The 57,671-nt window shown below is 71.7% G+C and carries 47 protein-coding genes and 2 pseudogenes (2 of these 49 running past the window's edge); 15 read left to right on the top strand and 34 right to left on the bottom strand.

What is annotated here, in order from left to right:
• Window positions 1-383: the start of an alpha/beta fold hydrolase gene (locus JOF41_RS07875; RefSeq protein ID WP_244989537.1), read on the bottom strand. Its footprint begins 391 nt before the window's first position; 383 of the gene's 774 nt are visible here — the first part of the coding sequence; its start codon is at window positions 381-383; its stop codon lies off the left edge, out of view.
• Window positions 384-516: 133 nt separating this feature from the next.
• On the opposite strand from JOF41_RS07875, the gene JOF41_RS07870 reads away from it, so the two are divergent.
• A complete protein-coding gene (locus JOF41_RS07870; RefSeq protein WP_209617390.1) occupies window positions 517-1,260 on the top strand; it encodes an alpha/beta fold hydrolase in 744 nt (247 codons plus the stop codon).
• Window positions 1,261-1,379: 119 nt separating this feature from the next.
• On the opposite strand, the gene JOF41_RS07865 is transcribed toward JOF41_RS07870, so the two are convergent.
• Together JOF41_RS07865 and JOF41_RS07860 are read right to left on the bottom strand one after the other, a co-directional pair.
• A complete protein-coding gene (locus tag JOF41_RS07865) occupies window positions 1,380-1,829 on the bottom strand; it encodes a DUF4383 domain-containing protein (protein ID WP_209617388.1) in 450 nt (149 codons plus the stop codon).
• A gap of 64 nt (window positions 1,830-1,893) precedes the next feature.
• Complete coding sequence (locus tag JOF41_RS07860; RefSeq protein ID WP_189226604.1) at window positions 1,894-3,180, bottom strand: hemolysin family protein; 1,287 nt, start codon at window positions 3,178-3,180, stop codon at window positions 1,894-1,896.
• Between the two features lie 215 nt (window positions 3,181-3,395).
• Between JOF41_RS07860 and JOF41_RS07855 the strand changes: the two genes are divergently transcribed.
• On the top strand, window positions 3,396-4,298 hold the full coding sequence (locus tag JOF41_RS07855) for a glycoside hydrolase family 16 protein (protein ID WP_189226603.1): 903 nt from the start codon (window positions 3,396-3,398) through the stop codon (window positions 4,296-4,298).
• 110 nt (window positions 4,299-4,408) lie between these two features.
• Here JOF41_RS07855 and JOF41_RS07850 read toward each other — a convergent pair whose 3' ends face one another.
• The 6 genes and pseudogenes from JOF41_RS07850 to JOF41_RS07830 all read right to left on the bottom strand — a co-directional run bounded on the left by JOF41_RS07850 (window position 4,409) and on the right by JOF41_RS07830 (window position 10,713).
• Window positions 4,409-4,843: a hypothetical protein gene (locus JOF41_RS07850; protein WP_189226602.1), complete on the bottom strand. Its 435-nt coding sequence runs from the start codon at window positions 4,841-4,843 to the stop codon at window positions 4,409-4,411.
• Window positions 4,844-4,963: 120 nt separating this feature from the next.
• Complete coding sequence (locus JOF41_RS36775) at window positions 4,964-5,311, bottom strand: hypothetical protein (RefSeq protein WP_229796200.1); 348 nt, start codon at window positions 5,309-5,311, stop codon at window positions 4,964-4,966.
• 271 nt (window positions 5,312-5,582) lie between these two features.
• Entirely contained in the window at window positions 5,583-6,365 is a 783-nt protein-coding gene (locus JOF41_RS07840; RefSeq protein WP_372448521.1) for an endonuclease I family protein, read from the bottom strand.
• A pseudogene (locus JOF41_RS36770) lies at window positions 6,354-6,764 on the bottom strand (DUF6359 domain-containing protein); the annotation flags it as partial. The gene JOF41_RS07840 and the pseudogene JOF41_RS36770, both read right to left, overlap by 12 nt.
• Window positions 6,765-6,944: 180 nt before the next feature.
• Window positions 6,945-10,160 carry a GH92 family glycosyl hydrolase gene (locus tag JOF41_RS07835; RefSeq protein WP_209617385.1) on the bottom strand — a complete coding sequence of 1,072 codons (3,216 nt, stop codon included), beginning with the start codon at window positions 10,158-10,160 and terminating at the stop codon, window positions 6,945-6,947.
• A gap of 118 nt (window positions 10,161-10,278) precedes the next feature.
• The gene (locus JOF41_RS07830; protein WP_189226599.1) at window positions 10,279-10,713 is read right to left on the bottom strand and encodes a MarR family winged helix-turn-helix transcriptional regulator; all 435 of its coding nucleotides are present in this window, start codon (window positions 10,711-10,713) and stop codon (window positions 10,279-10,281) included.
• Between the two features lie 66 nt (window positions 10,714-10,779).
• On the opposite strand from JOF41_RS07830, the gene JOF41_RS07825 reads away from it, so the two are divergent.
• The gene (locus JOF41_RS07825; protein ID WP_209617383.1) at window positions 10,780-11,865 is read left to right on the top strand and encodes an amidohydrolase family protein; all 1,086 of its coding nucleotides are present in this window, start codon (window positions 10,780-10,782) and stop codon (window positions 11,863-11,865) included.
• A 55-nt stretch (window positions 11,866-11,920) separates the two neighbouring features.
• Here the strand turns inward: JOF41_RS07825 and JOF41_RS07820 are convergent, their stop codons facing one another.
• From JOF41_RS07820 to JOF41_RS07800, 5 genes are read right to left on the bottom strand one after another with little or no spacing between them, the layout of a single operon-like run.
• Window positions 11,921-14,656 (bottom strand): AbfB domain-containing protein, encoded by a 2,736-nt coding sequence (locus JOF41_RS07820; protein ID WP_209617381.1) that lies wholly within the window; start codon window positions 14,654-14,656, stop codon window positions 11,921-11,923.
• Between the two features lie 53 nt (window positions 14,657-14,709).
• Entirely contained in the window at window positions 14,710-15,687 is a 978-nt protein-coding gene (locus JOF41_RS07815) for an ABC transporter permease (protein ID WP_209624068.1), read from the bottom strand.
• An 8-nt stretch (window positions 15,688-15,695) separates the two neighbouring features.
• Window positions 15,696-16,643 carry an ABC transporter permease gene (locus tag JOF41_RS07810; RefSeq protein WP_189226596.1) on the bottom strand — a complete coding sequence of 316 codons (948 nt, stop codon included), beginning with the start codon at window positions 16,641-16,643 and terminating at the stop codon, window positions 15,696-15,698.
• Window positions 16,640-18,157: a sugar ABC transporter ATP-binding protein gene (locus tag JOF41_RS07805; protein ID WP_189226595.1), complete on the bottom strand. Its 1,518-nt coding sequence runs from the start codon at window positions 18,155-18,157 to the stop codon at window positions 16,640-16,642. Before JOF41_RS07805 ends, JOF41_RS07810 begins: the two co-directional genes overlap by 4 nt.
• Window position 18,158: 1 nt before the next feature.
• Entirely contained in the window at window positions 18,159-19,223 is a 1,065-nt protein-coding gene (locus JOF41_RS07800) for an ABC transporter substrate-binding protein (RefSeq protein WP_189226594.1), read from the bottom strand.
• Window positions 19,224-19,373: 150 nt separating this feature from the next.
• Here JOF41_RS07800 and JOF41_RS07795 point away from each other — a divergent pair, with 150 nt between their 5' ends.
• Entirely contained in the window at window positions 19,374-20,372 is a 999-nt protein-coding gene (locus tag JOF41_RS07795) for a LacI family DNA-binding transcriptional regulator (RefSeq protein WP_189226660.1), read from the top strand.
• A gap of 321 nt (window positions 20,373-20,693) precedes the next feature.
• On the opposite strand, the gene JOF41_RS07790 is transcribed toward JOF41_RS07795, so the two are convergent.
• Both JOF41_RS07790 and JOF41_RS07785 read right to left on the bottom strand, forming a co-directional pair.
• Window positions 20,694-21,479 carry a DeoR/GlpR family DNA-binding transcription regulator gene (locus JOF41_RS07790; protein WP_189226593.1) on the bottom strand — a complete coding sequence of 262 codons (786 nt, stop codon included), beginning with the start codon at window positions 21,477-21,479 and terminating at the stop codon, window positions 20,694-20,696.
• Between the two features lie 108 nt (window positions 21,480-21,587).
• Window positions 21,588-22,721, bottom strand: a complete 1,134-nt coding sequence (locus tag JOF41_RS07785) for a right-handed parallel beta-helix repeat-containing protein (protein WP_209617379.1) — start codon at window positions 22,719-22,721, stop codon at window positions 21,588-21,590.
• A 324-nt stretch (window positions 22,722-23,045) separates the two neighbouring features.
• Between JOF41_RS07785 and JOF41_RS07780 the strand changes: the two genes are divergently transcribed.
• Window positions 23,046-23,654: a hypothetical protein gene (locus JOF41_RS07780; protein ID WP_209617376.1), complete on the top strand. Its 609-nt coding sequence runs from the start codon at window positions 23,046-23,048 to the stop codon at window positions 23,652-23,654.
• Here the strand turns inward: JOF41_RS07780 and JOF41_RS07775 are convergent.
• From JOF41_RS07775 to JOF41_RS07735, 9 genes are all read right to left on the bottom strand, one after another.
• Window positions 23,573-24,871 carry a C39 family peptidase gene (locus tag JOF41_RS07775; protein ID WP_209617373.1) on the bottom strand — a complete coding sequence of 433 codons (1,299 nt, stop codon included), beginning with the start codon at window positions 24,869-24,871 and terminating at the stop codon, window positions 23,573-23,575. The genes JOF41_RS07780 and JOF41_RS07775 overlap by 82 nt on opposite strands.
• Window positions 24,872-24,919: 48 nt before the next feature.
• Entirely contained in the window at window positions 24,920-26,134 is a 1,215-nt protein-coding gene (gene mmsB, locus JOF41_RS07770) for a multiple monosaccharide ABC transporter permease (protein WP_209617370.1), read from the bottom strand.
• On the bottom strand, window positions 26,131-27,657 hold the full coding sequence (mmsA, locus tag JOF41_RS07765) for a multiple monosaccharide ABC transporter ATP-binding protein (protein ID WP_189226589.1): 1,527 nt from the start codon (window positions 27,655-27,657) through the stop codon (window positions 26,131-26,133). Before mmsA ends, mmsB begins: the two co-directional genes overlap by 4 nt.
• 2 nt (window positions 27,658-27,659) lie before the next feature.
• Entirely contained in the window at window positions 27,660-28,769 is a 1,110-nt protein-coding gene (gene chvE, locus JOF41_RS07760) for a multiple monosaccharide ABC transporter substrate-binding protein (protein WP_189226588.1), read from the bottom strand.
• 43 nt (window positions 28,770-28,812) lie between these two features.
• A complete protein-coding gene (gene araA / locus JOF41_RS07755; RefSeq protein ID WP_189226587.1) occupies window positions 28,813-30,321 on the bottom strand; it encodes an L-arabinose isomerase in 1,509 nt (502 codons plus the stop codon).
• A gap of 20 nt (window positions 30,322-30,341) precedes the next feature.
• Window positions 30,342-30,995: an L-ribulose-5-phosphate 4-epimerase gene (locus JOF41_RS07750; protein ID WP_189226586.1), complete on the bottom strand. Its 654-nt coding sequence runs from the start codon at window positions 30,993-30,995 to the stop codon at window positions 30,342-30,344.
• Window positions 30,995-32,659, bottom strand: a complete 1,665-nt coding sequence (gene araB, locus JOF41_RS07745) for a ribulokinase (protein ID WP_189226585.1) — start codon at window positions 32,657-32,659, stop codon at window positions 30,995-30,997. The genes JOF41_RS07750 and araB overlap by 1 nt, the downstream gene beginning before the upstream one ends.
• A 77-nt stretch (window positions 32,660-32,736) precedes the next feature.
• Window positions 32,737-33,759 (bottom strand): LacI family DNA-binding transcriptional regulator, encoded by a 1,023-nt coding sequence (locus tag JOF41_RS07740; protein WP_209617367.1) that lies wholly within the window; start codon window positions 33,757-33,759, stop codon window positions 32,737-32,739.
• A 180-nt stretch (window positions 33,760-33,939) separates the two neighbouring features.
• Complete coding sequence (locus JOF41_RS07735) at window positions 33,940-35,886, bottom strand: immunoglobulin-like domain-containing protein (RefSeq protein ID WP_244989534.1); 1,947 nt, start codon at window positions 35,884-35,886, stop codon at window positions 33,940-33,942.
• A 251-nt stretch (window positions 35,887-36,137) separates the two neighbouring features.
• Here JOF41_RS07735 and JOF41_RS07730 point away from each other — a divergent pair, with 251 nt between their 5' ends.
• The 5 genes from JOF41_RS07730 (at window position 36,138) to JOF41_RS07710 (ending at window position 44,889) form a co-directional block, all read left to right on the top strand.
• Window positions 36,138-37,106, top strand: a complete 969-nt coding sequence (locus JOF41_RS07730) for an ABC transporter substrate-binding protein (RefSeq protein ID WP_189226583.1) — start codon at window positions 36,138-36,140, stop codon at window positions 37,104-37,106.
• A gap of 84 nt (window positions 37,107-37,190) precedes the next feature.
• Window positions 37,191-38,717, top strand: a complete 1,527-nt coding sequence (locus JOF41_RS07725) for a sugar ABC transporter ATP-binding protein (RefSeq protein ID WP_189226582.1) — start codon at window positions 37,191-37,193, stop codon at window positions 38,715-38,717.
• Window positions 38,714-39,688, top strand: a complete 975-nt coding sequence (locus JOF41_RS07720; RefSeq protein WP_209617365.1) for an ABC transporter permease — start codon at window positions 38,714-38,716, stop codon at window positions 39,686-39,688. The genes JOF41_RS07725 and JOF41_RS07720 overlap by 4 nt, the downstream gene beginning before the upstream one ends.
• A complete protein-coding gene (gene yjfF / locus JOF41_RS07715; RefSeq protein ID WP_189226580.1) occupies window positions 39,685-40,650 on the top strand; it encodes a galactofuranose ABC transporter, permease protein YjfF in 966 nt (321 codons plus the stop codon). Before JOF41_RS07720 ends, yjfF begins: the two co-directional genes overlap by 4 nt.
• A 270-nt stretch (window positions 40,651-40,920) precedes the next feature.
• The gene (locus JOF41_RS07710) at window positions 40,921-44,889 is read left to right on the top strand and encodes a discoidin domain-containing protein (RefSeq protein ID WP_209617361.1); all 3,969 of its coding nucleotides are present in this window, start codon (window positions 40,921-40,923) and stop codon (window positions 44,887-44,889) included.
• Between the two features lie 53 nt (window positions 44,890-44,942).
• Here JOF41_RS07710 and thrS read toward each other — a convergent pair.
• A pseudogene (thrS, locus tag JOF41_RS07705) lies at window positions 44,943-46,197 on the bottom strand (threonine--tRNA ligase).
• A gap of 176 nt (window positions 46,198-46,373) precedes the next feature.
• The gene (locus JOF41_RS07700; protein WP_189226578.1) at window positions 46,374-47,321 is read right to left on the bottom strand and encodes a pectate lyase family protein; all 948 of its coding nucleotides are present in this window, start codon (window positions 47,319-47,321) and stop codon (window positions 46,374-46,376) included.
• Between the two features lie 430 nt (window positions 47,322-47,751).
• Here JOF41_RS07700 and JOF41_RS07695 point away from each other — a divergent pair, with 430 nt between their 5' ends.
• The gene (locus tag JOF41_RS07695) at window positions 47,752-48,759 is read left to right on the top strand and encodes a LacI family DNA-binding transcriptional regulator (RefSeq protein WP_209617359.1); all 1,008 of its coding nucleotides are present in this window, start codon (window positions 47,752-47,754) and stop codon (window positions 48,757-48,759) included.
• A gap of 77 nt (window positions 48,760-48,836) precedes the next feature.
• Here JOF41_RS07695 and JOF41_RS07690 read toward each other — a convergent pair whose 3' ends face one another.
• Together JOF41_RS07690 and JOF41_RS36765 are read right to left on the bottom strand one after the other, a co-directional pair.
• Window positions 48,837-49,757 carry an NsdA family TPR-like regulatory protein gene (locus JOF41_RS07690; RefSeq protein ID WP_244989533.1) on the bottom strand — a complete coding sequence of 307 codons (921 nt, stop codon included), beginning with the start codon at window positions 49,755-49,757 and terminating at the stop codon, window positions 48,837-48,839.
• A gap of 135 nt (window positions 49,758-49,892) precedes the next feature.
• On the bottom strand, window positions 49,893-50,276 hold the full coding sequence (locus JOF41_RS36765; RefSeq protein ID WP_244990456.1) for an SDR family NAD(P)-dependent oxidoreductase: 384 nt from the start codon (window positions 50,274-50,276) through the stop codon (window positions 49,893-49,895).
• A gap of 405 nt (window positions 50,277-50,681) precedes the next feature.
• Between JOF41_RS36765 and JOF41_RS07680 the strand changes: the two genes are divergently transcribed.
• Complete coding sequence (locus JOF41_RS07680; protein WP_209617356.1) at window positions 50,682-50,993, top strand: hypothetical protein; 312 nt, start codon at window positions 50,682-50,684, stop codon at window positions 50,991-50,993.
• A 125-nt stretch (window positions 50,994-51,118) separates the two neighbouring features.
• Here the strand turns inward: JOF41_RS07680 and JOF41_RS07675 are convergent, their stop codons facing one another.
• Window positions 51,119-52,162 (bottom strand): NAD(P)-dependent alcohol dehydrogenase, encoded by a 1,044-nt coding sequence (locus JOF41_RS07675; RefSeq protein ID WP_209617353.1) that lies wholly within the window; start codon window positions 52,160-52,162, stop codon window positions 51,119-51,121.
• Window positions 52,163-52,261: 99 nt separating this feature from the next.
• On the opposite strand from JOF41_RS07675, the gene JOF41_RS07670 reads away from it, so the two are divergent.
• A complete protein-coding gene (locus tag JOF41_RS07670; protein ID WP_189226574.1) occupies window positions 52,262-52,849 on the top strand; it encodes a TetR/AcrR family transcriptional regulator in 588 nt (195 codons plus the stop codon).
• Between the two features lie 51 nt (window positions 52,850-52,900).
• Here JOF41_RS07670 and JOF41_RS07665 read toward each other — a convergent pair whose 3' ends face one another.
• Window positions 52,901-53,758, bottom strand: a complete 858-nt coding sequence (locus JOF41_RS07665; protein ID WP_276515668.1) for a helix-turn-helix domain-containing protein — start codon at window positions 53,756-53,758, stop codon at window positions 52,901-52,903.
• Window positions 53,759-54,063: 305 nt separating this feature from the next.
• On the opposite strand from JOF41_RS07665, the gene JOF41_RS07660 reads away from it, so the two are divergent.
• Window positions 54,064-54,918, top strand: a complete 855-nt coding sequence (locus tag JOF41_RS07660) for a helix-turn-helix domain-containing protein (protein ID WP_209617347.1) — start codon at window positions 54,064-54,066, stop codon at window positions 54,916-54,918.
• 25 nt (window positions 54,919-54,943) lie between these two features.
• Window positions 54,944-55,126 carry a DUF397 domain-containing protein gene (locus JOF41_RS07655; RefSeq protein WP_189226571.1) on the top strand — a complete coding sequence of 61 codons (183 nt, stop codon included), beginning with the start codon at window positions 54,944-54,946 and terminating at the stop codon, window positions 55,124-55,126.
• A gap of 36 nt (window positions 55,127-55,162) precedes the next feature.
• Here JOF41_RS07655 and JOF41_RS07650 read toward each other — a convergent pair whose 3' ends face one another.
• The 3 genes in view from JOF41_RS07650 to JOF41_RS07640 are tightly spaced (at most 10 nt apart) and all read right to left on the bottom strand, a layout consistent with a single transcriptional unit that may run on beyond the window.
• Window positions 55,163-55,555 (bottom strand): DnaJ family domain-containing protein, encoded by a 393-nt coding sequence (locus tag JOF41_RS07650; RefSeq protein WP_189226570.1) that lies wholly within the window; start codon window positions 55,553-55,555, stop codon window positions 55,163-55,165.
• Window positions 55,556-55,565: 10 nt separating this feature from the next.
• Entirely contained in the window at window positions 55,566-57,194 is a 1,629-nt protein-coding gene (locus tag JOF41_RS07645) for a hypothetical protein (protein ID WP_209617336.1), read from the bottom strand.
• Window positions 57,188-57,671, bottom strand: the 3' portion of a protein-coding gene (locus JOF41_RS07640; RefSeq protein ID WP_209617333.1) for a hypothetical protein. The gene runs 263 nt beyond the window's last position; 484 of the gene's 747 nt are visible here — the last part of the coding sequence; its start codon lies off the right edge, out of view; it ends in the stop codon at window positions 57,188-57,190. Before JOF41_RS07640 ends, JOF41_RS07645 begins: the two co-directional genes overlap by 7 nt.

The raw sequence follows: 57,671 nt of genomic DNA, 5'->3' as shown, positions 1-57,671 counted from the left end.
ACCAGCTCCGGTCTGCGCACCGCGACCAGCCTGGCCAGCCAGCCGCCTCGGCTCTGGCCCAGCAGCACCACCGGGCCGCCGGTGGCCTCGGCGTGCTCCCGCAGCCTGCGCTCGATCCGGTCGACCAGCTCGCTGGTGCAGCCGACGTTGAGGCCGATGCGGGCGGGGGCGGGCCGGTAGCCGCGGCGGCGCAGCCAGGTGGCGGTCAGCGCCAGGCTGGCGTCGCCGAAGCCGAAGCCGGGCACCAGCAGCACGCCCGTGCCCCGGCCCTGGTCGGGGTCGGCGGCCCGCCACACCGGGTCGCGCAGCAGCCTGGGGATGCCCATCATCGCCACCAGCACCTGCTCGCGGGTCGCGGCCCGCACCGCGTCGAGAACCCCCATCGGACTGCCCTCCCGTCGTGGATCGGTGCTCCTCGGAGTTCCCCCCTTCCGGCGGTTGAATCTTCGGCTGTGAAGCGGTTTCACCGCACAGTCAGGTGGAGATCCCCCGACCGGGCGACGGAAGGGGAACACCGTGCATGACGACACGCCGCGCGCCCGGTGGGACGCGGGTGTCCGGAGCGTGACCGCGTCGGGACCGCGCGGCGGGCCGGTGGTGGCGCTGGTGCCCGGTCTGGGCGCGCTGGGCTACCTGACCGACACGCTGACCGCCTGCGGTGCGTGGGCCCGCTCGTTCCTGCTGGACCTGCCCGGTTTCGGCCACCCGCCGCCGCGGCCGTGCCCGCCGGAGGTCCCGGCCATCGCCGGGGCCGTGTCGCGCTGGCTGGACGCGGTGGCCCCGGAGGAGCCGGTGGTGCTCGTCGGTCACTCGACCGGGGCGCAGGCCGCGTTGCGCGTGGCCGCCGGGCGGCCGGACCGCGTGCGGGCGCTGGTGCTGATGGGGATGACGTTCCCGCCCGAGCAGCGCCGGTTCCCCGGCCTGGCGCGGGCCGCCGTCCGCGACCTCGCGAGGGAACGACCGGTGCTGCTGCCGGTGGTGCTGCCGTACTACGCGCGCGGCGGCCCTCGGGGGCTGGCCCGCATCGTCCGCTCCGCCCAGCGCGACCAGCCCGAACGCACGATCCGCGACGTGCGCTGCCCGGTGCTGCTGGTGCGCGGCGAGCAGGACACCTTCGCCACGCAGGACTGGGTGGACCACCTCGCCGCCGCCGCGCCGGACGGCCGAGCGGTCACCGTGCCCGGCGCGCACACCTTCCCCTACCGCCGCGGCGGCCTCACCGCGGCCCTGATCGCCGACGCCGCCGACACGGCCCGATGAGCCCGCGGATCGGTACCCACCACCACCCGACCACCACGCGAGGCCGCGTCGGTCTGCCGGGCCGACTTCCCCAGCGGCCGAGCCGCCGTCTGCGGAGCAGCGGCCATCAACACAGCAACTCAGGCGCGCTTGCGCTCCAGGACGGTGCCGAGCACGCCCAGCAGCACCATGCCCGCTCCCAGGAACAGGTGCAGCAGGTTGTCCGCCGGGTTGAGCGGGATGAAGTTGGTGCCGCTGTCCTCGTGGATCACCGAGCCGTACACCCACAGCAGCAGGTAGGCGAACCCGCCGACCACCAGGTAGCCCCGCGCGCCGCCGCCGCGGCGGGCGGCGAGCAGGCCGAGCGCGCCGAACAGCAGGTGCACCAGGTTGTGCAGCACCGAGACCTCGAACAGGCCGAAGATCCTGGCCTGGGAGCCGGGTCCGGCGAAGCGCAGCTGGTCGAAGTCGGTGGTGATGCCTGGGATGAAGCCCAGCACCCCCACCACCAGGAACACCACGCCGACCACCAGGGCGAACACCTGGACGGGGCGGCGGCGCACGTCGGTGCGCCCAGCTGAGGTCGTCACGGCTGTCCTCCAATCACCGGGTGCCGGTGGCGTACCCGTGCGATCAAGGGCGAAACGACGCGGTTCACCCGTCCGTGGGTGCGGGTGCCTGCTGGCGCAGCCGGACCGAGGTGATGGCGTGGTGCTCCACGCCGAGCACGTCGATCGTCCAGCCCGACACCGAGACGCGGTCGCCGGGTCGCTCGGGGATGCGGCCGAGCAGGACCAGCACCAGGCCCGCGATGGTGGCGTAGTCGCCTTCGGGGGCTTCCGGCAGCTCCACGCCCAGGTCGACCAGGTCGTGCACGGGGAAGGCGCCGGGCAGCACCAGTGAGCCGTCGGCGGTGCTGCGCACCGCCATCACGTCGCGGTCGGTCTCGTCGTAGATCTCGCCGACGATCTCCTCCAGCAGGTCTTCCAGGGTGACCATGCCCGCGACCGCGCCGTGCTCGTCCACCACCAGTGCCAGCTGCTCGCGCTCGGCCTTGAACCGCCGCAGCGCGTCGGAGACGCGCAGCGAGTCGGGGAACACCGTGGCGGGCCGCGCCACGTCCACCAGCAGCGCCGAGTCGTCGAGCAGGTCGCGCAGGTGCACCACGCCGATCACGTCGTCCAGGTGCCCGCCGCGGGCGACCGGGGCGCGGGAGTGGCCGGATTCGGCCAGTTCGGCCCGCGCGGCGGCCACGTCGGTCTCGGCGGCCAGGGTCATCACCGCCCGCCGGGGCACCAGCACCTCGCGCAGCCTGCGCTCGTGGATCTCCAGCGCGCCGTTGATGATCATGCGCTGCTCGGTGTTGAGGCCGCGCTGGGCGGAGACCAGTTCGCGCAGCTCCTCCGGTGACATCTGCTCGGACTCGGCTTCGGGTTTGCCGCCGAGCAGGCGCACCACCGCGTTGGTCGACGCGCTCAGCGTCCACACGGCGGGGCGGGAGATGGTCGAGAGCAGGTCCAGCGGGCGGGCCACCAGCAGCGCCCAGCGCAGGGAGTACTGCATGGCCAGCCGCTTGGGCGCCAGCTCGCCGAAGACCAGGGTCAGGAACGTCAGCACCACGGTCACCAGGGCCACCGCGACCGCGTCGGCCGCGCCGCCCAGGAAGGACAGCAGCGGCACCACCGGCCGGGCCAGCGCCACCGCGGCGGTCGCCGAGGCCAGGAACCCGGCCAGGGTGATGCCGATCTGGATGGTGGCCAGGAACCGGTTGGGGTCGCGGGCCAGCTTGACCAGCGTGCGGGCGCCCGCGCGGCCGTCGCGCTCCAGGGCGCGCAACTGTCCCTCGCGCAGCGAGATCAGCGCCATCTCGCTGCCCGAGAACACGGCGTTGAGCAGCACCAGCACCGCGACCAGCGCGAGGGTGAATCCGTACCCGTCCACATCCGCTCCCACCCGACCGAGTGGGCAAACGCTACAGCCGGAGCGCCGGTGGCCGCCCGTCGTGGACGCCGCACCCGGTCGGCTCCATGATCACGCTACTGTTCACCGCGGTGGCGTCGCGCTGCTCCCTGCCGGTGCCGCGCCGCGCCCCCGACCGATGAGGAGAAGACCGACAGCACTCCCCCTGTCCACCCTGCTGACACGAGGAGAACACCTTGTCCACACGCAAGACCGCGGCTGCCGCCGCGGCCGTGGCGGCGGCAGCCGCGCTGGTGACCGCCCCCAGCGCCCCGGCCGCCGACCACTCCTTCCTCGCCGACGGGCCCGCCCTGTTCGACGACTTCAACTACGCCGGGCACACCGACGCCAAGATCGCCCAGCGCGGCTGGACGGTGCGCTCGGGCAGCGGCGGGCCCGGCCTGCCCAACGCGCAGTGGGTGCCCTCGCAGGTGAGCTTCCCGACGGTGAACGGCAACAAGGTGCTGCGGCTGGAGTCGTCCACCAACGGCTCCGGCGCCAAGCAGACCGAGGTGTACCACCGGCGGAAGTTCTTCGAGGGCACCTACGCGGCGCGGGTGCAGTTCACCGACGCGCCGGTGCGCGGCGTGGACGGCGACCACGTGGTGGAGACCTTCTTCACCATCACGCCGCTGAACCGGCCCATGGACCCCGACTACGGCGAGATGGACTTCGAGTACCTGCCCAACGGCGGGTGGGGCGAGTCCTCCAGCACGCTGTTCGAGACCACCTGGGAGACCTACCAGCCCGACCCGTGGGTGGCCGACAACATCCACTCGGCGCAGCGGCGCGGTTTCGCGGGCTGGCACGACCTGGTGATCCAGGTGGCGGGTGGACGGGTGAAGTACTACGTGGACGGCGCGCTGGTGGCCGACCACGGCGACAAGTACTACCCGGAGACGCCGATGTCGATCAACTTCAACCTGTGGTTCATCGCGGACGGGTTGGTCGGCGGCTCGGGCGAGCGCGCCTACCAGCAGCAGGTCGACTGGGTCTACTTCGCCAGGAACCAGGTGCTCAGCCCGGCGGAGGTGCAGAGCAGGGTGGCGGGTTACCGCTCCTCGGGCGTCGACCACGTCGACACCGTCCCGGCGAGCTGATCGCGGAAACGGGGTTCCGGGCGCGTGCCGGAACCCCGTCGATCACCTATCGACATTCCGGGCGGGGAACTTGACGATCTCCGCCGACTCTCACCCATTCGGGCTAGGGATTACCCCTCGCGGAGGAGAGCACCGTCCGGTCCGATGATGCGGGTGCGCAGCAGTGCGCCCGCATCATCGCGCACGTACTCGACCCGTTCCCGCAACGTCCCGTTCGACTTGCGGCGCACCTCGGCCCGTGCTTGGCCGCAGGTGTCGGTCTCCAGCTCGGCGACCTCGACCAGCGCGCCGGAGGCGTCGAAGCGCAGCACCGACCGCACCGCTCCCCCGCTCACCGGGCGTGGCGCGGTCAGCACCTCGAACGCCGTGTCCCCGTAGCGCTCGCGGTGCCGCCGGGGCAGCTCCTCGTCCGGCCAGGCGCGGTCGAAGTACTGCACCAGCCGCACCCGGCCGTGCCGGGTGTGCTCGATGCTCGCCAGCGCCCCGCCCTCGTAGTGGCGCACGGCGTCCTCGGCCAACGGGGTCGCGCGGTGCGGCGTGCCCATGTCCAGCCTCCCACCCACCGGCGGAACACCGGTGTCGACATGGTCCCGACACACCCCCGCGCCCGCGCGCCGAACGCCGGGAACTCCCGCCGTCTCACCCGGCCGGGTGCGGCGGGCGGCTCACTTCCAGATGACCGGCGACTTGTCGTAGCCGTCGCCCTTGTCGTAGCTCGCGGCGGCGACCTTCGAGCCCTCGCGGGCCGCCTGGAGCACGCAGGTCTCGTACTTCGCGCCGGATCGGCGGCGTGCCCGACGACAGCCGGTGCGCGATGCCCGCGCGCACCGCCGGGTGGTCGTCCACGACCACCGCACCCACCCGCCCCTGCCCTCCATCCGCGTGTGCTCCCCGTACGCGCCGCACTCCACCTCGACCCGTCCTCCCGACAGCGCCGCCACCACCGGGCCGGTCAGCTCCCGCCGCACCTCGGTGGGGACCTCGACGGCCGCGCCGCTGATCGCCAGCGACACCGCGCCGCTCAGCCACGTCGACGCAGGCCGCGATCTCGTGCGCCAGCGGGGTCCGGCACGTCGTTCCCGGCGAAGCGCCTGCGCAGTCGGGTCGCGCCGAGCCTGTCCGCGAAGCTCAGCCGCCGGTCCCGCTGCCGGGCGACCTCGCGGCCTGCCGGGCGCTGCGGTGCAGCACGCGGGTGATCACCAGCACCGCGACCCGACCGCCGGACGCCTCCGGTGCGCCACCCTGCACGGCCGACCAGCGCAATGCCAACCGGCCGGTCGGAGCTCACCCCCAGATCGCCGCGGCCCACTCCGGGTGGTCGACGAAGGGGTTGCGGTTGCGCTGGTAGGTGTCGTAGATGACCTGGTTGCGGCGCTTCTCGAAGGCGTCCGGCGGGTCCTGGGCGTGCCACTGCAGCAGCACCGGGAGCTTGCCGTGGTAGGGGGCGGTGCCGTTGCCGACGCTGCTGTTGAGCTCCAGGTCCGGGAAGCCGTCGCCACCCTCGTACCGGACCGCCATGTAGAAGATCATCCGCGCGACGTCGCCCTTGACCGCGTCGCGCGGCTCCCACGAGTCGGCGTCGGTGTAGTTGCCGGGCGCCTCGGCCGCCGCCGAGCCGCCGTTGTCGAAGTCCTTGTTGCCCCGGTTGGCGTTGACCGACACGTCTTCCGGGCGCAGGTGGTGCAGGTCGGTGCCGGGACCGGTGGCGGTGCCGAAGTCGCCGTGGGACTTGGCCCAGACGTGCTCGCGGTTCCAGTCGTCGGCGCCGCCGCCGTTGGCCGTCTTGCTCTGCGACCGGCCGCTGTAGAGCAGGACGACGTTCGCGGGGTTGTTCGGGTCCTGGTCGGTGGACTTCAGCGCGTCCCACACCTGGTCGTAACTGAGCTTGGTGTGGGTGCGGATGATGGTGTGCAGGGACGACTTCAGCGCCTGCCCGCTGCGCCCGATGGCATCGCGGTAGTAGGTCGAGTCGTAGCCGCCCGACGGGGTGCTCGTCGTAGTGGTCGTGGTGGTGGTCGTCGTGGTCGGCGCGCTGTCCGCGAGCGCGAACGCGGTGGGCGAGGTCAGGCCGGGATGGGAGAAGTACGCGCCCAGCGGCCCGGTCACGTCGACGCGCTTGCCGAGCAGGCCGGGGTTGGAGCGCAGCCCCCACGACGCCCGGAAGGCCGAGGTGATCTGCACGTAGAGCATCTGGCCGGTGGCGGTCTGGCTCGGCGAGTCGGCCAGCGCCAGCGCGTAGTCGGACGGGAAGTTCGAGCGCACCACGGTGGAGGTCGCGGTGGGCTGGCCGACCACGTAGCCGCGCACGGTGGCCGAGGCCCCGTTCTGCTGCGCGATGGCCTGGGCGACGGTCAGCGGGGTCGCGCCCGACGCGGCGGTGGTGGGCAGCAGCAGGGCGGCGCTCAGGGCGGCGATGGCGGTCAACAGGGCGATCGGGTGCCAGGGTGTCAGCCGTCGGGTACGCACGATCAGGTGTCCTCTCCCGGATGCGGCGGCGCAGGGTGACCGCACACCGGGAGAATCGCACGCAGCTGCGCACTTTTGGATGAATGATCGGCAAACGTCCCCCGCAGCGGGGACAGATAGGTCCGACCTGGTCCGCCGCGGTGCTGCCGGACGACGGGTCCGGCAGCACCACGACCCGGATCAGCGCAGGGTGATCGCGTAGACCTCCACCCTCGGGTCGTCGGGCAGGGCGACCGACTGCACGGCCTTGCCCGCGTCCAGCGGCAGGTGGTGGGCGAACAACCGGACCGGCGGACCGTCCACGCCCTGGCCCGCCTTGATGCGGTGCGGCATCTCCAGCGCCACCTCGGCCCCCGTGTTGGCCCAGTCCCCGACGGTCATCGGCAGTTCGGCGGTGGTGCCGTCGGTGTAGCGGACGGACACCGCGGTGGCCACCGGGCCGTTGTGCGACGAGGCGACCACGTGCAGCGCGGCGTGCCGACCGGCGGGCAGCAGCACCGCCTGGCCCCGCGCTTCGACGAAGTTCGGCGCGGTGCCGTTCGGGTCGGGCGCGGCGTAGGTCACGCCGCCCCAGGTCACCTCGCCGGTGGGCAGCAGCGCGGCGTCGTAGCTCCACCCCGAGCCGTCGAAGTCGCCCTCGTCGGGGTTGGCGGCGGTGGCGGTGCCGTCGTGGTCGTACTCCGCGCCGAGGTCCACGGCGCAGAACCCGTCACGGCTGATCGCGCAACCGGCCGCCGCGCGCAGTTCCACCGCCGCCTTCGCGGTCACGGTGTTGGGACCGCGCACGGTCACGACGACCTCGTACCGCCCGGCCGGGGTGCCCGCCGGGATCTTCACCGGCAGCGCGACCTCCTGCTGCACCGGCAGCCGGTCGGACCTGATCCTCAGCGGCTTCGTGTCGACCTGCCAGCCCTGCGGCGCGGTGGCCGTCACCGACACCGGCAGCACGCCGGGCGACTGGCCCAGCACGTCCAGGGTGAAGTTCGCGGTCTGCCCGGTCGAGGAGGTCGGCAGGACGGCCGAGGCCGGGCGCAGCGCCGCGTCCACGTGCCTGCGGGAGTCGGGCTGGGCCCGGTTGACCGACGGCGGCTCCGCGCCCGGCTGGGTGCCCCAGTCCGACGGGCGCTCGCCCAGCCGGTGGGTCAGCCTGCCGCCGCGCTCCACGTCGTCCCAGTCCAGCCACGTCTTGCGCACGTCGCGCCCGTTGAGCGAGACCTGCTGCACGTACCGGTTGGCGTCGCTGGCCCCCGGCGCGGAGATGGTCAGCGTGCCGCGCCCGGTCCGCACGGTCGCCGAGGGGAACTGCGGGCTGGACAGCGCCAGGAAGTCGCCGCCGCTCATCGTCGGGTACAGGCCCAGCGAGGAGAACACGTACCACGCCGACATGGTGCCCAGGTCGTCGTTGCCGGTCATGCCGTCCGGGCCGGTGGTGAACAGGGTCATCGCCGCGCGGACCACGGTCGCGGTCTTCGCGGGCGCGCCGACCGACAGGTACACGTACGGCGCGAGCAGGTCGGGTTCGTTGTTGGGGTTGTAGGTCGGCTTGCCGTAGTAGTCGTAGGGCTGGGTGATCCAGTCGGTCCGCACGGTGCCCGCCGGATCGGTCAGCAGCTTGTCGTAGACGAAGAACTGGTCCAGCCGCTTCTCCACGGCGCGCTTGCCGCCCATGAGGTCCACCAGGCCGTTGGGGTCCTGCGGCACCAGCCACTGGTACTGGAACGCGCCGCCCTCGTGGAACTGGTGCGCGGCGTCGACCGGGTTGTACGGCGTGAGCCAGGTGCCGTCCGCGGTGCGCGGGCGGAAGTGGCCGGTGGCGGAGTCCCACAGGTTGCGGTACCACTGGCCGCGCGCGGCGAAGGTCCGCGCGTCGTCGTCGTGCCCGAGGCCCTTGGCCATCACCGCCAGCGACGCGTCGGCCGCCGCGTACTCCAGCGTCGCCGACGCCGGGTGCACGCAGTCGTTGTCGCCGCCCTTGTGCGCGCAGTCGGTGCCCAGGGTCAGGCCGGACGGGATGTAGCCGCGCTCCTGGTAGTGCGCCACGCCCGAGCGGCCGTTGTAGGGCGAGTCAGCGGGCGGGGTGCTGGTGGCGTTGCGCTTGAGCAGGTCGTACGCCTCCTGCTCGTGGCCCGCCAGCAGGCCGCGCGACCACGCCTCCACCAGGAACGGCGTCACCGGGTCGCCGGTCATGATGTTGGTCTCGCTGTTGGCCAGCGCCCACCTGGGCAGCCAGCCGCCGTCGCGGCCCGCGGCCACCACCGACAGCGCGACGTCCCGCGCCACCTCGGGTTCGAGCAGTTCCAGCAGCTGGTTCTGCGGCCGGTAGGTGTCCCACAGCGAGAGGTTCTGGTACGGCGTGAAGCCCTGCGCCACGTGGGTCTTCCCGTCGAACCCCGCGTAGCGGCCGTCCACGTCGCCCGCCAGGTTCGGGTGCAGCACCGAGTGGTAGAGCGCGGTGTAGAAGGCGGTGCGCCGCTCGACCGGACCGCCGCCGACCCGGATCGCGCCGAGCTGCTCGGCCCAGGTCTGCCGCAGCTTCGCGCGCGTGGCGTCGAAGTCGAACGAGTCGCCGGTCTCCGCGGCCAGGTTGCGCCGGGCGCCCTCGACCCCGGTGTAGGACAGGCCGACCTTGAGCACCACGTCGCGGTCGGTGGTGGCGTCGAAGCCCACCCACGCGCCGTTGCCGCCCTGCCCCGCCGCGTCGCGGGAGCCGGGCGCGGGGGTGCTGCCGCGCCACGTGCCGAAGCTGGTGAAGGGGCGGTCGAACTGGGCGGTGAAGTACACGGTGTGCTCGTCCTGGCCCGCGCAGAACCGCCCGGCGCGCACCCGGCCCTCGATGGTGCGCTCGCCCACCACGTGCACTTCGGAGTCCAGCACCTGCTGGTTGGCCTTACCGGTGTTGAACAGCACGTTGGCCGCGCCGGTGCTGGGGAAGGTGTAGCGCTGCCAGCCGGTGCGCGGCGTCGCGGTCAGCTCGGCGTTGATGCCGTACCGGCTCAGCCCCACCCGGTAGTAGCCGGGTTCGGCCTCTTCGTCGTCGTGGCTGAAGGTGGAGCGGTAGGCGTTGGGGTCGACGTTGTCCACGGGGCCGGTGGTGGGCATGACGGGCAGTTCGCCCATCACGCCGCAGCCGACGCCGGACAGGTGCGTCTGGCTGAAGCCGTGGATGGCGTTCTGCTGGTAGTCGTAGCCGCCTTGGCCACCGGTGTCGGGGCTGACCTGGACCATGCCGAACGGGGCGCTGGCGCCGGGGAAGGTGTTGCCGAAGTTCTGCGTGCCGACGAACGGGTTGACCAGGTCGACCGGGTCTTCGGCGGGCTGTGCGCCGGTCGGCGTCGCGGTGCCGACGACCAGCGCGGCGGCCAGCAGTGCGGCGCTGCTGCGTCTGCGGAGGGGCATGTGCAGGGCCTCTCTGTGTGACAACGTTGTCAGGCGACCGCGGTGTGCGGGCGTTCCGACTCTCGCGCACACCCCCCGCGGTCGTCCAGACCAAGCGGTCACTCTGTCCGCCGGACAGTCAGCGGTCCAGCAGCCTGCGCAGGGTGCTCCGCAGGTGCTCCAGGTCGTCGCGGCCGACGCGGTCGGCGATCTCGTCGTCCAGCCGCCGCAGCTCGGCCAGCGCCCGGCCGCGGCGGTCCTCCCCGGCCGCCGTGGCGCGCACGACCTTCTCCCGCTGGGAGCCCGGCGCCGGTTCCACCACGACCAGCCCGGCCGCGGCCAGTTCCTTGACCCGCGCGTGCACGTGCTGCCTGCTGACCCGCAGCTTGCGCGCCAGCTGCGCGGTGCTCACGCCCTCGCCGACGACGTGCGCCATGACCAGCCGCGCGCCCGCGCTGAGCACGGGCTCGCCCGGCTGGAGCACCCGTTCCGCGAGCCGGTCCCCGGCCCAGCGGACGCCCTCGCGCAGCAGTTCGGCGATCGTGGTCCGGGCTTGCTCCAGGTCATCGGCCATATCGTCAATCTAGTTGACGCCCTGCTAGGTTGACCGTCAACATTGTTGACGCTGTGGAGGTGCCGAATGGCTTCCCCCGACCGACCGCGCAGGACCGCGCTGACGAACGTGCGCGTCTTCGACGGCACGCGACTGCGCTCCCCCGGCACGGTCGTCCTCGACGGCGGACGGATCGGCGCCGACGCCTCGGGCGCGCACGTGGTCGACTGCGCGGGTTCGGTGCTGCTCCCCGGCCTGATCGACGCCCACGTGCACGTGATGGACGTGGGCGAGCTGGAATCGCTGAGCGATCACGGGATCACCACGGCGCTGGATATGGCCGCCTGGCCGCCGTCGCGCACCGACGCCCTGCGGGGCCTGCGCGGGCTGACCGACCTGCGCAGCGCGGGGATGCCCGCGCTGCCGCCGGGCGAGCACCCGCTGCTGGCGGCGTTCCCGCCGGAGGCGACGGTGACCGACCCCGAGGCGGCCCGCCGGTGGGTGGCCGACCGGGTGGCCGAGGGGTCCGACCACATCAAGCTCCTGGTCGAGCCGCCCACCCCCGGCGAGCCCGACCCCCTGGCCGTGCTGGCCGCGCTGGCGGCCGCCGCGCGGGAACTGGGCAGGCGCACCGTGGCCCACGCCGTGACCTCCGGCGCCGTGGACCTGGCGCTGCGGGCGGGCGTCGACGTGATCACCCACGTGCCGCTGGACGTGGCCGTGGACGGCACCACGGCCGCCCGGATGGCCGCCGAGGGCCGGGTGGCGATCCCCACGCTGGTCATGATGTCCGCGGTCGCCGAGCGGCGGGGCCTGTCCTACGACCCGGCGCGGGCGAGCGTCACCGCGCTGCACCGCGCGGGCGTGCCGGTGCTGGCGGGCAGCGACGCCAACACGACGCCCGGCGCGCCCGCCCCGATCCCGCACGGCGGGAGCATCCACCGGGAACTGGAACTGCTGGTGGCCGTCGGCCTGTCCACAGTGGATGCGCTGCGCGCGGCGACCACGTTGCCCGCGAAGCACTTCGGCCTCGACGATCGCGGCGTCGTCGAACCCGGCAAGCGGGCCGACCTCGTCCTCGTGGCGGGCGACCCGATCGCCGACATCACCGCGACCAGGGCGGTGGAGCGCGTCTGGTGCGCGGGCGTGGAACGCCCGGTGCCCCGGCTCTGAACGCCGGTCCGGCGGGGCTGCCGGTGCGGCGCACCGGCAGCCCCGCCGGCGCGCGTCACGGTGCCCAGGGGGCCGTGACCGCCCAGCTCACGTCCTGCGCGTAGGAAGCGGGGTTGTCATAGGCGTGCGCTCCCCCGTTGGTCGCCACCCACACCTCTTCCGAGTAGTGGCGGACGTTGCCGCCCAACTCGTTCACCGAGGCCAACCGCACCCCGCCCGCGCCGGGCTGGGCGCAGAAGGTCGCGTCCCGCCGGAACAGGTCGGTGTTCGCGTTGACGTCGAGGCGAATCCGGAACGCCGAGTGCCGCAGATAGGAGCCCGCCGCGTTGCGCGCCTCGAACGAGTAGCAGGACGGGTCGGCCAGCCCGCGCCGGACGACGAAGGTCGCGTCCGCCTTCAGCAGCGCCGCGCTGGAGGCGCCGACCACGTCCGTGCGCCCCAGCCCGTCCTGGTGGCGCAGGTACCGGTCGGTGAAGCCCGGCGTGGTCACCTGGAACGACCGCGCCTGGTCCAGCGGCAGGTCCGCACCGCTGCGCCACAGCGGCATCGTCACCGCCCACGTGGTGTCCGCGGCGAAGCTCGCCCCGGAGTCCCACGGGTTGGTGCCGCCCTGACGGGCGATGTAGACCTGCTCGCCGTAGTGGCGCACGAAGTGGCCGGGGAAGTTGCGCGACTCCAGCGCCGTGCCGCCCGCGCCCGCGCGGGCGCAGAACGTCGCGTCACCCGCGAAGGTCGCCGAGCCGTCGTTGGCGTCCAACCGCACCCGGTACCCGGAGTGGCGCAGGTAGGAACCGGGGAAGTTGCGCGACTCGAACGACAGGCAGGCCGCGTCGGACAGGCCGGGGCGCGCCCAGAACGTGCCGTCCTTGAGCGCCACATCGCCGCCGAGCACGTCGGTGCGTCCAAGACCACCCTGGTGGCGCAGGTGGCGGTCGGTGTAACCGGGAGTCGTCACGCGCAACGACACCGCCTCGCCGCGGAGCACCTCCGTGCCGCGCGCCATCGCCAACACCTGCTGGTTCACCGCGCGCACCCGCGACTCGGCCATCTTCAGCACCTGGCGGTCGTAGGTGTAGAAGCCGTTGACCTCGTTCTCCACGTCGTAGGGCTCGGTGTAGACCGACGCGGACAGGCCACGGGTGTGCACGAACCTGCCGACCTCCCTGGTGATCTCCACGTACCGGTTGGTCAGCGAGTTCTCGTCCGGGTACAGCTCGCCGTAGGCGAACCCGGCGCCGGGCTGGTACTCGTGGCCCGCGATCCGCCTGCCCAGTCCGCCGTACTCGCCCAGCACCGCCACCCGGTTGGCGTCGGGCAGCCGCGTGCCGCCGGACATCTGGTAGGCGTGGTCGTCGATGACGTCGCCGTTGCCCGGATCCGGGTCGGAGACGCAGCAGTTGGACCCCGAGTTGTGGTTGACCAGGCGGGTGTTGTCCAGCGAGCGCACCAGGTTCACGATGCGGCCCGCGTCGTACTCGCCCCAGCCCTCGTTGAACGGCACCCACTGCACGATGGACGTGATGCCCTTGAGCTGCTCGACGATCCGGCGCAGCTCGGCCTCGTAGTTGGCGTGGCCCGCGGCGGTCGTGTCGTCCACCGAGTCCAGCGACGGCATGTCCTGCCACACCAGCAGGCCCAGCCGGTCCGCGTGGTAGTACCAGCGCGCCGGTTCCACCTTGATGTGCTTGCGGACCATGTTGAAGCCCAGCGCCTTCTGCCGCTCCAGGTCCCAGCGCAGCGCCGCGTCGGTGGGCGCGGTGTAGCCGCCGTCGGGCCAGTAGCCCTGGTCCAGGGTGCCCAGCTGGAACACGAACTCGCCGTTGAGCAGCGGGCGCGTCACCCCGCCGACCACGGCCTTGCCCAGCGACCTCATGCCGAAGTAGCCGGTCACCACGTCGCCGCCGTTGGGCATCGTGACGCGCAGGTCGTACAGGAACGGGTCGTCGGGCGACCACAGCCTGGCGTTGGGCACGGGCACCCTCAGGTGCGCGCCGACCACGCCGGTCGCGGTGCCGACCACCGCGCCGCCGGAGAGCACCTCGGCGCGGACCTGCTGTCCCTCGGTGCCCCGCACCACCAGGTCGAGCACGCCCGCCGGAACGTCGGGGGTGGTGTCCAGGCGGGTGATGTGGTTGGCGCTGACCGGTTCCAGCCACACCGTCTGCCAGATGCCCGACGCGGGCGTGTACCAGATGCCACTGGGGTTGCGGCGCTGCTTGCCGACCGGGTAGCGCTGTCCGTCTACAGTAGACGCCACGCCGATGACGATCTCGTTGGTCCCGCTGCGCAGGGCGTTGGTGATGTCGAAGGAGAAGGCGTCGAAGCCACCGGTGTGCGCGCCCACGCCGGCGCCGTTGACCCACACCCTGGTCTCCCAGGTGACCGCGCCGAAGTTGAGCTTGACGCGACGGCCGCTCCAGTTCGCCGGGACGGTGAACGTGCGGCGGTAGAACATGTTGTCCTCGTGCCGCTTGATGCCCGACAGCGCCGACTCGACCGGGTAGGGCACCAGCACGCCCTCGGCCAGCGGCCTGCCGATCGGCGGGTTGTCGAGGTTCGCCGCGCCCGCGAACTCCCACACCCCGTTGAGGTTGAGCCAGTCCGGCCGCGCCAGCTGCGGGCGCGGGTACTCGGGCAGGGCGTTGGTCGGCGACACCTGGGCGGTCCACGGCGTGGTCAGCGGTGCCGGTTTGGGCTGCCAGGTGGCCGCCGACGCGCCGGGCGCGAGCGCCACGGCGCTTGCCGAGGCCAGCGCCAGCGCTGTTATCAGGGAACCGAGGGCTTTGCGCATGGTCACTCCGTTGTGAGCAGGGAAGGGTTGCGCGCCCGTCGGTCGTCAGCGGCTCATCGGCGACGTACCAGGGACCGCTGGAGCACGACGACCACGAGCAGGAACGCGCCGCTGACCACGGACTGGTAGTTGCTGTCGAGCGTCCCGATCTGGTTGATGATGTTCTGGATCACGTTGCGCAGCCCGACGCCCATCACGGTGCCGAGCACGGTGCCCGCGCCGCCGGTCAGCAGCGTGCCGCCGATGACCACCACGGAGATGGCGTCCAACTCGGTGCCCACGCCGATGACCGTGACGCCGGACTGCAGGTAGGACGCCGTCAACGCGCCCGCGAACCCGGACAGCACACCGCTGAGCGCGTAGACCGCGATCTTGGTGCGGGCCACCGGGACACCCATCAGCAGCGCGGACTGCTCGGCGCCGCCGGTGGCGAACACCGACTGCCCGAACCTGGTGCGGCGCAGCACCAGACCGCCCAGCAGGCACAGCGCCGCGGCGATGAACACCGGGTAGCCGAACCCGAACACCGTGCCGCGGCCCAGCTCCAGGAAGGCCGAGCCGGGCGCGATCTGGTAGGTGGTGGAGCCCTCGTCGGTGATGGCCAGCAGCAGGCCCCTGGCGAACAGCAGCGAGGCCAGCGTGACGATGAACGGCGCCATGCCCGTCCTGGCCACCAGCAGGCCGTTGACCAGACCGATCGCGCCGCACACCAGCAGGGGCAGCAGCAGGGCGGCCAGGAAGCCCCACTGCGAGCCGTAGGCGGCCAGCACGCCGCCCAGCGCGTACAGCGAGCCGACCGACAGGTCGATGCCGCCGGTGATGATCACGAACGTCATGCCGAGCGCGATCACCGCCAGGAACGAGCTCTGCAGCGCCAGGTCGCGCAGGTTGTCCGGGCTGCCGAAGCGGGGGAACGCCAGCCACGCCACGGCCACCACGACCACCAGCGCGATCGCCGCCCCCTGCCGCTGCAGCACCGAGGCCACGAGCTCGCGCCGAGGCTTGGCCGGGGTCTCGGGCGGTGCGGTCATCTGGGCGGTCATCGGCTGCTCCGCTCACGCGCGACGTAGACGGCGACGACGATGATCGCCGCCTGCACCATCTGTGCGGTCGAATCCGGGAGGTTGTGCTTGATCAGCGTGGCGCGCACCAGCTGCATGAGCACCACACCCATGACGGTGCCCAGGATGCGCACCCGGCCGCCGGTCAGCGGGGTGCCGCCGACGACCACGGCGGTGATGGCCGACAGCTCCATCAGCAGGCCGATGTCGGCCGGGTCGCTGGCGCTCAGCCGCGCGGTGGACAGCACGCCCGCCACCGCGGCCAGCACGCCGCACAGCGCGTACACGCCCAGCAGCACGCGGCGCACCGGCAGCCCGGCCAGCACACCCGCCGCCCGGTTGCCGCCGACCGCCACCAGCGCGCGGCCGAACGTGGTGCGCCCGACCAGCAGCGCCACCAGCACCGCCAGCACGCCCGCCACCAGCACGCCGACCGGGACGCCCAGCACGTCCTCGGTGCCCAGCGCCAGGAACGCCGGGTCGTGCAGCTGGACGAGCTGGCCGTTGGCGATGACCAGCGCCAGGCCCCGCCCGCCGACCAGCAGGGCCAGTGTCGCCACGATCGGCTGGATGCCCAGGTAGGCCACCAGGAAGCCGTTGAACGTGCCCGCGAGCAGGCCCGCCAGCAGCGCCATGGCGATCGCGGGCGCGGGGCCCGCGCCCAGGTAGAGCGGGATGAGCGAGGCGGCCAGCGCCATGGTCGCGCCGACGGACAGGTCCACGCCCTCGGTGCCGATCACCAGCGCCATGCCCAGCGCGACGATGCACACCGGCGCGGCCTGCACCAGCTGGGTGCGGAAGTTGCCCACCGACAGGAAGTTCGCCGTGAAGGCGATGTTGAACAGCAGCAGGGCGACCACCGCGGCGTAGACGCCGTACTCCTGCAGCCACCGCGTCGTGCGGGCCCGGTCCAGCGCGATGGTCACCGCCGCTCACCCCCGGACGCGATCGCCGCCAGCACGTTGCCCTCGGTGACCTGCTCGCCGACCAGCTCGTCGACCACCGCGCCGTCCTTGAGCACCACCAACCGGTCCGCGCCGTCGACCAGCTCCTCCATCTCCGACGAGATCAGCAGCACCGCCAGGCCCTCCTTGGCCAGTTCGTCGACCAGCGCCTGCACCTCGGCCTTGGCGCCCACGTCGATGCCGCGGGTGGGCTCGTCCAGCAGCAGCACCTTCGGCTCGGTGCACAACCACCGCGCCAGCAGCACCTTCTGCTGGTTGCCGCCGGAGAGCTCGGCGACCTTCTGGTCCGGGCTGGAGGCCTTGATCCGCAGCCTGCGCATGAAGGTCTCCACCACGCGGTCCTGCCGCGCCCGGCTGACCACGCCGAACCGCGACAGCCTCGGCAGCGCGGCCAGCACGATGTTCTCCCGCACCGACAGGTTCGGGACGATGCCCTCGGCCTTGCGGTCCTCGGCCAGCAGCGCCACCCCGGACCGCACGGCCGCCGCGACGTCGCCGCGCGGCAACGACTTCCCGCCCAGCAGCACGGTGCCCGAGTCCAGCGGCAGCGCCCCGACGATGGCCCGCGCGGTCTCGCTGCGGCCCGAGCCGAGCAGCCCGGCCAAGCCGACCACCTCGCCGGGGCGCACGGTCAGCGACACGTCCCGCAGCCGCTGCCCGCTGGCCAGGTGCTCCGCGCGCAGCACCGGTTCCCGGCCCGCGTGGTGGTCCTCGCCGAACCCGGTGGTGCCGTGCGCCCGGATGTCGCCGACCTCGCGGCCCAGCATCATCGACACCAGCTCGATGCGCGGCAGCTCCGCCAGCGGACCGGTGTGCACGTGCTTGCCGTCCCGCAGCACGGTGACCCGGTCGCAGATCCGGTACAGCTCGTCCATCCGGTGACTGACGTAGACGATCGCGATGTCGCGCCGGTGCAGCTCCTCGATGACGCCGAACAGGGTCTCCACCTCGCGCGGCTCCAGCGACGAGGTGGGCTCGTCCATGATGACCACGTGCGCGTCGGTGGCCACGGCCCGCGCCAGCGCCACCATCTGCTGCGCGCCGACCGCCAGCGTCCCCAGCGGGCGGCGGACGTCCTCCCGGATGCCGTAACCCGCCAGCACCCGCTCGGCCATCTCGTTCATCCTGGCGCGGTCCACCAGCCCCCAGCGGTTGCGGGGCTCGCGGCCGAGGAACAGGTTGCCCGCCACGCTCATCAGCGGGATGAGGTTGACCTCCTGGTAGATCGTGGAGATCCCGGCCTGCTGCGCCTGCGCGGGCCGGGTGAACACCACCGGCTCGCCCCGGTGCCGCAGTTGCCCCGAGTCGGGGCGGTGCACCCCGGTCAGCACCTTGATCAGCGTCGACTTGCCCGCGCCGTTCTCGCCGACCAGGGCGTGCACCTCCCCCGGCCGCAGCGCGAACGACACGCCGTCCAGCGCCCGCACGCCACCGAACTCCTTGGTGGCGTCGACTACCTCCAGCACCGGGTCCACGTCAGTACGCGTTCCCGAGCTTCTGCGCCGCGTTGGTCTCGTCGTACTCGTCGTCGGAGATGACCACGGTCGGCGGGACCTCCTCGCCGTCGGCGAACCGCTGGAGGGTCTGGAAGGCCAGCGGGCCGAAGCGCGGGTTGGACTCGATGACCGCGTTGTAGCTGCCCTCGGCGATCATCCGCACGGCGTTCTGGGTGCCGTCCACCGAGACGATCTTGACGTCCTTGCCCGGCTGCTTGCCCGCGCCGCGCAGCGCGGTCACCGCGCCGATGCCCATCTCGTCGTTCTCCGCGTAGACCGCGGTGATGTCGGGGTTGCTCTGAATCAGCTGCTCCATCACCGCCTGCCCCTTGGAGCGGTCGAACTCGCCGGTCTGCTCGGCGACCACGGTCAGGCCCGGCGTGTTGACCAGCTCGTCCTTGAAGCCCTTGGTGCGGTCGGTGGTGACGTTGTTGCCCGAGGCGCCGAGCAGGATGGCGACCTTGCCGCTGCCGCCGGTCACCCTGGCCATCTGCCGCGCGGCGCGCTTGCCCTGCTCGACGAAGTCGGAGCCGATGAAGGTCAGGTAGTCGGCGCAGGGCTGGGAGGTCACCTTGCGGTCGATGGTGATCACCGGGACCTTCTTGGCCTTGGCCGCGTCCAGTGCGGGCTGCAGGCCGTCGGAGTTCAGCGGCGCCACGACGAGCAGCTGCGCGCCCCGGTCCAGCAGCGACTTGATGTCGCTGATCTGCTTGTTCAGGTCGCTCTGGGCGTTGGTGACCAGCAGCTTGTCGTCCGGGATGCCCAGCTTGGCCGCCTCGTCCCGGATGGATTGGGTCTCGGCGGTGCGGAACGGGTTGGCCTCCTTCTCCGACTGGGAGAAGCCGATGATCGCGTCCTTGACGTCGACCTTCGGGTAGCCGGTCTGCGCGAGCGTGCAGCCGGGACCGGAGGACTGCACGGCCGCGGCCGAGGCGGCCGGACCACCGCTGCTCTGGCCTGTGGACTGGGTTTCCCGGCTGGTGCAGGAGGTCAGCGCGACGGCCAGCACGGCGGTGGCCACGACGGCGGGGCGGGCGAGGGACATGGTCTTCGCTCCTCGGTGGACCGGGCGGCGTTACCCGCGTCACAATGGTCGAACCACTTTTACATCGTTGGCACAACGTTGTAAACCCTTCTAACGCACGGCTACACTCGTGCCACGCTTGTCCTGCCTGCCAGCCGAAGGGGGCTGATGGTGGCCGCCACCCTCAAGGACGTCGCCGAGCTCGCGGGCGTGTCGGTGAAGACGGTGTCCAACGTCGTCAACGGCTACGCCTTCGTGAAGCCAGAGAACCGGCGGCGGGTCGAGGAGGCCCTGGCCGCCACCGGCTACCGGCCCAACGTCGGCGCGCGCAACCTGCGCCGCGGCCGCACCGGTTTCCTGGCCCTGGTGCTGCCGGAGCTGAGCATCCCCTACTTCGGCGAGCTGGCCGGGCTGGTCATCAACGCCGGGCACGACCAGGAGTGGAACGTGCTCATCGAGCAAACCCTGGGCACCAGGGAGGGCGAGCGCGCCACGCTGGGCGCGCTGGGCCCGCACATGGTCGACGGCGCGATCGTCAGCCCGGAAGCGCTGCACGCCAACGACTTCGAGGAGCTGTCCGGCGGCGTGCCGATGGTGATGCTCGGCGAGCACGCGGTCGACGTGCCGGTGGACCGGGTGGGCATCGACAACGTGCGGGCCGCCGAGGTGGCCGTGCGGCACCTGGTGGCCATCGGGCGCACCCGCATCGCCGCGATCGGGCAGCACCCGACGCGCGGCACCGCGGCGCTGCGGCTGGCGGGCTACCGGTCGGCGCTGACCGAGGCGGGGCTGCCGGTGCGCGAAGAGCTGATCGCCCCGGCGTTGAACTACCACCGGCGCGACGGCGCGACCGCGATGGCAGACCTGCTGGCGCTGCCCGAGCCGCCGGACGCGGTGTTCTGCTTCAACGACCTGCTGGCCATCGGCGCGCTGCGAGCCGCCGCCGAGCGCGGCGTGCGAGTGCCGGGGGACGTGGCGATCGTGGGGTTCGACAACAACGAGGAGAGCGCCTACAGCCTGCCGTCGTTGACCACGATCGCACCGGACAAGAGGGCCATCGCCCGCGCCGCGGTCGACCTGCTGCGCCGCCGCGTGTCGGGCGAGGAGGGCCTGGCACCGCAGCAGGTGCACGTCCCGTTCGCCCTGGAGATCCGCGAGAGCACCAGCTGACCCCTCCCCCGCGAGTCGAACGCTCGGGTACCGCGAGTTCGTCGTTGGGGTGGGGCAAGGGCGGTGCGCTCGCCGCGCGGCAGGTCACCAAGGACGGCGGGTCGCGCAGCCCTGGTGCGTCGGCAAGTACTACCCGACGGGGCTGGGGAGGGCGGTAACTACTACCCGAGTCACGGGAAGCGCGGGGCGGAGGGCGCGAAAAGCACGGGGTGGGGGCGTGAGCGTGGACCGAAGGCGGGAAAGCACCGGTCAGGGCGCGGAAGTGCGGGTCGGGGTGCGCGAATGTTGAATTCGGGGTGCCTGGAGGTTCGACTCGCGGGGTCAGACTTGGTGGACCTCGACGCCGCGTTCGCGGAAGCGGCGCACCTCGTCGGCGTCGGCGTCGGTGTCGGTCACCAGCACGTGGACCCGACCGATCTCGCAGATCGAGGCGAACGCCCGCGCGCCGATCTTGGAGGAGTCGGCCACCACGACCACCTGGCGGGCCCGCTCGGCCAGCACCCGGTTGATCTCCGCCTCGCCCTCGTGGTGCGCGGCCGCGCCCGCGTCCGGGTCGATCGCGTCCACGCCGAGGAACGTCACGTCCAGGCTCAGCCCGCCGACGATCTTGTTGGCCAGCGGGCTGACCAGCTCATAGGACTGGGGACGGGCCACCCCGCCGGTCACCACCAGCTTCACCTGGGGGCGCACGGCCAGCTCGTTGGCGATGTTGAGCGCGTTGGTCACCACGGTGATCACGCCGTCGCCGCCCGCGCCGCCGACTTCCGCGCTGGTCACCAGCGCCCTGGCCACCTCGGTGGCCGTGGTGCCGCCGTTGAGGCCGACCACGGACCCGCGGCCGACCAGCTGCGCAGCGGCGCGGCCGATGCGCAGCTTCTCCCCCGCGCGTCGCACGGTCTTGTAGCGCAGGGGCAGGTCGTAGGCCACCGAGTGGGCGACGGCGCCGCCGCGGGTCCTGGTCAGCAGCTGCTGCTCGGCCAGGTGGTCGAGGTCCCGGCGGATGGTCGCGCCGGACACCGCCAGCTCGTCCGCGATGTCGTCGACCTCGACCCTGCCCCGCTCGGCGAGCAGGGCGAGCAGGGCGTTCAACCGCTCGTACCGATTCACCCATCGCCTCCCGCACCGCGCGAACTGCACGCACCGTGGTGGCGAACCTAACGCACCGTGGCCACGGGCAGAAGGTGCGGTAGGGACGATTCGGCATCCGGGCGGTGGTCAGGAGCAGATCTTCTGGCTGGAGCCGACCAGGGTGTTGTTGCGGAAGGTGGTGTTGGTCCCGCACGGGTTCTCGGTGATCGCCGAGTTGCTGACCCGCAGGTTCTGCACCACCACGTCGCGGGTGACCGGGAACTCCGACCGCGCGGCCAGCCGGATGTCGCCCGGCCCGCTCACCGTGCCGCTCTGCGCGGCCAGGGTGACGTTGTAGCAGTTCTCGATCAGCACGGCGTTGCTGCCGGTCTGCGCGATGTCCACGCGGTCGATGACCAGACCGCCGCTCTCCGAGACGCAGAAGACGCCGCGCCCGCCGCCGCGGGCGATGACCTGGCCCACCCGGATGTTGGTGGGGTAGCTGTCGCCGATGCGGCCGTTGCGGTTGGCGGTGCGGAACGCGGCGTAGCCGGTGCCGGTGCCCGCTCCGCTGCCGTCCACGGTGGTGATGGTGGCGTTGGTGGTGTCGTTGAGCAGCAGGCCCGAGCCGCCGACGTCGCGCGCGGTCACGGTGCCGATGGTCAACTGGTCCACGCCGTAGGTCTCCACCGCGTGCGAACTCGCGCCGGAGACGTGGACGTTGTCGATGCGCACGTTGCGGGTGCGCACCGCGCGGTCGCCGTGGTTGTCGATGCGGATGCCCAGCCCGGCGGACAGCCGCATGTCGATCTGGCCGAGCACCACGTTGGTGGCGTTGCGGATGAAGATGCCGTACAGCGGCGCGCCGGTCAGGGTCAGGTGCTGGACCTCGATGTCGCGGACGTTGCGCGCGTAGACCGGGGCTTGGTCGCCGGAGCCGGACCCGGTGACGTTGATCGTGCCGCACACGTCGAGGGTGGTGTAGCTGGGCAGCGAGAACCGCGAACCGGCGCTGATCGAGCCGGAGCCGCGCACGACGACGCGCTCCTTGGACGTGCGGCCCGTGGTCAGGCTGCCCGTCGCGGCCTGCATGGCGGCCAGCATGCTGGTGCCGGTGTAGACGGTGCGACTGCCGTTGCGCGCGGTCCAGGTGCTGCCGGAGAGCACCGCTTCGGCGTTGAACGAGCCGGTTCCGCAGTCGGCGGCCGTGGCACTGGGGGCGGTGGTGTGCGCGAGTGCCGCGGTGAGGATCGCGGCACCCAGCAGGGCCAGGCTTCTCACTGGTTCTCCTCTACAGGCGGTAAGCGCTTTCCTGATGGGCGGCGGAACCGGCGAGGAGATCCCGCCTGCCCACGGGGGACGTGGGCAGGAGGGATCGGCGGATCAGCGGTGGGGGCTGCCGCAGAGCGAGTGGTCACGCCCGTGCGCGACAGGAGAGGTGAGCACCGTTGCTCCTTGTCCTCTGCTCTGGGAACGCTCCCAGAGGGCTTCGAGTCAATCGGATGCGCGCCGCATCGTCAAGGGCAACCCGAGCGGGGACCGCGCGTCCTACGTGATGATCTCTGGGGGTGTCTTGTGGAATGGTGGAATTCGCCGTGGTGGTCGGTGGGGTGGAGCGTCCCGTCCGCCTGCCTGTTGCTGTTGGGCGTCTGCGTGCCGAGCGGGTACTACTCCGTGCTGGTGATGGCCCTGGTCGGCTGGGGCGTGGTGGCCCTGTTGTGGGCCCTGGCCTGCCTGGCCTGGCTCATGGAGTCGCCCGTTCGCCGTCGCAGGTATCTCGCGAGGCTGCGGCCGCTGCTGATCGCCCCGGCGCTGTTCGCGGCGAGCTGGGCTGCGGCCTCCGGGGACCTGGTCGGCCGGGCGGTGTTCCCCTGGCACCAAGCGGCGCTGGAACGGCTGGCCGCCGAGGCGGTCACCAGGCCGCCGCTGACGCCCCCGTACGGCGGGAACGTGGGGCTCTACAACTTCGAGCACATCAGCTCTCACAACGGTTGCGTTTTCATGAGCACCGACGACCGGGCCATGGGCGGTGGCAGGGGGTTCGCCTGGTGCCCCGGCAGGCGCGATGGTGACGTCGTCGACTTCGACGGCCAGTTCTACCTGAGCTCCGTCGAAGAGGGTTGGTTCGTGTACTACCGGTCGCGCGCGACCGAGGCCGAGGGGCGCCTGTGGGGGCTGCGGCTGAGTGAGCTGTCGCCGCCCGTGGAGACCTGACCTACCGGCCGGGCGGGCGGGGCGATGATGTAGGCGATGCCGCCGGACCCGCCGCCCACCGTGCCGTCGGCCAGGTGCCGCTGCGTGCGCAGCCAGACGGTCTCGAACTGCGCCCTCTTGTAGACCCGGCGCACCGCCTCGTTGGACGGCGAGGCGGGGTCGTTGGCGATCACGTCGCCGGACTCGGTGAAGCCGACGACCACCATGATGTGCCCGGCCGTGCCGTAGCCCGCGCCGTCCAGCTCGTCCTCGCGGAAGGACTGTGAGGTGATCACCGGGATGCCGCGCGCGATGTAGCGCTCCAGCTCGGTCAGCGACCGCAGCCGCGTCACGTGCGCGCGCAGGCCGAACGTGGCCGCGTACGCGGTGTTGAACGGCCAGTTGCCCGCGCCCTGGTAGTCGTAGTCGTAGGTGTGCCGGGCGGCGTGGGCGACGCTGGGGTCCGGGTAGCCGGGCTTGACCCAGGCCAGGTCCTGCGGCGTCGGTCCGCGGCGCCAGTACTCGACGACCATCTCCGTCGAGGTGGGGCTGCACCACGCCTCGCCGCCGTTGTCGTACTCGGGGTACTGGCCCGCGTGCACGTTCTGCGAGTAGCGCGGCACCGGCAGCTCGACGCCGCGCGCCGGGCCGGGGCTGCTCGCGGGCACGGTGAAGCGGTCCGGGACGGCCGAGGCCATCGCGCCCACCATGGACACCGACGGTGTGGCGTGCGAGCCGACCTGCCGGTAGAGGGTGACCCGCAGCTGGTAGCCGCGCAGCGGCCGACGGGCCACGTAGGTGTCCACGTCGACGTAGCCGTGCTCGTCGGACTGGCCGGACACGGTGGCGCGCTTGATGTCGCCGTCGCCGGAGGCCCAGCGGCCCATCACGTACCAGCCGGTGTCCGCGCCCCGGAACTCCACCTGCAGCCAGGTGCCCGCGGGCGTGCGGGCGTTCCAGGAGGCCACGGCCTGGGTGGCGGCGAAGCCCACCCGGTGCACCGGCGAGGTCCAGCGCGCGTAGTCGTAGGTCTTGGCCTCGTGCTCGACCCGCCCCGCCGGGCGGGCCAGCACCAGGCCGCCGAGCCAGGGGGCGGTGCCCTCGAAGTGGCCGCGCCGGAAGTCACCGGCCCGCCACTCGCGGTAGTCCACCTCGCTCCCCTCGGCGGCCGCCGGTGTCACCACCGACAGGACCGTGGTGACACCGAGCAGCACCGAGCACAACACGCGCGACCTCATGTTGACGATTGTCGTGTTGCGATCTTTTTCCGTAAACACCCAACCGGGCTACGCCCGGCGCTTGGTCCACACGTCGTAGGCCACCGCGATGAGCAGCACCAGGCCCTTGACCAGCATGACCCGCTCGCTGGGCGCGCCGATCAGGGACATGCCGTTGTTGATCACGCCCATGATCAGGCCGCCGGTGATCGCGCCGACCACCTTGCCCACGCCGCCCTGCACCGCCGCGCCGCCGATGAAGGCCGCCGCGATCGCGTCCAGCTCGAACGAGGTGCCCGCGGTCGGACCGGCCTGGTTCAACCGGCCCGCGAAGATCACGCCCGCCAGCGCGGCCAGCGCGCCCATGTTCACGAACAGCCAGAAGGTCACCGCCTTGACCTTGACGCCGGACAGCGTCGCGGCCTGGAGGTTGCCGCCCACCGCGTAGATGTGGCGGCCGAACACCGACCGGTTGGCCACCAGCGAGTAGCCCATGGCCAGCACCGCCAGCAGCACCAGCACCCACGGCAGGTTGCGGAACCGGGCCAGCTGCACCACGACGGCCAGCACGACCACCGCCACGCCGACGATCTTGAGCAGGAACACCGGCATCGGGTCCACGATCTGCTTGTAGCCCAGCCGCGCCTGCCGCTTGCGCCACTGCGAGAACGCGAAGCCCGCCACGCAGGCGACGCCCACCAGCAGGCTGACCAGGTCCGCGCCGCCCAGCGGCCCCAGGCCCACGTTGCCCAGGTAGCCCTCGGTGAAGCCGTTGGCCAGGGTGCGGATCTGCTCCGGGAACGGCCCGATGCCCTGGTTGCCCAGCACGGTCAGGGTCAGCGCGCGGAACACCAGCATCCCGGCCAGGGTGACGATGAACGCCGGGATGCCGAAGTAGGCGATCCAGTAGCCCTGCGCCGCGCCGATCAGCGCGCCCGAGGCCAGCGTCGCCAGCACGGCCAGCCACCACGGCAGGCCCATCTGCACGGTCAGCACCGCGCAGATGGCGCCGGTCAGCGCGACCACCGAGCCCACCGACAGGTCGATGTGCCCGCCGATGATCACCAGGATCATGCCGATCGCCAGGATCAGCACGTAGGAGTTCTGGACGATGATGTTGGAGATGTTCTGCGGTTGCAGCAGCGCGCCGTCGGTCAACACGGAGAACAGCACCACGATCAGCGCGAACGCCACGTAGATGCCGCTCTGCCGGAGGTTGATCGAGAACTTGCGCGGCGCCGCGCCCTCGGCCGCCGTCGGCGGGGCGGCCAGCTTGGTGGTCATGAGGTCTGTCCCTGGGTCATGTGGAGCATGAGGCGTTCCTGGGTCGCTTCCTCGCGGGGCAGCTCCCCGGTGATGCGGCCCTCGGACAGCGTGTAGATGCGGTCGCACAGGCCGAGCAGCTCCGGCAGCTCGGAGGAGATGACCAGCACCGCGCGGCCCTGCGCGGCCAGCTCGTTGATGATCGTGTAGATCTCGTACTTCGCGCCCACGTCGATGCCGCGGGTCGGCTCGTCGAGGATCAGCACGTCGGGGTCGGTGAACATCCACTTGGCCAGCACGACCTTCTGCTGGTTGCCGCCGGACAGGGTGCCCGTCGGCGTGGCCACGCTGGCGGCCTTGATGCCCATGCTGCGCCGGAACCGCTCGGCGACCGAGTGCTCCTCGTTCTCGTTCACCCAGCCCTGCTTGGCCAGCTTGGACAGGCCCGCCGCGGAGACGTTGCGCTGCACGTCCTCGATGAGGTTGAGGCCGTAGCGCTTGCGGTCCTCGCTGACGTAGGCGATGCCGTGCTTGATCGCCTGGTCCACCGTGCGGGGCGTGATCTCCCGGCCTTCCTTGACCACCCGGCCGGAGATGTTGACCCCGTAGGAGCGGCCGAACACGCTCATGGCCAGCTCCGTGCGGCCCGCGCCCATCAGCCCGGCCAGGCCCACGATCTCGCCGCGCCGCAGGGTCAGCGACGCGCCCTTGACCACCACCCGGTCCGGCTGGACCGGGCTGTGCACGGTCCAGTCCTCGATCCGCAGCACCTCTTCACCGATGTGCGGCTCGCGCGGCGGGAAGCGGTGCTCCAGGTCGCGGCCGACCATGCCGGAGATGATCCGGTCCTCGGTGACCTCGGCCGCGGGCAGCGTCTCGATCGTGCGCCCGTCGCGCAGGATGGTGATGCTGTCCGCGATCCTGGTGACCTCGTTGAGCTTGTGCGAGATGATCACGCAGGTGATGCCCTGCTCGCGCAGGCCGTCGAGCAGGTCGAGCAGGTGCGCGGAGTCGTCGTCGTTGAGCGCCGCCGTCGGCTCGTCCAGGATGAGGAGCTTGACCTCCTTGGACAGCGCCTTGGCGATCTCCACCAGCTGCTGCTTGCCCACGCCGATGTCGCTGACCGGGGTGGTCGGGTTCTCCCGCAGGCCCACGCGCGCCATCAGCTCGGCCGCCGCGTGGTTGGTGCGGTTCCAGTCGATGAACCCGCGGCTGGCCCGCTCGTTGCCCAGGAACAGGTTCTCCGCGATGGACAGCTGGGGGCACAGCGCCAGTTCCTGGTGGATGATCACGATGCCGCGCCGCTCGCTGTCGCGCACGCCGGAGAACTCGCACGGTTGGCCCTCGAAGAGGATGTCCCCTTCGTAGGAGCCGTGCGGGTGCACGCCGGAGAGCACCTTCATCAGGGTCGACTTGCCCGCGCCGTTCTCGCCGCAGATCGCGTGGATCTCACCGCGCCGCACGGCGAAGTTGACGTCGCGCAGCGCGGTGACCCCGGCGAACCGCTTGGTGATGCCGCGCATCACCAGGATTTCGTCGGTCATCCCTACCTCAGCTGGTCCGCCGTGTAGTAGCCGGACTCGACCAGCACCTTCTCGTAGTTGGACTTGTCCACGATCACCGGCTCCAGCAGGTACGAGGGCACGACCTTCTCGCCGTTGTCGTAGTCGGTGGTGTTGTTGACCTCGGGCTTCTCGCCCTTGAGCACCGCGTCGGCCATCTTCACCGTGATGTCGGCCAGCTGGCGGGTGTCCTTGTGGATGGTGGAGTACTGCTCACCGGCGATGATCGACTTCACCGAGCCGACCTCGGCGTCCTGGCCGGTGACGATCGGGTACGGCTGGCCGCCGGTGCCGTAGCCGCTGCTCTTGAGCGCGGAGAGGATACCGATGGACAGGCCGTCGTAGGGCGAGAGCACGCCGTCGACCTTCGCGTTGCCGTAGGTGGAGGTCAGCAGGTCCTCCATGCGCCGCTGCGCGGTCGCCGGGTCCCAGCGCAGGATCGCGACGGTCTTGAAGTCGGTCTGGCCGCTCTTGACCACCAGGGTGCCCTTGTCGATGTGCGGCTGCAGCACCGACATCGCGCCGTTGAAGAAGAACGTGGCGTTGTTGTCGTCGGGCGAACCGGCGAACAGCTCGATGTTGAACGGGCCGGTCGCGCTGCCGGGGGTGCCGTCGGCGTTGAGCACCTTCAGGCCGGTCAGCAGCGAGGTGGCCTGCTGCACGCCGACCTTGAAGTTGTCGAAGGTGGCGTAGTAGTCCACGTTCGGGCTGTTGCGGATGAGCCGGTCGTAGGAGATGACCGGGATCTTCGAGTCGGCGGCCTGCTGGAGCTGGCTGGTCAGCGCGGTGCCGTCGATCGAGGCCACGATCAGCAGGTTGGCGCCCTTGGTGATCTGGTTCTCCAGCTGGTTGGCCTGCGTCGGGATGTCGTTCTCCGCGTACTGCAGGTCGACCTTGTAGCCCTTGGCCTCCAGGGCCTTCTTGATGTTGTCGCCGTCGTGGATCCACCGCTCGGAGGAGCGGGTCGGCATGGTCACGCCGACCGTGGCGCCTTCACCGGCCTGGGGCTTCTGGTCGACCGTCTTCTCCGCCGACCCGCAAGCCGACATCACTACTGCGAGCGCGGCGACGGCCGCGATCTTTGGAAACCTCATCGTTTCTCCTCCGGGTGTTGCAGCGGTGTTCCCCGGCACAGGTCTAGCGCAGGCCCTGTGCGAGTCGGTAGTACGCCTGGTTCCAGCGCAGGCGGTCGGTGAAGCCCTCGGTGGTGGTGTCCCGGTCGATGACCACCAGTTCGGTCGCGGCCATCTGGGCGAAGTCCCGCAGGGTCTCCGCGCCGACCGCGTGGGTCATCACGGTGTGGTGCGGACCGCCCGCTGTCAACCACGACTCGGCGGAGGTGGGCAGCGAGGGCGCGGGCTTCCACACCGCGCGCGCCACCGGCAGCGCGGGCAGCGGCTCGTCCGGCGGGACCACCTCGACCTCGTTGGCCACCAGCCGGAACCGCTCCCCGAGGTCGGCCAGGCCCACCACGATAGCCGGGCCGGGTTCGGCGTCGAACACCAGCCGCACCGGGTCCTCCCGGCCGCCGATGCCCAGCGGGTGGATCTCGCACGAGGGCTTGTCCGCCGCGATGCTCGGGCAGACCTCCAGCATGTGCGCGCCCAGGATCTTCGGCTCACCCGGCCCGAAGTGGTAGGTGTAGTCCTCCATGAAGGAGGTGCCCCGGCCGGTGCCCGCGCCCATCGCCTTGACCGCGGCCAGCAGCGCCGAGGTCTTCCAGTCGCCCTCGCCGCCGAAGCCGTAGCCCTCGGCCATCAGCCGCTGCACCGCCAGGCCGGGCAGCTGCCGCAGCCCGCCCAGGTCCTCGAAGTTGGTGGTGAACGCGCCGAAGCCGCCGTCGACGAGGAACCGGCGCAGGCCTGCCTCGATGCGCGCGGCGTAGCGCAGCGAGTCGTGCCGCTCGCCGCCGCGGGCCAGCTCGGGCGCCAGCCGGTAGCTGTCGGCGTACTCGGCCACCAGCACGTCGATCTCGTCCTCGCCCACCGCGTCGACCACCGCGACCAGGTCGTTGACGCCGTAGGTGTTGACCGAGACGCCGAACCGCAGTTCGGCCTCGACCTTGTCGCCCTCGGTCACCGCGACGTCGCGCATGTTGTCGCCGAACCGGGCCAGCCGCAGGCCGCGCAGGTGGTCGTGGCCCGCCGCGGCGCGCACCCAGGCGTCGATCCGCTCGATCAGCCGGGGGTCGCTGGCGTGGCCCGCGACGGTCTTGCGCGGCACGCCGAGCCGGGTCTGGATGAACCCGAACTCGCGGTCGCCGTGCGCGGCCTGGTTGAGGTTCATGAAGTCCATGTCGATGGTCGCCCACGGCAGGGACTCGTTGAGCTGGGTGTGCAGGTGCAGCAGCGGCTTGCGCAGCGCGTCCAGGCCGGTGATCCACATCTTGGCGGGCGAGAACGTGTGCATCCAGGCGATCACGCCAAGGCACGACGGGTCGCTGTTGGCCGCCAGCATCACCTGCCGGATCGCGGCCGAGTCGGTCAGCACGGGCTGCCACACGACCTCCGCGGAGATCCGGCCCGACTCGGTGAGCATCCGCTGGATCTGCTGCGACTGCGTCGCCACCTGCTCCAGGGTTTCCGGGCCGTAGAGGTGCTGGCTCCCGGTGAGGAACCAGACCTGCGGTTTCGCCGCAGAGGGCATGGCGCGTCCTCCTCGTGGGCTCATTGCCCGTAGACGTTCTGGTAGCGCTCGTAGAGGCTGTCGACGTGGTGCTGCTCGATCGGGATCGGCTTGCCCAACTGGTGTGCGAAGTGGACGGTGCGCGCCACGTCCTCCAGCATCACCGCGGCCTTGACCGCGGCGCGGGCGTCCTTGCCGACGGTGAACGGCCCGTGGTTGCGCATCAACACCGCCTTGGAGCGGCTGGCGCTCAGGGTCTCCACGATGCCGCGGCCGATCGAGTCGTCGCCGATGAGCGCGAACGGCCCCACCGGGATCTCACCGCCGAACTCGTCGGCGATCATGGTGAGCACGCACGGGATCGGCTCGCCGCGCGCCGCCCACGCCGTGGCGTAGGGCGAGTGCGTGTGCACCACTCCCCCGACCTCGGGCATGTGACGGTACACGTAGGCGTGCGCGGCGGTGTCGGAGGAGGGCGCGTAGTCGCCCTCGACCAGGTTGCCGTGCAGGTCGGTGACCACCATCCGCTCCGGCGTCAGCTCGTCGTAGGACACCCCGGACGGCTTGATCACCATCAGGTCCTGTCCCGGCACGCGCGCCGAGACGTTGCCCGCGGTCCAGATGACCAGCTCGTAGCGGGTCAGCTCGCGGTGCAGCTCGGCGACGGTGCGCCGCAGGTCAGCTACTGCCGACATCAGTTCTTCCCCCTGACGGCCTCGCGGCGCAGCGCCTTGAGCCGGTGCATGACCTCGTTGGTCCCGCGCCCGAAATAGTCGTGCAGTTCCTGGTACTCGGTGAAGAGCCGTTCGTAGGCTTCGACGTTCTCCGGGATCGGCTGGTACACGCCGCGCTCGACCGACCCCATCGCGGCGGCGGCCTGGCGGATGTCGTCGTAGGCGCCCGCGGCGACCGCGGCGTGCAGCGCCGAGCCGAGCGCCGGTCCCTGCTGCGAGCCGATGACCGACAGCGGCAGGTTGGTCACGTCGGCGTAGATCTGCATCAGCAGCGGGTTGCGCAGCAGGCCGCCCGCGATCACCAGCTCGGTGACCGGCACGCCCGCGTCGGTGAACGTGTCGATGATCATCCGGGTGCCGTAGGCGGTGGCCTCCAGCAGCGCGCGGTAGGTGTCCTCGGCGCGGGTGGCCAGGGTCTGACCGACCACCACGCCGGAGAGCTCGTGGTCCACCAGCACCGAGCGGTTGCCGCTGTGCCAGTCCAGCGCGATCAGCCCGTGCTCGCCGATGGCCTGCTCGGCGGCCAGCTCGGTGAGCAGCTCGTGCACCGAGATCCCGCGCTCGCGGGCGCGCTCGTGGTACTCGGCGGGCACCTGGTGGTCGACGAACCACGCGAAGATGTCGCCCACACCGCTCTGGCCCGCCTCGTAGCCCCACAGGCCGGGCACGATGCCGCCCTCGACCACGCCGCACATGCCGGGGACCTCGCGCAGCACGTCGCCGTTCATCACGTGGCAGGTGGAGGTGCCCATGATGGCGACCATCTGGCCCGGCTCGACCGCTCGCGCGGCGGGCGCGGTGACGTGCGCGTCGACGTTGCCGACCGCCACGGCGATGCCCGCGGGCAGACCGGTCCACGCCGCGGCCTGCTCGCTCAGCCCGCCCGCGCGGTCGCCGAGCTGCCCCAGCGGGTGCTCCAGCTTGTCGGCGACGAAGTCGGCGAAGTCGGGGTTGAGCGCGGCCAGGAACTCCGGCGAGGGGTAGCGCCCGTCCTGGTGGATGCCCTTGTAGCCCGCGGTGCAGGCGTTGCGCACGTAGGTGCCGGTGAGCTGCCAGACGATCCAGTCGGCCGCCTCGACCCAGTGGTCCATCGCGGCGTAGACCTCGGGGGCCTCCTCCAGCACCTGCAGGCCCTTGGCGAACTCCCACTCCGAGGAGATCAGCCCGCCGTAGCGCGGCAGCCAGCTCTCGCCCCGGCGCTCGGCCAACTGGTTGATCCGGTCGGCCTGCCCCTGCGCGGCGTGGTGCTTCCAGAGCTTGACGTAGGCGTGCGGGTTGTCCGCGAACTCGGGCAGCTCGCACAGCGGCGTGCCGTCGGCCTTGACCGGGACCATCGTGCAGGCGGTGAAGTCGGTGCCGACGCCGATCACGTCGGCCGGGTCCACGCCCGCCGCCCGGATCGCCTCGGGCACGGCGTTGCGCAACACGTCCACGTAGTCCTGCGGGACCTGCAGCGCCCAGTCCGGCGGCAGCGGCCTGCCGCCGGGCAGCGCCCGGTCCAGCACGCCGTGCCCGAACTCGTGCACCGCGCTGCCCAGCTCCGCGCCGTCGCGCACCCGGACCACCACGGCGCGGCCGGACAGGGTGCCGAAGTCGATCCCCACCACCAATGGGTCTGTCGCCATGGCGAGGAGTGTTATCGTTAACATTCCAGTCGTCAAGCCCCAGTCGCAACCTGCAGTTAACGACTAGGTGAACGTGCTCACAGGGAATCGGGCGGCGGCGCGACGCTCGCGCGCGGCACCAGGGTCGGCGCGACGGTGCGGTGCGCCACCCCCACCTCACCATCGCTGACCTGAGCCAACAAGAGCCCCAGCGTCTCCCGCGCCACCGCGTCGAAGTCCGGTCGCACGGTGGTCAGCGGCGGGATGAAGAACGCGGCCTCGGGCACGTCGTCGAACCCGACCACGCTCACGTCCTGCGGCACCCGCCTGCCGCGCTCGCTCATCGCCCGCAGGATGCCAAGCGCGAGGTGGTCGTTGGCCGCGAAGACCGCGGTGACCTCGGGCATCCTGGCCAGCATCTGCCCGGCGCGGTAGCCCGACGCGGCGCTCCAGTCCGCCGAGACCACCGGCGGGACCTCCGCGCCCGCCTCCTCCAGCGCCCGCCGCCAGCCGCGCACCCGGCCCGCGCTGTCGAACCAGTCCGGCGGGCCGGACACGTGCCACACCGTGCTGTGCCCGGCCTCCAGCAGGTGCCGGGTGGCGCTGTGCGCGCCCGCCTCCTGGTCGACCGTGACCAGCGGGGTCGGCCGCGCCGGGTCGCCGTCGATGGTCACCAGCGGCACGCCCGCGGACACCTCGGCCAGCGCCTCGTTGGCCGAGGCGGTGGGCGCTATGGCCACGATGCCCGCCACCCGCTGGTCGCGGTGCCGCTCCACGGCGTCCGCCATGGACGCCCGGTCCAGCGCCTTGACCAGCCCGACGCTGACCGCGAACCCGGCCTCGGCCGCGGCCTGCTCGACCGCGGCCAGCAGCCACGCGGGCCCGTACAGCGTGGAGTTCTGCGCCACCACGCCGATCAGCTGCGAGCGCCCGGTCACCAGCGCGCGGGCGGCCCGGTTGGGCCGGTAGCCCAGCTCCGCGATGGCCGCGCGGACCCGCAACCGGGTCTGCTCCCGCACGTTCGGGTGACCGTTGAGCACGCGGGACACCGTCTGGTGGGACACGCCGGCGAGCCGGGCCACATCCGTCATCGCGGGATCGCGCGAGGTCCTGTTCTCCACTGCCTGCCCACCTTCGACTCCGGTCGTGCGGTACCGATGTTAGCGATAACACAGGCACCTCCGCCCGAGGTGACCGTCCGATGACCATTGTCCCACCCGGCGCCGTCCCATTCGGACGCCCGCTCCGGCGGGTCGGCGCGCCGCGGGAACGCGACTCAAACCGGCCTCCAGGCGGTGGGCTCAGGGGAAGGCCCCGCGCAGCCGGTCGAGCTCGGCCGCGGTCACCGGCAGGACGGTGCCGTGCCGGGGGCGGCTGGGCAGCTGGTAGTCGGTCGAGGGGGTCCACCGGCCGGAGGCCAGGTCGGTGGTCTCGAACGGCACGTAGCCGCGTCCGCCGAACTCGTCGATGAACAGGTACCACTTCTGCCCGGTGTTGGACTTGAACACCGTGGGCCCCTCGCCCTGGCGGATCGCGCCCTTGCCGACGCAGTCGGCCACGAAGTCGTAGCTGGTGTCGCGCAGCTGCGCGGACTTCTCGGCCAGGATGAACTTGCCGCACGGCGCGGTGGAGGTGTTGCTGCGCTCGTCCTTGGTGTAGCGGTAGTACACGCCGTCGTGCTCGATCACGGTCGAGTCGATGACCGAGTGACCGGGGTCCACCCACACGCGCGGCTCGCTGAAGGTGCGGAAGTCGCGCGTGGTCGCGTAGAGCATCTTGTTGTAGGTGTTGCCGGTGTGCTCGGGATCGTTCTCGGCGTAGATCTTGGAGGCCCAGAACACCACGTACGCGCCGATCGACTCGTCGTAGTACGCCTCGGGCGCCCAGGTGTTGCCCGCCGTGTCGGGCGAGACGCGCACGTGCCGCTGCTGCGACCAGTTCACCAGATCCGTGGACTCCCAGACCTCGATGTGCTTGCTCCCCTTGCGCTGCACCAGGTCCCAGTTGCCGTTGCCGTACATCCTCAGGTCGGTGGCGATGAGGTAGAACTTGTCGCCCTCGGGCGAGCGGATGACGAACGGGTCGCGCACGCCCTTGTCGCCCAGCGACGAGGTCAGCACCGGGGCACCGCGGTTGAGTTCGTCCCACTTCAGCGCGTTGTCGCCCCGGCTGGCGGCGAAGTGGACCTGCTCGCCGGTCGCGGTGCCCTCGCCGGTGAAGTAGCCGAACAGGTAGCCCTGGTAGTCCTGTCGCCGCGGCAGCGGGCGAACCGTGGTCTCGAAGTGCCGGACGCGCTGCTGCTGTCCTGATCGGACGGTCGCGGTCAGCTTGACGCGCTCGGGGTTCGTGCCGTGCGCGGGCCGCCGGACCTCGCCGGTCGGGGTGATCACCGAGGGCTTGTTCGACCGCCACGTGACCTGGGTGCCGTGCGGGCCGGCGGCGGGCAGCGTGATGTTGCCCCTGATGTCGTCGGCGTCCCAGACCACCAGCGCGTCGGCGTCGCGGCGGGCGCGCTCGGCGTCGGGGACCACCCCCAGCTCGCGCACCTCGGACGCGCTGAGCACCCTGCTGTAGAGCCTGAAGTCGCGCAGGTCGCCCTTGAGGTACCGGTCCCCGCTGTAGAGCGAGCGGCCCAGGTAGTTGGCGGTGGTGCTGCCGCCGCCGATGTCGGCCGGGGTGGTGGTGACCCCGGTGCGCCGGGCGACCTCGACGCCGTCCTCGTACAGCACGGCGGTCCGCCCGCCCAACGTGTAGGTAAGCGTCTTCCACACGCCGCGCGCCAGGTCGCGGCCCGCGGAGGTGGTCTGCTCGGTGGACCAGTCGCCGGTGGCGATGGAGGTGCGGTAGCCGTCGCCGGTGGTGAACAGGTAGCCGTTGCCCGCGCTGCCCGAGGAGTTGCCCAGGCCCCAGATGAAGTACGGGGTGGGCTGGTCGGGCGCGATGCGGACCCGCACCGAGACGCTGACCTCGGTCAGCCCGCGCAGGAGGTGGTCGGGCAGCTTGACGTGCCCGCCCGCACCGCCCAGCCGCAGGCCCTGCGCGCCCGAGGGCGCGGCGTCGCCGACGAGGGTCGCGGTGCGGCCGGAGCCGGAGGCGTCCGTCACCGCGGTGCCGGTGGTCTCGTTGAGCGGGTAGTGGACCACCAGCGCGTCGTCGGCCGACGCGGTCGGGGTGGTCAGTGCGGCCGCGGCGAGCGCCAGCGCGAGTGCCGCGGACAGTGGACGGGGACGGGGGCGTGCGCAGGCCATGACCGTCGTTCTCTCGTCTGCGCGCGGCGCGGGCCGCGCGTGGGAACAGGGCGTCCGGGGGCGTGCCGTGCACTGGATCACAAAAGTGAGCGCTAACATAAGTCGCCTCCGAACAGCGTGTCAAGAGCGCAACATCCGTGTTTCCGGGGGGTTGACGAGTGCATTGTGAGCGTTCACTCTTGTGCCCCAGGTGACCACGGTCACGCGGTACGCCCGTCCGCGAGCGTCTCGGGTTCACACGGAGGAAGCAAGTGCTGAAGAAGATCGCGACCGCCGCCTGCGCGGTTCTGCTGGGCACGCTGACGGCGTGCGGCTCGTCCGGCGGGCAGTCCGGCGGGTCCGCCGACGACGGCAAGATCACGATGGGATTCGCCCAGGTGGGCGCCGAGAGCGGGTGGCGCACCGCGAACACCAAGTCGATCCAGGAGGCCGCCGCGGCGGCCGGGATCGACCTCAAGTTCTCCGACGCGCAGCAGAAGCAGGAGAACCAGATCAAGGCGATCCGCTCCTACATCCAGCAGAAGGTGGACGTGATCGCCTTCAGCCCGGTGGTGGAGACGGGCTGGGACACCGTGCTGCTGGAGGCCAAGCGGGCCAACATCCCGGTGATCCTCACCGACCGCTCGATCGACTCCGACGACACCTCGCTGTACAAGACCTTCCTCGGCTCGGACTTCGTCGAGGAGGGCCGCAAGGCCGGTGACTGGCTGGTGGCCAACACCCAGGGCGAGACCAACGTCGTCGAGCTGCAGGGCACCACCGGCGCCGCACCCGCCATCGACCGCAAGAAGGGCTTCGAGGAGAAGATCGCGGCGCGGCCCGACATCAAGATCGTGGCCACCCAGACCGGCGATTTCACCCGCTCCGGCGGCAAGCAGGTCATGGAGGCGTTCCTCAAGTCCACCCCCGACATCGACGTGGTCTACGCCCACAACGACGACATGGGGCTGGGCGCGATCGAGGCGATCAAGGCCGCGGGCAAGGTGCCCGGCCAGGACATCCGGATCATCACCGTCGACGCGGTCAAGGACGGGATGCAGGCGCTGGCCAACGGCGAGATCAACTTCATCGTCGAGTGCAACCCGCTGCTGGGCGGGCAGCTGATGGACCTGGCCAAGAAGATCGTGGCGGGCGAGGAGGTGCCGCCCCGCGTGGTGACCGAGGAGACCACCTTCACCAGCGAGCAGGCCAAGGCGGCGCTGCCGGAGCGCAAGTACTGACCCCGGCCCGCGCGGGTGCGGCCCCGCCACCCTCCGGGTGTGGTGGCGGGGCCGCGCCCGCACCTCGAGCACGAAGGCAGGACCATGACCGAACCGGTCGTCGACATCCGCGGGATATCCGTCGAGTTCCCCGGCGTCAAAGCGCTGCAGGAGGTGGACTTCCGGCTGTTCCCCGGCGAGGTCCACGCCCTGATGGGCGAGAACGGCGCGGGCAAGTCCACCCTGATCAAGGCGCTGACCGGCGTGCACCGGCCGGTCGCGGGCGAGGTGCTGCTCGGCGGCGAGCGGGTCGCCTTCGCGGGTCCCGCGCAGGCGCAGGACGCCGGGATCAGCACCGTGTACCAGGAGGTCGCGCTGTGCGCGAACCTCACCGTGGCGGAGAACATCCTGCTGGGCCGGGAACCCCGCCGCTTCGGCGCCATCAACGGGCGCGCCATGCGCGCGCGGGCCGCCGAGCTGCTGGCGCGCATCGGGTTGCGCGTCGACCCCCGCTCCACGCTGGCCAGCCACCCCATCGCCATCCGGCAGCTGGTCGCCATCGCCCGCGCGGTGGCCATCGACGCGCGCGTGCTGGTGCTCGACGAGCCGACCTCCAGCCTGGACGCCGACGAGGTGGCCGAGCTGTTCCGGATCGTGCGGGTGCTGCGCGACGAGGGCGTGGCGGTGCTGTTCGTCTCGCACTTCCTCGACCAGGTCTACGAGATCGCCGACCGGATGACCGTGCTGCGCAACGGCCGCGTGGTCGGCGAGTGGACCACCGCCGAGCTGGGCAGGCTGGAGCTGGTGCAGGCGATGCTGGGCCGCGAGCTGGGCGTGCTCGACGAGCTGGAGCACCGCCCGGACAAGGGGCGGGCGGGCGAGCCGCTGCTGGTGGCCGAGCAGCTGGGGCGCAAGGGCGCGATCGCGCCGTTCGACCTGACCATCCGCCGCGGCGAGGTGGTCGGGCTGGCCGGGCTGCTGGGTTCGGGCCGCACCGAGCTGGCGCGGCTGCTCTACGGCGCGGACAAGGCCGACACCGGGCGGGTGCTGGTCGACGGCGAGCCGCTGAAGCTGCGCGGTCCCCGCGCGGCGATCGAAGCGGGCATCGCGTTCAGCTCCGAGGACCGCAAGGGCGAGGGCCTGGTGGCGGACCTGAGCGTGCGCGACAACCTGATCCTGGCCATGCAGGCGGCGCGCGGCTGGGCCCGTCCCGTGCCCCGCAAGCAGGCCGACGAGCTGGTGGCCAAGTACCTGAAGATGCTCGACATCCGCCCCGCCGACCCGGACGCGCTGGCGGGCAACCTGTCCGGCGGCAACCAGCAGAAGCTGCTGCTGGCGCGGTGGCTGGTGACCCGGCCGCGGCTGCTCGTGCTGGACGAGCCGACCCGCGGCATCGACGTGGGCGCCAAGGCGCAGATCCAGAAGCTGGTGGCGGAACTGGCCGCCGACGGCATGGCGGTGCTGTTCATCTCCGCGGAGTTGGAGGAGGTCGTGCGGGTGTCCGACCGGGTGGTCGTGCTCAGGGACCGGCGGGTGGTCGCCGAGCTGTCGGGGGTGGACCTGGGCGTGGACGACGTGGTGGAGCTGATCGCCGCGACGCCGGGGGCCGAGCCGGAGAAGGTGGCCTCGTGAGCAGGCGGCTGCTGTGGCCGGTGCTGGCGCTGGTGGCGCTGCTGCTGGTCAACGTGTTCGTGACGCCGTCGTTCCTGTCGCTGCGGATGCAGGACGGGCACCTGTTCGGCAGCCTGGTCGACATCCTGCGCAACGGCGCGCCGACGCTGCTGATCGCGCTGGGCATGACGCTGGTCATCGCCACCCGCGGCATCGACCTGTCGGTGGGCGCGGTGGCCGCCATCGCGGGCGCGGTGACCTGCACCCACATCGCCGCGGGCGGTGACCCGTTCGCCGGTATGGCCATCGCGCTGGCGCTGTGCGCGCTCATGGGGCTGTGGAACGGCTTCCTGGTCTCGGTGGTCGGCGTGCAGCCGATCATCGCGACACTGGTGCTGATGACCGCCGGGCGCGGTATCGCCATGCTGATCACCGAAGGTCAGATCATCACCGTGGACAACCCCGCGTACCGGCAGATCGGCGCGGGTTTCCTGGTGCTGCCCATCGCGATCCTGATCAGCGTGGCCGCGCTGGTCGGCGTGGCGCTGGTGACCCGGCGGACCGCGCTGGGCCTGCTCATCGAGTCCGTCGGCGTGAACCCGGAGGCCAGCAGGCTGGCCGGGGTGCGGTCGCGGACGATCATCTGGACGGTGTACGTGTTCGTCGCGCTGTGCTCGGGCGTGGCGGGACTGATGATCAGCTCCAACGTCAGCGCGGCGGACGCCAACAACGCCGGGCTGTGGATCGAGATGGACGCCATCCTGGCGGTGGTCATCGGCGGCACGTCGCTGGCTGGCGGCCGGTACTCGCTGACCGGCACGCTGCTGGGCGCGCTGATCATCCAGACGCTGACCACGACGGTCTACACGATCGGCGTCCCGCCCGAGGTGACCCTGGTGTTCAAGGCGGTCGTGGTGCTGGCGGTGTGCCTGCTGCAGGCGCCCGCGCTGTCCCGCGCGCTCGCCCCCCGGCGAAAGGTGGTGCTGCCATGACCGCGCTGACCGCTCGCGCCCCCAGCCGGTTCCTGCCCGTCATCGCGACGTTCGTGGTGTTCGTGGCGACCTTCGGGGTGGGGTCGTTGCGCTACGAGGGGTTCGCCACCGGGCAGGTGGTGGCGAACCTGTTCATCGACAACGCGTTCCTGATCGTGCTCGCGGTGGGCATGACGTTCGTGATCCTCACCGGCGGGATCGACCTGTCGGTCGGGTCGGTGGTGGCGCTGTCCACCATGATCGCGGCGGCGGCGCTGCGCGCCGGGTGGCCCGCCTGGCTGGTGGTGCCCGCCGTGCTGGCGACCGGCTCCGCGCTGGGGCTGCTGATGGGCGTGGTGATCCACCGGTTCCAGGTGCAGCCGTTCATCGTCACGCTGGCGGGCATGTTCCTGGCCCGCGGGCTGTGCTTCGTGATCAGCGTGGAGTCGGTGTCGATCAAGGACCCGACGTTCCGGGCGCTGGCCACCGGCACCCTGGAGCTGCCCGGCGGGGTGACCATCACGCACACCGTGGTCATCGCGCTGGTCGCGGTGGCCGTGGCGGCCTACGTGCTGCACCTGACCCGCTTCGGCCGCACCGTGTACGCGGTGGGCGGCAGCGAGTCCTCGGCCCGGCTGATGGGCCTGCGGACCGGGCGGGTCAAGGTCGGCGTGTACGTGATCAGCGGGTTCTGCTCGGCGCTGGCCGGGCTGCTGTTCAGCCTCTACATGCTGTCCGGCTACGGGCTGCACGCGGTGGGCATGGAGCTGGACGCGATCGCCGCCGTGGTGGTCGGCGGGAGCCTGCTCTCCGGCGGGGTCGGGTTCGTCGTCGGCTCGGTGGCCGGGGTGCTGGTGCTGGGCACCATCCAGACGCTGATCTCCTTCCAGGGCACGCTCAGCTCCTGGTGGACCAAGATCGTCATCGGCGTCCTGCTGCTGGCCTTCATCGTCCTCCAGCGCCTGATCGTGCGGCGGAGCTGACGCCACCTCCGCGAGTCCAACGCCCAGGGCCCCCGAGTTGTGAACTCGGGGGCCCTGGGCGTTCGGCCGTCCCGCGGTGGCCCGCCGCGATGGGCCTGCCGCGAACCGCCTGTTGACTCGGCGGTCACCCGTCTGCAACTCTTCGAGCGCCTTACGCAAAAAATCGACAACTAGCTGGAATTAGGCGACATCGGTCGCAGCAAGCCGCTCATGCCCCTGCGCGGAGGGGCGACGGTCCCTCCGCGGCCCGACGAGAAGGGCCCGGACGCCATGTCACCGACGACACGCGCAGCCGCCTGCCTGTTCGCGCTGTCCCTGCTCCCCCTGGCCGCCCCCACCTCCCACGCCGCCACCTCCCCCGAGCCCCGCACCGCCGTCACCGCCAGCGGCGGAACCGCCGCACTGGCCGCCGACGGCGACCGGAACACCACCTGGGAGGCCACGTCCTTCCCGCAGTGGGTGCAGCTCGACCTCGGCGCCCCGACGCGGGTGGACCAGGTCCGCCTGACCACCCCGCAGGGCTGGGCCGAGCGGTCCCAGACCTTCGCCGTGCAGGCCAGCCTGGACGGCCACGGCTTCAGCACGCTGGTCCCCTCCGCCGAGCACACCTTCGACCCGGCCACCGGCAACGCCGTGGAACTGGGCTTCGACCCCACCCTGGTGCGCTACGTGCGCGCGGAGGTCACCGCCAACACCGGCGGCCGGGGCGGGCAGATCTCCGAGCTGGAGGTCCGCCGTGCCTCCGACGCGACCGCCGCGCTGGCCGCGACCTACTCCGCCAGCAGCTCCACCGACGTCTACTCCGCCGCCAACGCCGGGGACGGTGACCAGGCGAGCTACTGGGAGAGCGCGAACAACGCCTTCCCCCAGTGGTTGCAGGCCGACCTGGGCTCGGCGGTCAAGCTCGACCGCCTGGTGCTGAAGCTGCCGACCTCCGGCTGGGGCGCGCGCACCCAGACCCTGTCGGTGCAGCGGAGCACCGACGGCTCCGCGTTCAACGACCTGGTGCCCACCAAGGCATACACCTTCGAACCCAGCGCGGACAACGCGGTGACGATCCAGTTCACCACCGTCACGACGCGGTACGTCCGGCTGCGCATCACCGCCAACACCGCGTGGCCCGCCGGGCAGATCTCGGAGTTCGAGCTGCACGGCCCCACCGGCGGTGACACCCGAGCGCCGTCCGCGCCCGGCGACCTGGCCTACAGCCAGCCGCAGGCGGGTCAGGTCCGGCTGACCTGGACCGCCGCCACCGACGACGTCGGCGTCACCGGCTACGACATCTACGCCAACGGCGCGCTGCGCACCAGCGTGGCGGGCGACGTGCTGTCCTACACCGATTCCCAGCCCGACGGCGTGCGGGTGGTCTACTTCGTCCGGGCCAGGGACGCGGCGGGCAACCAGTCCGCCGACAGCAACTCGGTGACCCGTCCCGGTTCCGGCCAGCCCGGCGCCAACCTCGCCCTGGGCAAGCCGATCTCGGCCTCGTCCCACGCCTTCACCTTCGTCGCGGCCAACGCCAACGACAACGACGTCACCACCTACTGGGAGGGCGCGACCTACCCGAACACGCTGACCGCGCAGCTGGGCGCGAACGCCGACCTCAGCTCGATCACCCTGCGGCTCAACCCCGACCAGGCGTGGGGCCCGCGCACGCAGAACATCCAGGTGCTCGGCCGCGAGCAGAGCGCGTCCGGCTTCACCAGCGTCGTGGCGGCGGCGGACTACTCGTTCAGCCCCGCCAACGGCAACAGCGTCACCATCCCGGTGTCCGCGCGGGTGGCCGACGTGCAACTGCGCATCACCTCCAACACCGGTGCGCCGGGCGGCCAGGTGGCGGAGTTCCAGGTCTTCGGCGTCGCCGCCCCCAATCCCGACCTGACGGTCACCGGCACCGCGTTCACGCCCGCGAGCCCGGTGGAGACCGACGCGGTCACGCTGTCCGCGACCGTGCGCAACGCGGGCACCACCGCTTCGGCCGCGACCGACGTGACCTTCTTCCTGGGCACGACTTCAGTGGGCACCGCGCCGGTCGGTGCTCTGGCGGCGGGCGCTTCGGCGACCGTAACGGCGAACATCGGCGCGCGCGCCGCGGGTTCGTACGAGTACACCGCCAAGGTCGACGAGACCAAGAAGGTCATCGAGCAGGACGAGGCCAACAACTCCCGGCCGCACCCCGACGCGCTGGTGGTCACGCCGGTGCCCAGCTCGGACCTGGTCGCCGCACCGGTGAGCTGGACGCCCCAGAACCCGGCCAACGGGCAGAGCACGGCCTTCAGCGTGGCGATCAGGAACCAGGGCACCACCGCCTCGGCGGGCGGCGCGCACGGCATCACGCTGACCGTCCTCGACGCCACCACGGGCGCTGCCGTGCGGACGCTGACCGGCACCCACACCGGCGCGATCGCGGCGGGCTCGACCACGGCCCCGGTCGACCTCGGCTCGTGGCCCGCGACCAACGGCAAGTACACCGTCCGCACCGCCATCGCCGCCGACGCCAACGAGATCCCCGCCAAGCGGGCCAACAACACCACCGACCAACCGCTGTTCGTCGGTCGCGGCGCGAACGTGCCGTGGACGCACGTGGAAGCCGAGGACGGCGTCACCGCCGGCGGCGCGACCACCGTCGGCCCCAACCGCACGGTCGGCGACCTGGCCGGTGAGGCGTCCGGGCGGCGCGCGGTCACCCTGAACACCACCGGCGCCTCGGTCGAGTTCACCACCACCGCGCCGACCAACACGCTGGTGACCCGCTTCTCCATCCCGGACGCGCCGGGCGGCGGCGGCATCAACGCCACGTTGAACCTCTACGTGGACGGCGTCTTCCACAAGGCGATCGACCTGACCTCGAAGTACATGTGGCTCTACGGCAACGAGAGCGGCCCCGGCAACTCGCCGGGCGCGGGCGGGCCGCGGCACATCTACGACGAGGCGAGCGTGATGCTCGACAGCACGGTCCCGGCGGGCAGCCGGATCAAGCTCCAGAAGGACGCGGGCAACAGCACCACCTACGCGATCGACTTCGTCAACTTCGAGCGGGTCGCCCCGGCGGCCAACCCCGACCCCACCCGCTACGCGGTGCCCGCCGGGTTCACCCACCAGGACGTGCAGAACGCGCTGGACCGGGTCCGCATGGACACCTCCGGCGCGCTGGTCGGCGTGTACCTGCCCGCCGGCGACTACCAGACCGCGCAGAAGTTCCAGGTGTACGGCAAGCCGGTCAAGGTGGTGGGCGCGGGCCCCTGGTACACCAGGTTCTTCGCCCCCAGCACGCAGGAGAACACCGATGTCGGCTTCCGGGCCGAGTCGTCGGTGAACGGCTCGACCTTCAGCGGGTTCGCCTACTTCGGCAACTACACCTCGCGCATCGACGGCCCCGGCAAGGTGTTCGACTTCGCCAACGTCTCCAACATCACCATCGAGAACGTCTGGGCCGAGCACGTGGTGTGCCTCTACTGGGGCGCGAACACGGACTTCATGACGATCCGGGACTCGCGCATCCGCAACACCTTCGCCGACGGCGTGAACATGACCAACGGCAGCACCGACAACCGGGTTGCCAACATCGAGGCGCGTGCCACCGGTGACGACAGCTTCGCGCTGTTCTCCGCGATCGACGCGGGCGGCGCGGACGAGAAGAACAACGTCTACGAGAACCTGACCTCGATCCTGACCTGGCGCGCGGCCGGGCTGGCGGTCTACGGCGGCTACCTCAACACCTTCCGCAACATCTACATCGCCGACACCCTGGTGTACTCCGGGGTCACCATCAGCTCGCTGGACTTCGGCTACCCGATGAACGGCTTCGGGCCGGACCCGACGACGTTCACCGGGCTGACCGTCGTCCGCGCGGGCGGGCACTTCTGGGGCGGGCAGACCTTCCCCGGCATCTGGATGTTCTCCGCCTCCAAGGCGTTCCGGGGCATCCGGGTCGACGACGCCGACATCATCGACCCCACCTACAGCGGCATCATGTTCCAGACCAAGTACGACGACCGGGGACGACCGGAGAACCCCATCCAGGACACCGTGCTGACCGACATCAGCGTCTCCGGGGCGCGCAAGAGCGGTGACGCCTTCGACGCCAAGTCCGGGTTCGGCCTGTGGGCCAACGAGATGCCCGAGGCGGGGCAGGGACCGGCGGTCGGCTCGGTGACGTTCAACGGGCTGCGGTTGAGCGACAACCACCAGGACATCCGCAACACGACGTCCACCTTCACCATCGTCGTCAACAACTGACCCATCCACAGGGCCTCCCGCCCGCGCTCGACGAGCGCGGGCGGGAGGCGGGCTCAGCTCCACAGCACGGGTGCGCGGGCCTCCACCTGGGCGTCCATGTGCGCGGCGACCTCCTCGGCGGGCAGGGGGGGCCAACCGGCGCCCGTCCCGCAGGCGCAGCGCGACGGTGCCGTTCGCGGCTTCCTCACCGCCGATCACGACCTGGTAGGGCACCAGCCGGGATTGGCGGACGCGAGCGCCCAGGCTGCCGCGCTCCACCACCTCGACGCGCAACCCCAACGCGGCGCACCGCTCGGCGAACGCCGTGGCGGGCGCGAGCTCGCCGCCGGAGACGGGCAGCACCACCACTTGGACGGGTGCCAGCCAAGCGGGGAACGCCCCGCTGTGCTGCTCGACCAGCTGGGCCACCGCCCGCTCCACGCTGCCGATGACGCTGCGGTGCACCATGACCGGCCGGTGCCGGGCCCCGTCCGGCCCGGTGTAGCCGAGGTCGAACCGCTCGGGCTGGTGGAAGTCGACCTGCACGGTGGACAGGGTCGTCTCGCGCCCCGCGCCGTCGACCACCTGCACGTCGATCTTGGGGCCGTAGAAGGCCGCCTCCCCCGCCACCGCCTCGTACTCCAGGCCGGAGCGGTCGAGCACGTCGGCGAGCAGGGCGGTGGACCGCCGCCACAGCTCCGGGGCGGCGACGTACTTCCCACCGGGACCGGGCAGCGAGAGCCGGTAGCGGGCGGGCCGGATGCCCATCGCCTCGTACGCCCGCCGGATCATCGCCAGCGCGGCGAGGGCCTCGTCCGCGACCTGGTCGGTGGTGCAGAAGACGTGCGCGTCGTTGAGCTGGATGGCGCGGACGCGGGTCAACCCGCCCAGCACCCCGGACAGCTCCGAGCGGTACATGCCACCCAGTTCGGCCAGGCGCAGCGGCAGCTCGCGGTAGCTGCGGGCGCGTGAGCGGTAGACCAGCGCGTGGTGCGGGCACAGGCTGGGCCGCAGCACGACCTGCTCGCCGCCCAGGTCCATGGGCGGGAACATGTCCTCGCGGTAGTGCGACCAGTGCCCGGAGATCTCGTACAGCTCCCGTTTCCCCAGCACGGGCGAGTACACGTGCCGGTAGCCCGCGCGGCGTTCGGCGTCGCGGACGTACTCCTCCAGGGCGTGCCGCACCACCGCGCCGTCGGGCAGCCAGTACGGCAGCCCCGCGCCGATGAGCGGGTCGGTGTCGAACAGGGCCAGCTCGCGGCCGAGCCTGCGGTGATCGTGCCTGGGGTGGTCGTGCCCTGGATGGTCGTGCCCTGGATGGTCGTGCACGGTGGTCTCCTCGCGAGTGCGGGGACGAGCGACCACGTGAAGAAGCTCCGGGGCACTCGCCCCGGAGCTTCGACTGCAGCAACTGTCAGCGCGCCGGGACCGTCTCCGGCGTCGTAGTCAGGTCAACGCGCTGCACGAACGCCACGATAGCAACACCGCGGCTCCTGACCACCCGGTTAAATCCTGCCGGTGCCCGCGCCGCTGGTGACCACGGATTTCACCGAGCTCGCCGGATCCAGCGCGTAGGAGTAGGGAATCGACTTCACCGAGCCGCCCTGGTCGCCCGAACCGGAGTTGACGAAGTGGTTGTTGCGCGCGACCAGGTTCGCGGCGGGCGAGTCGCCCTCGCCGCGGTGGAACGGGTCTTCGGTGTTCTCGAAGTAATTGCCCTCGACCAGGACACCCGCTTCGAGGGTGGAGGCCACGCCGTAATCGGTGACGCCGCCGTAGTAGTTGTTGTAGACGTGCACGGGGTTGCCGAAGCGCACCCTGGGGTGCCGCTGCCGCGTGCCGTCGAACCAGTTGTGGTGGTAGCTGACCCGCAGCTTGCCCCGGTCCTCGGAGCCGTTGTCGTCGTCGTGGCCCAGCAGCATGGTCTTGTTGTGGTCGGTGAACTTGTTCCACGAGACGGTCACGTAGTCCGAGGCGCGCTTGATGTCCACCGCGCCGTCGCTGCCGCTGGAGAAGGTGTTGTGGTCGATCCACACCCGCGTGGAGTACTGGACGTTGATCGCGTCGTCGCCCCAGTCGCGGAAGTTGAGGTTGCGGACGATCACGTTCGAGGCGTTGGCGATGTTCAGGCCCTGGCCGGTGATGGTGGCACCGGCGTCGCCGATGATCGTCTTGTTCGACGCGACCTTGGTCATGCTCGACAGCGCGATCGTGCCCGAGACGCGCACCACGGCCGCGCTCGACGACTGCACCGCCGAGGTGAACGCGGACGCGGTGCTGACCGTGACGGGCGCGGCGCTGCCGCCGCCGGTCGTGCCGCCGCCCTGCGTCGCCCAGCCTTCGAGGGCGAACGACGCCGCGGTCGCCGGGGGCGCGATGGCGGAGGTGCCCGCCAGCACCAGGGCGGCGACGAGCCCGGTGCGCCGGTGCACGCGGGTTGAGGTGAGGGACATGGGTGGGTTCCTCCCGGGAACAACGTAGTGACAATGGACCGGCGGCGGTTCATCGTGGCGGCGTTCCGGGATCGGCGGTCGCCCGGACCGAACAAGTGCGAAAGGAGCCGACATACCCCTATAAGCGCATGTCGAAGCACCTGCCGAGCCGGGCGTTCATATTTGTGAACCTTTTGCACAAGTGCGAACGAAGTATTGCCAGGACATCCTCCGCGCGTCAACAGCGCGACCAGTTTCGACCTGCGTTCGACCTTTTTCGAAACTCTTTCGTCGAATTCGAGTCGAATTCGACCAGACGCGGCGCGCGGCTGAACCGTTCAGGCGGGCGGCCATCCCACGGCGGCGGCAGCGGGGGCTTCCGCTGTGGCGGTGACTCGACGTAACCTGCGGCGATCGAGGCACTCCGTACAGTGAGGTACCAGGAGGGCGCGTGGTCACGATCGCCGAGGTCGCCGCGCACGCGGGCGTGGCGCCCAGCACGGTGTCGTACGCCTTGTCCGGCAAGCGGTCCATCTCCGCGGGTACGCGGGCGCGGGTGGAGGCGAGCGTGCGGGCGCTGGGGTACTGCGCCGTCGCGTCCACCAGGAGTCAGCGCAGCGGCGTGCTGGCGCTGGCCCTGCCGCTGCGGGCGGGCGTGGAGTTGCGGGTGGTGATGCGGTTCGTGGGCTCGATCGCCGCCGCCGCCAGGGAGCACGGGCTGGACGTGCTGCTGGTGACCGAGGACCGCGGCGCTCGGGGCCTGCGCGCCGCGGTGGAGCAGCACCGGGCCGACGGAGTCGTGGTGATGGACGTGGGGATGCGCGACGAGCGCGTCACCGCGCTGCGCGAGCTGCGGCGTCCGTCGGTCCTCATCGGATTCCCGGCCGACCCGTCCGGGTTGACCTGCGTGGACCTGGACTTCACCGCGGCGGGCTCGCGGTGCCTGGACCACCTGGCCGACCTGGGGCACCGGCACGTCGCCCTGCTCGGCTCGCCCGAGGCGGTGTACCGGCGGGAAACCGCTTTCGCGCACCGCACGGTGGCCGGGGTCAGCGCGGCGGCGATGCGGCGCGGGGTGTCGGTGACGACGCTGGCCACCGGGCCCGACGTGCGCGCCGCGCTCGCCGCGCTGGGGCCCGCGGTCACCGGGCTGGTGGTGCACAACGAAACGGCGCTGGCGGCGGTGCTGGACGGCTTGGCGGCGCTGGGAAAGCGGGTGCCGCGCGACGTGTCGGTGGTGGCGATCCGGCCCGACGGGGTAGGTCCCCCGGTCACGTCGGTGCGCGTGCCCGCCGACGAGCTGGGGCGGCGGGCGGTGGAGCTGCTGGTGCGGCAACTGGAACGCGGCGAACCGCTGCGGTCGCTGACCCTGCTGCCCCCGCGCCTGACCGACCGCGGCACCACCGCCCCACCCCCACCACCGGCAAGTACTACCCGACCCACCCCGAAGGGCCGGTAACTACTACCCGATGTGGACGCGGGTAGTGGTCGTGCGCCCTGGGACGGGCCACGGGTAGTACTTGCCGGTGCGGGTGGTCAGTCGCGGACGAAGGCGTCCACCCGTGCGGCCACACCCGCCGCGTCCGCGTTCTCCCGGTGCAGCATGGCCAGGCCGCGCACCGGCGCCAGCCGGTCGGCCAAGCGGGTGGAGCCGATTCCCCGCGACGCCTCCAGCGCCTCCTCGCACACCGACGCCGCCTCGTCGAAGTCGTGCGCCAGCAAGTGGTTGGTGGTCAACGCGATCAGGCTCAACGCCCGGCTGCGCGCCATGTTCGGCCCGTACCCCGCCGCCGCGGCGGTGAGCAGCCGGATGGCGGTGGCGCTGTGCGCGCGGTCGACCGTGCGGGCCAATTCGGTGTGGACCACGCCGGTCATCGCCGTCAGGTCCGTCCCGTCGAAGAACCTGGCCCAGTCGGCCACCTCCGAGGCGCGGTCGAACTGGTCGTGCGCCCGCCGCAGGCATTCCAAGGCGGGTCGCACGTTGCCCACCGCCGCGTGCGCCCACGCCTGGTTCACGTGCAGGATCGCCTTGGAGTGCGCCGACACCGCCACGGCCGCACCGCGATCGAACTCCAGCAGCGCGTCGTCGCACGCGCCGCGGTGCAGGTGCAGGCGTCCGGTCCGGTAGTGGATGTTGGCGGCGAGGTCGTCGTGGCCCGCCTCGGTGGCCAGCTCCAGCGCCCGTGCCCAGTGCCTGCCCGCGGCCTGGTTCACCCCGGTGTCGAAGCAGGTCCACGCGGCCAGGTTGTGCGCGTCCGCCAGTGCCACCAGCAGCCGGACGCGCACCGCGTGGGTGGCCCGCGCGTCCAGCAGCCGGTCGTGCCACTGCGCCGAGGCCACCGCCGCGTCGCGGCACGCGCCGCCGCCCGCGCGGTAGTCCTCTTGGCGCAGCACGGCGGTTCCCTCCTCGATCCGCGCCACGTCTTCGAATCCCACCCGCTCCGGCACGTCGGACATGGCAGCACCTCCTCCCCCGAGGGTGCCCGGTCCGCTGCGCTGCGCATCCCCCCACACCGGAACGGACGCGCGCCCGTACACGAGCGGCCCTGTCCACCGAGCGGTCCCGCCACCAGCGGTCACGTTCGACGAGGTTCACTGCACCAGTGACGGGTACAGCTCGACGAGGTCACCGGACAGCGTCGCCTTGACCCGGCGGGACATGTCGTCGACCAGGATCTCGTACCGGTCGGCCTCGATGCCGTCCAACGCCGACTCGGCGATCTGGTCGGCCGAGACCTTCGGCTCGTCGATCCCCGCGGTCATGTCGGTGTCGACGTACCCGACGTGCAGGCCGGGCACGGTGATGCCGCGCGGTTCGAGCTCCAGGCGCAGGGCGTTGCTCTGCGACCACAGCGCGGACTTCGTCGCGCTGTACGCGCCGGACATGGCGATCCAGGACAGCACCGAGTGCACGTTGAGGATGTGGCCACCGCCGTTGCGCTCGATGACCGGCGCGAACGCGCGGGTGGTGCGCAGCGGCCCGAAGAAGTTGACGTCGAACTCGCGCCGGATCTGCTCCAGCGGGGATCGCAGGTACGAGGTTCAGCGGCACCCCCGCGTTGTTGACCAGGATGGTGACGTCGTCCGCGACTCGGGCCAGCTCGGCGACCGAGGACGGGTCGGTGACCTCCAGGGGCAGTGCCACGGCGTCGGGGCGGGTGATCGTGCGCGGGTCGCGCGGTGGCGTAGACCTTCGCCGCGCCGCGCTCGTACAGCGCCCGCACCAGCGCTTGGCCCATGCCCCGGTTGCCGCCGGTGACCAGCGCGGTCGCTCCGTCGATCGTGGTCATGAGTCTGCTCCTCGCCGTGGAAACCGATCTGTTTTCACCGCGCAACCCACGCGGTGACCTGACGTCGTGCCCTCCTCTCGGGATCGGCTCCTTGTCCCGGCGGCAGGAGGAGATCAGCAGCTCGCCGGACTATCACGGCTGCCCCATGGTGGCCGTCGCCGCGGAGCTGAAGGACACCGCGCACCCGGCCAGCACCGTGGCGCGGCGGCACAAGCAGGACTTGACCGACTTCTTCCGCGCCGAGGCGGAGCGGGCGGGCGTGGCCGACCCGGACACCCTGGCCGCCCAGTTGACCATCGTCTTCGACGGCGCCTCGGCCCGCTCCGTCGTCCGCGCCGAACCCCTGGGCGGCCTGGGCCTGCGCGCCGCCACCGCCCTGCTGGACACCGCCGGCGTCCCCTGACCCCGCGCGTTCAGGCGTCCCGACCTTCGGGACCACGTTGCCGGGTAGTGGTTACCGGCCCTCCGAGGGAGGGCTGGTAGTACTTGCCGACTCGCTGGGGTGGGGTGCCGGGTGCGCGGAGCGGTCTACACCAGGTCGGCCATGTCGAGCACGAAGCGGTAGCGGACGTCGTTGCGCCCCAAGCGGTCGAGAGCTTCGTTCACCCGCGCCGACGGCACCAGCTCGATGTCCGCGGTGACGCCGTGCTCGGCGCAGAACTCCAGCATCGCGGCGGTTTCGGGACGGCCGCCGCTCCCCGCCGAGCTGAGCTTCTTGCGCCCGATCAGCAGGTCGAGGCCCTCCACGGTGACCGGACCGAGATAGCCGACCTGGCTGAGGGTCCCGTCCAGGGCGACCAGCCTCAGGTAGGGGGCGAGGTCGTGGGGGACGGCGATGGTGTCGATGACGACGTCGAACCGCTCCTTCACGGCGGCCATCCGCTCCTGGTCGGTCGACACGACCAGGTCCGCCGCGCCGAAGCGGCGGGCGTCCTCGGCCTTGTCCGCCGACCGGCTGATGACCGTGGTGTCGGCCCCGAGCGCCACGGCGAACTTGACCGCGAGGTGTCCGAGGCCGCCGAGCCCGACCACCGCGACGCGGCTGCCGGGGCCGACGCCGAGCGCCCGCAGCGGTTCCCAGACGGTGACGCCCGCGCACAGCAGAGGAGCGGCGGCGGCCGGGTCGAGCCCGGCGGGGAGCGGGTGGGCGAACCCGTCGCGCACCACGTACTCGCGGGAATAGGCACCCAGTGTGGTGGTTCCGTCGTGGCGGTCGGTACCGCCGTAGGTCAGGGTCGGGAACTCGTGGCAGAAGTTCTCCTGCCCCTTCAGGCACATGGCGCACGCGCCGCAGGAGTCGACGATGTTGCCGACCGCGACGGCGTCGCCCACGGCGAATCGCGTGACATCGCGGCCGATGTCGGTCACCACGCCGGTGAACTCGTGACCCGGCACCAGCGGCGCGCCGCCGTTGTCGCGGTAGGCGTGGATGGAGTGCAGATCGGTGTGGCAGACGCCGCAGTAGTCCACGCGCACCGCGATGTCATCGGCTCGCAGGTCTCTCCGTTCGAACGACACCCGCCGCAGCGCGGTTCCGCCGCGGTCGGCCTGCCAGCCCACAGTGGTCCTCATGACGCTCCCCTACAAACAGACTGTTCTGTCTATTGGGGCCAGGCTAGCCGCCGGGAGCAGCGGGGGCAAACCGACCGGTCTGTTGTTATCGTGCTCGGCATGGTGCAGAAGCCCCTGACCTCGCGCGGCGTCGCCACGCGGCAGCGCATCCTGGACGTGGCGACCAGCGAGTTCGCCGAGCACGGCATCGCCGGGGCCCGCATCGACCGGATCGTGGCGGCGGCCCGCACGAACAAGGCCCAGCTCTACGGCTACTTCGGCAGCAAGGAGGGCCTGTTCGACGCGATCTTCTTCGGTTCCCTGGAACGGATCATGACCGTCGTGCCGATCGACGCGGCCGACCTCGCGGACTGGGCCGTCCGGCTGTACGACGAGTACCTGCGCCGCCCCGACCTCATCCGGCTCGCCACGTGGGCCCGCCTGGAGAGGCGCCCGGTCGGTCACCTCGTCGACGACGCCAGCAGGCTCGACGACGCCAAACTGCGCGCCATCGCCGACGCGCAAGCCGCGGGAACCGTCCGGTCCGGCGATCCGTTCGACCTGATGGCGATGGTCATCGCGATGTCCATGGCGTGGTCGCCGGTCAGCAACGTCTACGCCGCCAGCGAGCAGGAACCGCCGGAAGCCCACGAACGCCGCCGAGCCCTGCTCCGCGAGAGCGTCCAGCGGGTCGTGGCCCCCGGCTGACAGCCCGACCCGAGCGCTCGGGTCGCGGTGTCCGAGCGCTCGGGTCGCAGTTCAGAGGAAGAGGTAGCGCATCCGGTCGCCGAACACGGCGTGCCCGCGCAACCGCTCGAACTGGGCCACGTGCTCGGCCACGTCCTCGGGGTCGGTGATGACCACGTTGCCCGCCAACAGCTCCACCACGACCATGCGCTCGTCCAGCACGCGGTAGCCCGCGTCCGGGATGGACGCCTTCGAGAAGAACGGGATGATGCCCACCTCGATCCCCTCCGCCATGCTCACCCGGTACACCTGCTGCACCAGGTCCGGCGCCGAGCGAACCACCCCTTCCGGCATCAGCACCACGAACTCCTTGCCGCGCGGCGGCTTGTCCAGCACGGCTTCCGGGAGACCGCCGACGCCGAGGACGCGCACCGTCGTCGCGGACTGCTCGGCCCGCGCCACCCGGACCTGCTGGCGGGCCGCGCCCCGGTGCAGGACCGCGCGGCGGTGGCGCGCGTCGCGGGACACCAGCGAGGCCAGCTCCACCATGCGGCCCCGGATCTCCGGCGACACCGCGTAGTTCTCCGCCAGCCGGGCCACGTCGTCCACTTTGGGCACGAGCCTGCCGGTCTCCAGTTTGGACAGCTTCGACTGGCTCATGCCCGCCCGCGCACCGGCGTCGCGCCCGGTGAGCCCCGCGTTCAGCCGCGAGGACAGCAGCAGCACCGACAACTCCTCGCGGCGCGCCCCCGCGTCGCCCTCGCCCAGGTTCACCCTGGCCGCGCGCGCCCCGCGCGAGCGCAGCTCCACCCCCTCCGACACCAGAGCGCTGCGCACCGTCCCGTAGGAGCGGCCCGTCATCGCCGCCAGAGCGCGGATCGTCCGTCCGCGTGAGTATTCCGCCGTCACGAATTCCCGGAAGTGCGTCATCACTCGTCCTCCACCTTGCGCCTCCGCCCCCCGGAGGCTCCCCACTGCCCTGGGAAAACCCAATGCCCTCGTGCGCGGGGCGGCCCGGCCGATGCCGCGACGCGACCGGACCACCCACCCGACCGGAGCGGAAGAGGAACCGCGAGACGCGAGCCACTCCGTCGAGCCCTGGCCGAGCCAGGCGAAGATCAACGTAACGGTGCACATGCAGGTTGAGAAGTACACCATCGAGTGAGGTACACGAGCGGCGATGTGCGGCAGACTTGCGCCGGAAATTCCCATCCCCGAAGGAAGTTGAGGTGGTCATGTCCGGTAACGGCGCGAGCCCGACGGTCTACAAGCGACAGTTGGGCCTGGCGCTCACGTCCTTGCGCGAGGACGCGGGCAAGACCCCGGAGGCCGTGGCGGAGGTCCTGGAGTGCTCGGTGGCCAAGATCCGCCGGATCGAGGCCGGTGACGTCGGCGTCCGGGCGTCGGAGCTGAAGGACCTGCTGGAGTTCCTCGGCGCGACCAAGCAGACCCGCAAGCACCTGGAGGAGCTGGCGCGGGAGGCGCGCAAGCGGTCGCCGCGCACCGCCTACGGCTCGGTGCTGCCGGACTTCTTCCGCAAGTTCTTCAACCTGGAGCAGATCGCCGCCGAGGTCCTGCGCTACCACTCCGATTTGATTCCGGGGCAGCTGCAAACCCCCGACTACGCCCGTGCGCTGCTGGAGGCCAACCCGCTGCACGACGAGCAGGAACTGGACCGGCTCGTGCAGGCCCGGCAGGCGCGCCAGTCGCGCCTGACGGACGGGGAGAGCAGCCAACGCCTGCACGCGGTGCTGCACGAGGCGGCCGTCCGCACGGTGGTCGGCGGTCCCGACGTGATGCGGGACCAGTTGCTGCACCTGCGCAAGCTGGCCGCCATGCAGAACGTCACCGTGCAGGTCATCCCGTTCAGCGCGGGCGCGCACGCGGCGTCGGGCTTCCCGTTCGTCCTGCTGCGCTTCCCGGACAACCTGGGCAACGTCGTCTACCTGGAGAACCTGACCACGGCGGCCTCCATCGACGCCCCGAAGCACGTCAACGAGTACGAGATGGTGTTCCGCCAGGCGGTTGGAGCTGCGCTCTCACCGGCGAAGAGCAGTGCCCTGCTGGCTACAGTGGCAGGTGAACTGTGACTCACCGGAATGGGAGGTACGGGCGATGGCCCCGGACACCACCTGGCGGAAGTCCAGCCACAGCGGCGGCAACGGCGGTGATTGCGTCGAGGTGGCGCACCGCGTGAGCCGAACGCTGGTGCGGGACTCGAAGAATCCCGACGGGCCCGTGCTGGGCTTCGGCGCGAAGAGCTTCACCGGTTTCCTGGTCGCGCTGAAGGGCGCGTGACTCCCTGGTCCCCGGCGCACCCGCGCCGGGGACCGTTCAGCGTTCCCGCCACCGCGCCACGACGTGCTCCACGTCGAACGGCATCAGGTTCAGCGGCGGCCCGGACATCGGCTTGCGGATCGCGTCCACGATCCTGGCGTTGATCGCCCCGATGATGGCCCGCACCTCCTCTTCGGTGCGCGCCCGGCCCGCCGCCTCCCGCGCGGCGGCGGCTTCCTTGCGCAGCAGCAGCGTCGGGGGCAGCGCGGTGCCCTCTTCCCGCCGCACCTTCTCGTTGATCCACCACAGCTCGTCGTGCGGCTCGCCCAGCCCGCTCAGCGGCTTGCCGGAGCCGGGCAGGTCGTCGAACTCGCCGCGCTCCTGCGCCTCGCGGATCTGCCTCTCGACCCACGTCTCGAAGCCCACACCAGCGGGTTTGCGCTCGGTCACGCCTTCCAGGCTACCTGTAGGCGGTGATGACCGCGGTGGGCTCCGCGGGCCCGTGCTCATCGTGGGAGAAGCGGGCGATCCACGTCGAACCCGAGGTGTCGACCTCGCCCCACACGTACCCGCCCGCACCGCCGTCGGCGCAGATCATCGACAGCGCCAGTCCGTCGACCGGCTGGTAGCCCTCGTGCGTGGTCGCGGTGCACACCTCCCCCGTGGCCAGCTCCAGCAGCCACGGCCGTCGCGGCGCGTCGGGCGGCGCAGGGGTGCGGGCGGGAAGCGGCGCGGTCAGCTCGACGGCCAGCCCGTTGTCCTGACCGGTGGGGCAGAAGGCCCGCCCCGGTTCGTCGGGCGAGGAGAAGCAAGGATCGAAGTCGGATTCCATGACGCGGCAGCTCCAGGCGTCGTCACGGGCGGTGATCCGGGACGGGGTCGCGCACTGCCCCTGCTCGGTGGAGTGGAGCTCCTGTCCGGTGAGAGCGAAGTCCACGACCCGCGTGGGCGGGCCGTGCGGTGTCGTGGTGGTGGTCGGTGTGACGGGTGGGGCGGGTGCGCGCCACAGGACCACACCCGCGTCGTCCGACCGCCTCGTCCCGAACAAGAACACCGAGCCAGCGGTGGCGGCGATCGCGGTGAACTCCGACGCGGTGTCGAAACCGTTGTCGCGCACGGGTTCTTTGCGCCACGTCACGCCGTCCGCCGAGATCCACACCGCCCCGGTGCCCGCGTAGGCGTCCATGGCGCTGCCGACCGCGATGAAGCCATCGCCCCACGGCCGGACGTCCCGCGCCTCCTGCTGGCTCCTGGGCAGCGCCCCGACGTCGGGCAGCTCGCCGAGGTCGATGGAACCGCTGCGCCAGTTCTCCCCCGCGCGCCGGTACCAGGCCCCCAGCTCAACGGCCAGGGCCGGGTCGCCCTCGCGGGTCAGCGCCACGGTGGTCCCGCCCGCGCCGGCCGCGACGACGAGCGCCCCCTTGGGCAGTCCCTGGCTGAGGTCGTGCCAGTCCAACCCGTTGCGCGAACCGTGCAGAAAAGGCGTGTCCAGTCCCCACACGTCCTGGAGCAGGAAGCCGTCCGAGGTCGCTGTCAGCTGCGGCGGCATGAGGCCGTCCAGCTCGCCCAACTCCAGCACGCTCGTGCGGTCGAACTCGCGACCGTCCCGCGAGTGCCAGGTCCGCACGTCCTGGCGGCTCGACGACGTGGCGTCCCAGGGGCCGTAGCCCGCCACGACCACGCCGCGCGGACCCGCCGCCACCGCCAGCGCGGTGTCCTCGGGGAAAGCGCCCTCCAGCGGGGTCGACTCCCATCGGCGGCCGTCGTCGGTGCGCCACACCGCCGCGCCGCCCGCCGTCAGTCCGAGCAGGTACCCGTTCCCGCCATGCCCGGCCACGCCGATCACCTGTGTCAGGCCGTCCGGCGCGGCGGGCCACCACCGCTCGCCGTTGTCGGAGGCGAAGGCCACCGGCTGGTCGAAGCCCGCGGCGGCGACCAGTCCGCCGTCCCAGCCCGCGACGTGGGTGACGGTCACGTCCTCGGGCAGGTCGGTGGCGACCTTCGTCCACCGGGGCGGTCGGGGCGCGGGCTCGGGTGCGGCCGTGCAGGCCGCGAGCAGCAGGGCGGCCAGCGCCAGCCCTCTCAGCACCCCGGCACCCATCGCCGGTGATCGGGTTCTTCCAGGCAGAACCGGCCCGTCGTGGCCGTGGTGTCGGTGGTGCCGAACGGTTCGCCGTTGTCGTCCACCACGAGGTCGCCTTCCTCGTCGCCCGAACTCCAGTGCAGGTGCAGCCGCCACCGCACGTGCTCGGCGCGGGCGAAGGGGGTGATGACGAACTGCTCCGGGTCCGCCTCCGCGACCTTGTACGGGAACGGCTGCGTCTCCTTGCCGGGGAGCAGTTCCGGTGCGCCCGCGGAGAGTTCGAGCCGGTAGTGACGTGGGGTCATGTCGCTGCCGCAGCCGCTCTGCAGGAAGGCCCCCCGCATGGCCGGGGCTCGGTCCACGACCTCGACCTCCATCTTCCGCAGTACGACGGCCCGACCGGTCAGCCCCTGGACGTTGACGGCCACCTCACCGCCGCTGGAGAGCACGGCCCCGGCCGGGCGCTCGGAACGCGGGACGGCG

It is taken from the genome of Saccharothrix coeruleofusca (assembly GCF_017876325.1).
Classification (GTDB): Bacteria; Actinomycetota; Actinomycetes; order Mycobacteriales; family Pseudonocardiaceae; genus Actinosynnema; species Actinosynnema coeruleofuscum.
The sequence above is the reverse complement of the archived record's forward strand: the minus strand, read 5'-3'. Positions and strand labels throughout refer to the sequence as shown.

What these genes read in the sequence shown, in the direction of transcription:
- JOF41_RS07850 (WP_189226602.1), bottom strand. Translation starts at nt 4,843, where the DNA reads ATGGGCACGCCGCACCGCGCGACCCCGTTGGCCGAGGACGCCGTGCGC.
- JOF41_RS07835 (WP_209617385.1), bottom strand. Translation starts at nt 10,160, where the DNA reads ATGCCCCTCCGCAGACGCAGCAGCGCCGCACTGCTGGCCGCCGCGCTG.
- JOF41_RS07830 (WP_189226599.1), bottom strand. Translation starts at nt 10,713, where the DNA reads ATGGCCGATGACCTGGAGCAAGCCCGGACCACGATCGCCGAACTGCTG.
- JOF41_RS07825 (WP_209617383.1), top strand. Translation starts at nt 10,780, where the DNA reads ATGGCTTCCCCCGACCGACCGCGCAGGACCGCGCTGACGAACGTGCGC.
- JOF41_RS07820 (WP_209617381.1), bottom strand. Translation starts at nt 14,656, where the DNA reads ATGCGCAAAGCCCTCGGTTCCCTGATAACAGCGCTGGCGCTGGCCTCG.
- JOF41_RS07815 (WP_209624068.1), bottom strand. Translation starts at nt 15,687, where the DNA reads ATGACCGCACCGCCCGAGACCCCGGCCAAGCCTCGGCGCGAGCTCGTG.
- JOF41_RS07800 (WP_189226594.1), bottom strand. Translation starts at nt 19,223, where the DNA reads ATGTCCCTCGCCCGCCCCGCCGTCGTGGCCACCGCCGTGCTGGCCGTC.
- JOF41_RS07775 (WP_209617373.1), bottom strand. Translation starts at nt 24,871, where the DNA reads ATGAGGTCGCGCGTGTTGTGCTCGGTGCTGCTCGGTGTCACCACGGTC.
- mmsB (WP_209617370.1), bottom strand. Translation starts at nt 26,134, where the DNA reads ATGACCACCAAGCTGGCCGCCCCGCCGACGGCGGCCGAGGGCGCGGCG.
- mmsA (WP_189226589.1), bottom strand. Translation starts at nt 27,657, where the DNA reads ATGACCGACGAAATCCTGGTGATGCGCGGCATCACCAAGCGGTTCGCC.
- chvE (WP_189226588.1), bottom strand. Translation starts at nt 28,769, where the DNA reads ATGAGGTTTCCAAAGATCGCGGCCGTCGCCGCGCTCGCAGTAGTGATG.
- araA (WP_189226587.1), bottom strand. Translation starts at nt 30,321, where the DNA reads ATGCCCTCTGCGGCGAAACCGCAGGTCTGGTTCCTCACCGGGAGCCAG.
- JOF41_RS07750 (WP_189226586.1), bottom strand. Translation starts at nt 30,995, where the DNA reads ATGTCGGCAGTAGCTGACCTGCGGCGCACCGTCGCCGAGCTGCACCGC.
- araB (WP_189226585.1), bottom strand. Translation starts at nt 32,659, where the DNA reads ATGGCGACAGACCCATTGGTGGTGGGGATCGACTTCGGCACCCTGTCC.
- JOF41_RS07735 (WP_244989534.1), bottom strand. Translation starts at nt 35,886, where the DNA reads ATGGCCTGCGCACGCCCCCGTCCCCGTCCACTGTCCGCGGCACTCGCG.
- JOF41_RS07725 (WP_189226582.1), top strand. Translation starts at nt 37,191, where the DNA reads ATGACCGAACCGGTCGTCGACATCCGCGGGATATCCGTCGAGTTCCCC.
- yjfF (WP_189226580.1), top strand. Translation starts at nt 39,685, where the DNA reads ATGACCGCGCTGACCGCTCGCGCCCCCAGCCGGTTCCTGCCCGTCATC.
- JOF41_RS07710 (WP_209617361.1), top strand. Translation starts at nt 40,921, where the DNA reads ATGTCACCGACGACACGCGCAGCCGCCTGCCTGTTCGCGCTGTCCCTG.
- JOF41_RS07700 (WP_189226578.1), bottom strand. Translation starts at nt 47,321, where the DNA reads ATGTCCCTCACCTCAACCCGCGTGCACCGGCGCACCGGGCTCGTCGCC.
- JOF41_RS07690 (WP_244989533.1), bottom strand. Translation starts at nt 49,757, where the DNA reads ATGTCCGACGTGCCGGAGCGGGTGGGATTCGAAGACGTGGCGCGGATC.
- JOF41_RS07675 (WP_209617353.1), bottom strand. Translation starts at nt 52,162, where the DNA reads ATGAGGACCACTGTGGGCTGGCAGGCCGACCGCGGCGGAACCGCGCTG.
- JOF41_RS07670 (WP_189226574.1), top strand. Translation starts at nt 52,262, where the DNA reads ATGGTGCAGAAGCCCCTGACCTCGCGCGGCGTCGCCACGCGGCAGCGC.
- JOF41_RS07665 (WP_276515668.1), bottom strand. Translation starts at nt 53,758, where the DNA reads ATGACGCACTTCCGGGAATTCGTGACGGCGGAATACTCACGCGGACGG.
- JOF41_RS07660 (WP_209617347.1), top strand. Translation starts at nt 54,064, where the DNA reads ATGTCCGGTAACGGCGCGAGCCCGACGGTCTACAAGCGACAGTTGGGC.
- JOF41_RS07655 (WP_189226571.1), top strand. Translation starts at nt 54,944, where the DNA reads ATGGCCCCGGACACCACCTGGCGGAAGTCCAGCCACAGCGGCGGCAAC.